General features: G+C 67.3%; 50 protein-coding genes (1 of these 50 running past the window's edge). 28 read left to right on the top strand and 22 right to left on the bottom strand.

The window, feature by feature from the left end; translation table 11 throughout:
• Positions 1–2,222: the 3' portion of a bifunctional acetate--CoA ligase family protein/GNAT family N-acetyltransferase gene (locus NV1_RS29100; protein ID WP_067898695.1), read on the top strand. Its footprint begins 499 nt before the window's first position; the window shows 2,222 of its 2,721 coding nt (coding positions 500–2,721); its start codon lies beyond the left edge, outside the window; its stop codon occupies positions 2,220–2,222.
• Between the two features lie 104 nt (positions 2,223–2,326).
• On the opposite strand, the gene NV1_RS29095 is transcribed toward NV1_RS29100, so the two are convergent.
• Positions 2,327–2,836 carry a DUF3291 domain-containing protein gene (locus NV1_RS29095; protein ID WP_067898364.1) on the bottom strand — a complete coding sequence of 170 codons (510 nt, stop codon included), beginning with the start codon at positions 2,834–2,836 and terminating at the stop codon, positions 2,327–2,329.
• Positions 2,837–2,946: 110 nt separating this feature from the next.
• Here NV1_RS29095 and ppc point away from each other — a divergent pair, with 110 nt between their 5' ends.
• The 3 genes from ppc to NV1_RS29080 all read left to right on the top strand — a co-directional run bounded on the left by ppc (position 2,947) and on the right by NV1_RS29080 (position 6,771).
• Positions 2,947–5,724: a phosphoenolpyruvate carboxylase gene (ppc, locus tag NV1_RS29090; RefSeq protein WP_067898692.1), complete on the top strand. Its 2,778-nt coding sequence runs from the start codon at positions 2,947–2,949 to the stop codon at positions 5,722–5,724.
• 247 nt (positions 5,725–5,971) lie between these two features.
• On the top strand, positions 5,972–6,328 hold the full coding sequence (locus NV1_RS29085; RefSeq protein WP_067898689.1) for an ArsR/SmtB family transcription factor: 357 nt from the start codon (positions 5,972–5,974) through the stop codon (positions 6,326–6,328).
• A 2-nt stretch (positions 6,329–6,330) separates the two neighbouring features.
• Positions 6,331–6,771: an SRPBCC family protein gene (locus NV1_RS29080; protein ID WP_245713975.1), complete on the top strand. Its 441-nt coding sequence runs from the start codon at positions 6,331–6,333 to the stop codon at positions 6,769–6,771.
• A gap of 18 nt (positions 6,772–6,789) precedes the next feature.
• Here NV1_RS29080 and NV1_RS29075 read toward each other — a convergent pair whose 3' ends face one another.
• The 4 genes from NV1_RS29075 to NV1_RS29060 form a co-directional block, all read right to left on the bottom strand.
• Entirely contained in the window at positions 6,790–7,224 is a 435-nt protein-coding gene (locus tag NV1_RS29075; protein ID WP_067898685.1) for a DUF8021 domain-containing protein, read from the bottom strand.
• 43 nt (positions 7,225–7,267) lie between these two features.
• Positions 7,268–7,555 carry a DUF427 domain-containing protein gene (locus tag NV1_RS29070; protein ID WP_067898682.1) on the bottom strand — a complete coding sequence of 96 codons (288 nt, stop codon included), beginning with the start codon at positions 7,553–7,555 and terminating at the stop codon, positions 7,268–7,270.
• Between the two features lie 188 nt (positions 7,556–7,743).
• Positions 7,744–8,712, bottom strand: coding sequence for a sigma-70 family RNA polymerase sigma factor (locus NV1_RS29065; protein WP_067898358.1), 969 nt, complete (start codon positions 8,710–8,712; stop codon positions 7,744–7,746).
• A 162-nt stretch (positions 8,713–8,874) separates the two neighbouring features.
• Positions 8,875–10,392: a DUF7782 domain-containing protein gene (locus tag NV1_RS29060; RefSeq protein ID WP_067898355.1), complete on the bottom strand. Its 1,518-nt coding sequence runs from the start codon at positions 10,390–10,392 to the stop codon at positions 8,875–8,877.
• A 251-nt stretch (positions 10,393–10,643) separates the two neighbouring features.
• Between NV1_RS29060 and NV1_RS45220 the strand changes: the two genes are divergently transcribed.
• From NV1_RS45220 to NV1_RS29010, 10 genes are all read left to right on the top strand, one after another.
• Complete coding sequence (locus NV1_RS45220) at positions 10,644–11,720, top strand: NAD(P)/FAD-dependent oxidoreductase (protein ID WP_067898352.1); 1,077 nt, start codon at positions 10,644–10,646, stop codon at positions 11,718–11,720.
• The gene (locus tag NV1_RS45215; protein WP_067898679.1) at positions 11,717–12,616 is read left to right on the top strand and encodes an RNA polymerase sigma-70 factor; all 900 of its coding nucleotides are present in this window, start codon (positions 11,717–11,719) and stop codon (positions 12,614–12,616) included. Before NV1_RS45220 ends, NV1_RS45215 begins: the two co-directional genes overlap by 4 nt.
• A 321-nt stretch (positions 12,617–12,937) precedes the next feature.
• The gene (locus NV1_RS29045) at positions 12,938–14,254 is read left to right on the top strand and encodes an NAD(P)/FAD-dependent oxidoreductase (RefSeq protein WP_067898677.1); all 1,317 of its coding nucleotides are present in this window, start codon (positions 12,938–12,940) and stop codon (positions 14,252–14,254) included.
• Complete coding sequence (locus NV1_RS29040) at positions 14,251–14,988, top strand: DUF1365 domain-containing protein (protein WP_067898349.1); 738 nt, start codon at positions 14,251–14,253, stop codon at positions 14,986–14,988. The genes NV1_RS29045 and NV1_RS29040 overlap by 4 nt, the downstream gene beginning before the upstream one ends.
• Positions 14,985–16,241, top strand: coding sequence for a class I SAM-dependent methyltransferase (locus tag NV1_RS29035; protein WP_218027234.1), 1,257 nt, complete (start codon positions 14,985–14,987; stop codon positions 16,239–16,241). Before NV1_RS29040 ends, NV1_RS29035 begins: the two co-directional genes overlap by 4 nt.
• Positions 16,238–17,521, top strand: a complete 1,284-nt coding sequence (locus NV1_RS29030) for an SAM-dependent methyltransferase (protein WP_067898344.1) — start codon at positions 16,238–16,240, stop codon at positions 17,519–17,521. The genes NV1_RS29035 and NV1_RS29030 overlap by 4 nt, the downstream gene beginning before the upstream one ends.
• The gene (locus NV1_RS29025; protein WP_067898341.1) at positions 17,518–18,345 is read left to right on the top strand and encodes a DUF1295 domain-containing protein; all 828 of its coding nucleotides are present in this window, start codon (positions 17,518–17,520) and stop codon (positions 18,343–18,345) included. The genes NV1_RS29030 and NV1_RS29025 overlap by 4 nt, the downstream gene beginning before the upstream one ends.
• Before the next feature lie 128 nt (positions 18,346–18,473).
• Complete coding sequence (gene sigK, locus NV1_RS29020; protein WP_067898338.1) at positions 18,474–19,136, top strand: ECF RNA polymerase sigma factor SigK; 663 nt, start codon at positions 18,474–18,476, stop codon at positions 19,134–19,136.
• Entirely contained in the window at positions 19,129–19,875 is a 747-nt protein-coding gene (locus NV1_RS29015) for an anti-sigma factor (RefSeq protein WP_067898335.1), read from the top strand. The genes sigK and NV1_RS29015 overlap by 8 nt, the downstream gene beginning before the upstream one ends.
• Positions 19,876–20,048: 173 nt before the next feature.
• Positions 20,049–21,047 (top strand): alpha/beta hydrolase, encoded by a 999-nt coding sequence (locus NV1_RS29010; RefSeq protein ID WP_067898674.1) that lies wholly within the window; start codon positions 20,049–20,051, stop codon positions 21,045–21,047.
• Between the two features lie 67 nt (positions 21,048–21,114).
• Here NV1_RS29010 and NV1_RS29005 read toward each other — a convergent pair whose 3' ends face one another.
• Positions 21,115–22,368 carry an acyltransferase gene (locus tag NV1_RS29005; protein ID WP_067898332.1) on the bottom strand — a complete coding sequence of 418 codons (1,254 nt, stop codon included), beginning with the start codon at positions 22,366–22,368 and terminating at the stop codon, positions 21,115–21,117.
• 587 nt (positions 22,369–22,955) lie between these two features.
• The gene (locus NV1_RS28995; RefSeq protein WP_067898326.1) at positions 22,956–23,867 is read right to left on the bottom strand and encodes an SDR family oxidoreductase; all 912 of its coding nucleotides are present in this window, start codon (positions 23,865–23,867) and stop codon (positions 22,956–22,958) included.
• A gap of 92 nt (positions 23,868–23,959) precedes the next feature.
• Between NV1_RS28995 and NV1_RS28990 the strand changes: the two genes are divergently transcribed.
• Entirely contained in the window at positions 23,960–24,547 is a 588-nt protein-coding gene (locus NV1_RS28990; protein WP_067898323.1) for a TetR/AcrR family transcriptional regulator, read from the top strand.
• Here NV1_RS28990 and NV1_RS28985 read toward each other — a convergent pair.
• Positions 24,542–26,086, bottom strand: coding sequence for an acyl-CoA carboxylase subunit beta (locus tag NV1_RS28985; RefSeq protein WP_067898321.1), 1,545 nt, complete (start codon positions 26,084–26,086; stop codon positions 24,542–24,544). The genes NV1_RS28990 and NV1_RS28985 overlap by 6 nt on opposite strands.
• A gap of 105 nt (positions 26,087–26,191) precedes the next feature.
• On the opposite strand from NV1_RS28985, the gene NV1_RS28980 reads away from it, so the two are divergent.
• Positions 26,192–27,889, top strand: a complete 1,698-nt coding sequence (locus NV1_RS28980) for a hypothetical protein (protein WP_157117440.1) — start codon at positions 26,192–26,194, stop codon at positions 27,887–27,889.
• A 211-nt stretch (positions 27,890–28,100) separates the two neighbouring features.
• Here the strand turns inward: NV1_RS28980 and NV1_RS28975 are convergent, their stop codons facing one another.
• Positions 28,101–28,463 carry a DoxX family protein gene (locus tag NV1_RS28975; RefSeq protein WP_067898315.1) on the bottom strand — a complete coding sequence of 121 codons (363 nt, stop codon included), beginning with the start codon at positions 28,461–28,463 and terminating at the stop codon, positions 28,101–28,103.
• Positions 28,464–28,688: 225 nt separating this feature from the next.
• On the opposite strand from NV1_RS28975, the gene NV1_RS28970 reads away from it, so the two are divergent.
• From NV1_RS28970 to NV1_RS28960, 3 genes are read left to right on the top strand one after another with little or no spacing between them, the layout of a single operon-like run.
• Complete coding sequence (locus tag NV1_RS28970) at positions 28,689–29,624, top strand: RNA polymerase sigma-70 factor (protein WP_067898313.1); 936 nt, start codon at positions 28,689–28,691, stop codon at positions 29,622–29,624.
• A gap of 45 nt (positions 29,625–29,669) precedes the next feature.
• Positions 29,670–31,166, top strand: a complete 1,497-nt coding sequence (locus NV1_RS28965; protein WP_067898671.1) for an aldehyde dehydrogenase family protein — start codon at positions 29,670–29,672, stop codon at positions 31,164–31,166.
• Complete coding sequence (locus tag NV1_RS28960) at positions 31,163–32,116, top strand: alpha/beta hydrolase (RefSeq protein ID WP_084525884.1); 954 nt, start codon at positions 31,163–31,165, stop codon at positions 32,114–32,116. The genes NV1_RS28965 and NV1_RS28960 overlap by 4 nt, the downstream gene beginning before the upstream one ends.
• Positions 32,117–32,309: 193 nt before the next feature.
• On the opposite strand, the gene NV1_RS28955 is transcribed toward NV1_RS28960, so the two are convergent.
• From NV1_RS28955 to NV1_RS28945, 3 genes are all read right to left on the bottom strand, one after another.
• Positions 32,310–32,978: an HNH endonuclease family protein gene (locus NV1_RS28955; RefSeq protein ID WP_218027233.1), complete on the bottom strand. Its 669-nt coding sequence runs from the start codon at positions 32,976–32,978 to the stop codon at positions 32,310–32,312.
• Between the two features lie 333 nt (positions 32,979–33,311).
• Entirely contained in the window at positions 33,312–38,777 is a 5,466-nt protein-coding gene (locus tag NV1_RS28950; RefSeq protein WP_067898306.1) for an ATP-binding protein, read from the bottom strand.
• A 115-nt stretch (positions 38,778–38,892) separates the two neighbouring features.
• Positions 38,893–39,522, bottom strand: a complete 630-nt coding sequence (locus NV1_RS28945; protein WP_067898665.1) for a TetR/AcrR family transcriptional regulator — start codon at positions 39,520–39,522, stop codon at positions 38,893–38,895.
• A 205-nt stretch (positions 39,523–39,727) separates the two neighbouring features.
• Between NV1_RS28945 and NV1_RS28940 the strand changes: the two genes are divergently transcribed.
• The 4 genes from NV1_RS28940 (at position 39,728) to NV1_RS28925 (ending at position 43,305) form a co-directional block, all read left to right on the top strand.
• Positions 39,728–40,657: a metal-dependent hydrolase gene (locus NV1_RS28940; protein ID WP_067898661.1), complete on the top strand. Its 930-nt coding sequence runs from the start codon at positions 39,728–39,730 to the stop codon at positions 40,655–40,657.
• 7 nt (positions 40,658–40,664) lie between these two features.
• The gene (locus NV1_RS28935) at positions 40,665–41,813 is read left to right on the top strand and encodes a hypothetical protein (protein ID WP_067898304.1); all 1,149 of its coding nucleotides are present in this window, start codon (positions 40,665–40,667) and stop codon (positions 41,811–41,813) included.
• A gap of 172 nt (positions 41,814–41,985) precedes the next feature.
• On the top strand, positions 41,986–42,810 hold the full coding sequence (locus NV1_RS28930) for an SAM-dependent methyltransferase (protein ID WP_084525907.1): 825 nt from the start codon (positions 41,986–41,988) through the stop codon (positions 42,808–42,810).
• Between the two features lie 33 nt (positions 42,811–42,843).
• Positions 42,844–43,305: a VOC family protein gene (locus NV1_RS28925; protein WP_218027232.1), complete on the top strand. Its 462-nt coding sequence runs from the start codon at positions 42,844–42,846 to the stop codon at positions 43,303–43,305.
• A 51-nt stretch (positions 43,306–43,356) separates the two neighbouring features.
• Here NV1_RS28925 and NV1_RS28920 read toward each other — a convergent pair whose 3' ends face one another.
• The 10 genes from NV1_RS28920 to NV1_RS28875 form a co-directional block, all read right to left on the bottom strand.
• Positions 43,357–43,785 carry a VOC family protein gene (locus NV1_RS28920; protein ID WP_067898655.1) on the bottom strand — a complete coding sequence of 143 codons (429 nt, stop codon included), beginning with the start codon at positions 43,783–43,785 and terminating at the stop codon, positions 43,357–43,359.
• Between the two features lie 162 nt (positions 43,786–43,947).
• A complete protein-coding gene (locus NV1_RS28915) occupies positions 43,948–44,610 on the bottom strand; it encodes a hypothetical protein (RefSeq protein ID WP_067898298.1) in 663 nt (220 codons plus the stop codon).
• A gap of 32 nt (positions 44,611–44,642) precedes the next feature.
• On the bottom strand, positions 44,643–45,596 hold the full coding sequence (locus tag NV1_RS28910) for an MlaD family protein (RefSeq protein ID WP_067898296.1): 954 nt from the start codon (positions 45,594–45,596) through the stop codon (positions 44,643–44,645).
• The gene (locus NV1_RS28905; protein ID WP_067898292.1) at positions 45,593–46,606 is read right to left on the bottom strand and encodes an MlaD family protein; all 1,014 of its coding nucleotides are present in this window, start codon (positions 46,604–46,606) and stop codon (positions 45,593–45,595) included. Before NV1_RS28905 ends, NV1_RS28910 begins: the two co-directional genes overlap by 4 nt.
• Complete coding sequence (locus NV1_RS28900; RefSeq protein ID WP_067898289.1) at positions 46,603–47,628, bottom strand: MlaD family protein; 1,026 nt, start codon at positions 47,626–47,628, stop codon at positions 46,603–46,605. The genes NV1_RS28905 and NV1_RS28900 overlap by 4 nt, the downstream gene beginning before the upstream one ends.
• Before the next feature lies 1 nt (position 47,629).
• Positions 47,630–48,652: an MlaD family protein gene (locus NV1_RS28895; RefSeq protein WP_067898286.1), complete on the bottom strand. Its 1,023-nt coding sequence runs from the start codon at positions 48,650–48,652 to the stop codon at positions 47,630–47,632.
• Positions 48,649–49,665 (bottom strand): MlaD family protein, encoded by a 1,017-nt coding sequence (locus tag NV1_RS28890; RefSeq protein WP_067898283.1) that lies wholly within the window; start codon positions 49,663–49,665, stop codon positions 48,649–48,651. Before NV1_RS28890 ends, NV1_RS28895 begins: the two co-directional genes overlap by 4 nt.
• Positions 49,662–50,684 carry an MlaD family protein gene (locus tag NV1_RS28885; protein ID WP_067898280.1) on the bottom strand — a complete coding sequence of 341 codons (1,023 nt, stop codon included), beginning with the start codon at positions 50,682–50,684 and terminating at the stop codon, positions 49,662–49,664. The genes NV1_RS28890 and NV1_RS28885 overlap by 4 nt, the downstream gene beginning before the upstream one ends.
• A 2-nt stretch (positions 50,685–50,686) precedes the next feature.
• Positions 50,687–51,562, bottom strand: coding sequence for an ABC transporter permease (locus tag NV1_RS28880; RefSeq protein ID WP_067898277.1), 876 nt, complete (start codon positions 51,560–51,562; stop codon positions 50,687–50,689).
• Positions 51,562–52,323: an ABC transporter permease gene (locus tag NV1_RS28875; protein ID WP_067898652.1), complete on the bottom strand. Its 762-nt coding sequence runs from the start codon at positions 52,321–52,323 to the stop codon at positions 51,562–51,564. Before NV1_RS28875 ends, NV1_RS28880 begins: the two co-directional genes overlap by 1 nt.
• A 441-nt stretch (positions 52,324–52,764) precedes the next feature.
• Between NV1_RS28875 and NV1_RS28870 the strand changes: the two genes are divergently transcribed.
• From NV1_RS28870 to NV1_RS28850, 5 genes are all read left to right on the top strand, one after another.
• Positions 52,765–53,640, top strand: coding sequence for an oxygenase MpaB family protein (locus NV1_RS28870; protein ID WP_169813435.1), 876 nt, complete (start codon positions 52,765–52,767; stop codon positions 53,638–53,640).
• A 41-nt stretch (positions 53,641–53,681) separates the two neighbouring features.
• Positions 53,682–54,569, top strand: coding sequence for an oxygenase MpaB family protein (locus NV1_RS28865; protein WP_067898271.1), 888 nt, complete (start codon positions 53,682–53,684; stop codon positions 54,567–54,569).
• 28 nt (positions 54,570–54,597) lie between these two features.
• Positions 54,598–55,563, top strand: coding sequence for an oxygenase MpaB family protein (locus NV1_RS28860; protein WP_067898267.1), 966 nt, complete (start codon positions 54,598–54,600; stop codon positions 55,561–55,563).
• 73 nt (positions 55,564–55,636) lie between these two features.
• The gene (locus NV1_RS28855; protein WP_067898261.1) at positions 55,637–56,284 is read left to right on the top strand and encodes a TetR/AcrR family transcriptional regulator; all 648 of its coding nucleotides are present in this window, start codon (positions 55,637–55,639) and stop codon (positions 56,282–56,284) included.
• 543 nt (positions 56,285–56,827) lie between these two features.
• On the top strand, positions 56,828–57,670 hold the full coding sequence (locus NV1_RS28850) for an SDR family oxidoreductase (protein ID WP_067898257.1): 843 nt from the start codon (positions 56,828–56,830) through the stop codon (positions 57,668–57,670).
• The last annotated feature ends 1 nt before the right edge of the window (position 57,671 follow it).

Below are 57,671 nucleotides of genomic sequence, written 5' to 3'. Positions count from 1 at the left end.
CGATGGTGACGGTCTTCCGCGACGCCGGATATCAGATGCAGCGCAGCCGGGACGGGTCGGTGCTGCACCTGGAATTCGCCATCGATCCCACCGAAGCGCTGCTGTCGGTGCGTGATTCACGCGAACGGGCCTCGGAGGCCCGCAGTGTCGGCAATCTGTTGCATCCGAAGTCGATCGCCGTCATCGGCGCCACGCCGTCCGCGGGGCGGGTCGGCGGTGCGGTGCTGGCGAATCTGCTGTCCGGGGTGTTCCAGGGGCCGGTCTTCCCGGTGAATCCGAATCGCAGCTCGGTGCGCGGAGTGCGGGCTTACAACACTGTTCGCGACATCCCGGACGAGGTGGATCTGGCAGTGGTCGCGGTACCGTCCGTGGAGATCTCCGCGGTGCTGGACGACTGTATGGCCAAGGGCGTCAAGGGACTTGTCGTGCTGACCGCCGGTTTCTCCGAAACCGGTCCGGCAGGCTATGCGGCCGAACGCGATCTGGTGGCCGCGGCCCGCGGGCACGGCATGCGGGTGGTCGGCCCCAGTGCGCTCGGCATCGCCAATACCGATCCCGCGGTCTCGCTGAACGCCACGCTGGCCTCGGTCATGCCGGGGCGCGGACGGGTCGGATTCTTCTGCCAGTCCGGTCCGTTGGGTGCGGCGATCCTCGCCGAGGCCGCCGCGCGCCGGCTCGGATTGTCCACATTCGTCTCGGCGGGTAACCGGGCCGATGTGTCCGGTAACGATCTGTTGCAGTACTGGGACACCGACCCGGACACCGATGTGGTGCTGCTCTATCTGGAGACATTCGGCAATCCGCGCAAATTCTCCCGGATCGCGCGGCGGGTGGCGCGTGCGAAGCCCATTGTGGCCGTGAGCAGTGGTCGCAACGCCACCCGTACCACACCGCCCTCCTCGCTGGAGCGCTCGGTGGAGCGGGATCTGTTCGCACAGGCGGGAATCGTGCAGGTCGACACGATCTCCGAACTGTTCGACTGCGCGATGCTGCTGGCCTATCAACCGCTGCCCGCCGGGCCTCGGCTGGCGGTGATCGGTAACAGTGCCGCACTGGGGTGGCTGGCGGTGGACGCGGCGCGCGGCGCGGAGCTCGAGGTGCGCGATCCGGTCGATCTCGGGCCGCAGGCCGGACCGGAGGATTTCCAGGCCGCGGTGGCTGCGGCCGTGGCGTCCACGCAGGTCGACGCGGTGATCGTCATTTTCGCGCCACCTGTGCCGACGGCGGTGCCCGCCTACGCCGAGGCGATTCGATTCGGCGCCCGATCCGCCGGCGCCAAACCGGTGTTGACGACGTTCGTCGCCGATCACGGAATGCCGAATCTGCTCGCCACCCGGGGGACCGGCGGTGTGGTCGGTACCGGTTCCATCCCGTCCTATCCGGACCCCGAACGCGCGGCGCGGGCGCTTGGTCGAGTGCAGCGCTATGCCGAATGGCGCGACACACCCGTCTCGCTGACCCGGCGCCCAGATGGACTGGATATCGAACGCGCGCGAAATCTGGTCGAGCAGTGGATGATCCGTTCGCCCGAGGGTGACTGGCTCGGCGACCTCGAGGCGGTGGAGCTGCTGGACTGCTACGGCCTCGGAATCGTCGAGTTCCGCGAGGTTCGCGATGCCGCGTCGGCGGAGGCGGCGGCCGAGGAGCTCGGCTATCCGGTCGCGGCGAAGGCGACCGGTGAATTGTGGCGCAACCGTTCGGATCTCAATGGTGTGCGACTGGATCTGTGGCGGCCCTCTGCGGTGCAGCGCGCCTACGCCGACCTGGCCGAGGTGTCGGGTAACACGGTCGTGCACATTCAGCGGATGGCCACCAAGGGAGTCGGCTGTGTGCTGCGCGTCCAGGACGACCCGTCGTTCGGGTCGGTGATCAGCTTCGGATTGTCCGGCACGATCATCGATCTCCTCGGCGACCGCGTCTATCGCGCCCTGCCATTGTCGGAGGCGGAATCGATCGCCCTCATCGATGCTCCGCGTGCCGCACCGCTACTCGATGGCAGGACCGGGGTATCCGGCAGAACCATCGGCGAACCGGTGGACAAGAGCGCTCTGTCCGAACTGGCGCAACGTATTTCGGCGCTGTGCGATGATCTGCCGGAAGTGCGCGAGCTGGCGATCGAGCCGATTCTGGCCTCACCGGAGGGGGCCGCGGTCCTGTACGGCCGCGTCCGCATCGGTCCCGAGCCCAGCCACTTCGATATCGGCCCGCGGCGTTTGGGGTGAGCATCAGGTGGGTGGGGCCTGCGAGCTGATCGACCGCGAATCCCGGACCGGAGGTCCGGGAGTGGGGATGCGTTCGGCTGGTGATGGGACGCGGCCGGCCACGATCAGGCGGGGCAGGTCAAGTTCTCGCTGGTTCGGTGGATCTCGGACGTCGCAGGTTCCGGCGATGAAGGGGAAGCGAACGAGTTGCGGAAGGTGAAGGCATAGTCGGTCGGGCCGTGTTCACGCAGGTGAGTAATGCGCTGTTCGGCCTCGGCCACGGTCGGCACGTGGCCGGTCGGCACCCACCACAGTGCCTGGTATGCCTCGGACATCGTTTCGAACCAGGTGCGGCGCTGACGCATGATCCGCACGTGGTCGCTGCGGTAGACGAATTCGGTGAGTGAGGTCATCGAGGACCACACGCTCATATTGACGATCAGCCGATCGTCGTCGAGTAGCCGGATGGCGGTCGCGTCGCCGTCCTCGGTCTGCAGGCGCCAGACGAAACCGGGTGCGGCGTCGGCGAGCGCGTTGATCTCGTCCAGCGCGGCGACGAAACCGGACAGCCGGGCGGAGGTGAGTGGTTCGAGAGGGAGAGCGATGTTCACTTGGGCGAGGTGATGGCCGGGCATGCGATGAGGGTAACCCAGAAGTGAGGAGATCTTCTCAATATGGCGATCATGTGGTCTCCGGGGCCCGGCAACGCGGCGCCGGGGTGGAGCGGTGGTCGATACTGGATTTCATGCGCGAAGATCAGATCGAAACTGCCACCGCGCCGCTGCGGGACGATATTCGCTTCCTGGGAGCGATCCTGGGCGAGACGATCAGAGATCACGAAGGGCCCGAGGTCTTCGATCTCATCGAACGGGTACGGGTCGAGGCGTTCCGGGTTCGTCGATCGGAGGTGGAGCGAAGTGCGGTCACGGACATGGTGCGCGACACCGATATTCGCATCGCGCTCCCGCTGATCCGGGCGTTCAGCCACTTTCTGTTGCTGGCCAATCTGGCCGAGGATCTGCAACGCGATCGGCGCCGCGCGGTGCACCTCGCGGCCGGGGAGCCACCCCAGGACTCCAGCCTCGCGGCCACCTACCGCAAACTCGACGCCGCGCGCCCCGACGGCGCGCTGATCGCCGATCTGCTCGACGATGCGGTGATGTCACCGGTCATCACCGCGCATCCGACCGAGACGCGCCGCCGGACCGTCTTCGACGTGCAGTCCCGGATCACCGACCTGATGCGGCAGCGCCAGCGCTACGCGGAGAGCGAACCGCAGTACACGCAAGTGGAGACCCGCTTGCGCCGCCAGGTCCTCACTTTGTGGCGGACCGCGCTGATTCGGCTGGCGCGCTTGCGAATTCAGGACGAGATCGAGGTCGGACTGCGCTATTACGATCTCACGCTGCTCGAGGTGATACCGCGGATCAACGCCGATGTGCGCGCCGCGCTGCGGGCCCGCTGGCCGGAGTACGCACTGCTGCAACGCCCGATGCTGCGGCCGGGTTCCTGGATCGGCGGCGATCGGGACGGCAATCCGAACGTCACCGGCGACGTTGTGCAGCGAGCCACCCACCGTGCCGGCGCGGTGGCCTTCGGGCACTATCTGACCGAATTGGTCGGTCTGGAGAAGACGCTGTCACTGTCGGTCCGTCTGGCCGCGGTGACCGATGATCTGGCCCGCTTGGCCGACGCGTCGTTCGACGATTCGCCGCAGCGCGCTGACGAGCCGTACCGCCGCGCCGTGCGCGGTATCCGCGTCCGCCTCACCGCCACCGCGCATCGCGCTCTGGGCGAGATCCCGGCCGCCGGGGTCGACCTCGCCGTCGACGGAGCCGAGGTCGAGCCCTACGCCACGGCCCAGGATCTACTGGACGATCTGGCCGTGGTGGACGCCTCGCTGCGTGCCTCCGGTGACGGCCTGCTCGCCGACGATCGGCTGGCCGCGCTGCGCAGTGCGGTCGAGACGTTCGGATTCCACCTGCAGGGCCTGGATATGCGGCAGAACTCCGAGGTGCACGAGCGGGTTGTCGCCGAACTGCTGGCTTGGGCCGGAGTCCACCCCGATTATGCGAGCCTGCCCGAGGATCGGCGCGTGGAACTGCTGGCGGCCGAACTCGCCACGCGCCGCCCGCTGCTGGGGCCCGGCGCGCGGCTGAGCGATCTGGCCGCCAAGGAACTGGGCGTGCTGCATGCGGCCAAGGCCGCACTGGACGATCTGGGCCCGGATACTGTGCCGAACTACATCATCAGCATGTGCACCTCGGTCAGTGATCTGCTCGAGGCGGCGCTGCTCCTGAAGGAGGCCGGAATCCTCGATCCCGGCGATGCGGAGATCCCGCCGAGCAGTCCGGCGGGAGTGGTGCCGCTGTTCGAGACCATCGAGGACCTGCGCCAAGGCGCCCAGACCCTCGTCGCGGCGCTCGAGGTTCCGGCTTATCACCGGCTGGTGGCCGCCCGTGGCATGCGGCAGGAGGTCATGCTCGGCTACTCGGATTCCAACAAGGACGGCGGATATCTGGCCGCGAACTGGGCGTTGTACCGGGCCGAGCTGGATCTGGTGGAGGCCGCGCGCAAGACCGGAATTCGGCTGCGGCTGTTCCACGGTCGCGGTGGCACGGTCGGTCGTGGTGGCGGTCGCAGCTACGACGCCATCCTTGCGCAACCGGCCGGGGCGGTGCGCGGTTCGCTGCGGCTCACCGAACAGGGTGAGGTCATCTCCACCAAGTACGCCGAGCAGGGCACCGCCTACCGAAATCTGGAAGCGCTGGTCGCGGGCACGCTGGAGTCGACGCTGCTGGACGTGGAGGGTTTGGGCGCCGACGCCGAGCCGGCCTACGAACTGTTCGATGAACTGGCCGAGCTGGCCCGGAAGGCATACGCGCGGCTGGTCCATGAGACACCCGGTTTCGTGGAGTACTTCCGCGCCTCGACACCGATCGCCGAGGTCGGGGATCTCAATCTGGGCAGTCGGCCCGCCTCGCGTAAACCGACCAGCTCGGTCGGTGATCTGCGCGCGATCCCGTGGGTGATGGCGTGGAGCCAGTCGCGGGTGATGCTGCCCGGCTGGTACGGCACCGGTACCGCGATCGAGCAGTGGGTGGGCGAGGATCCCGGGCGAATGGCGGTTCTGGCCGATCTGTACCGGCGCTGGCCGTTCTTCCGGACCGTCATGTCGAACCTCGCCCAGGTGATGGCCAAGGCCGATCTGCACATCGCAGCGCGTTATGCGGAACTGGTCGAGGACGACACGTTGCGGGACACCATCTTCGGCATGATCCGCGACGAATTCGACCGCACCGTTCGCATACACGCGGCCGTCACCGGCAGTGACCACCTCCTGGCCGACAATCCGGCCCTGGCCGAATCGATCCGCAACCGCTTCCCGTACCTCGAACCGCTCAATCAGATGCAGGTTGAACTGCTGCGCCGCCGCCGCGCCGGTGACGATTCCGAACTGGTCGAACGAGGCATCCTGCTGACCATGAACGGACTCGCGACGGCACTGCGGAATTCGGGGTAGCGGATCATCGCGGTCATCTTCGAATCGCGCTCGACTCACACAAGGCGCTTGTCGAGATTGTCCGCGCGAGCCATGCCCGGACGGTGTGGCTGCGCTGTGTGCTGATCCTCGGAATCGATTGCCGCACTGTGCAATGCGGTCCACCATGCGTTTCGTGAACGACTCGCCATCGGCGGTTCGGCAGAGCGATAGGTAGGATTTCTCCTACGGTTGACAGGTAGGAAATATCCTACCTATAGTGACGGGCGTGGCTCAGCAGGTCGATCGTGCGGAAACGGATCGAGTCTTCGCCGCGCTGGCGAATCCGACACGGCGGAAGATTCTGGAGATGTTGCTCGACGGGGAGCGGACCGTGCAGGTCATCGCCGAGCGGTTCGAGATGACTCGTCCGAGCGTGTCCGAACATCTGCGGGTGCTGCGGGACTGCGGACTCGTCGGAGAGGACAAGCGCGGTCGCTATCGGTATTACCGCGTCGAACCCGAACCGCTGCACGAGTTGCGGACCTGGCTGAGCCCCTTCGAGCGCTACTGGCGTGCCCGACTGCGTGCCCTCGGCGATGTGCTCGACACCATGCCCGACAATCCGGATGACACCGAGGAGTGACCGTGAGCGATACCGCGATAGAACTGGACCACTACTATCCGCACCCGCCCGAGAAGGTGTGGCGCGCGCTCACCACGCCGAAGCCGATGGCGCAGTGGATGATGGAACCGATCGGCTTCGAACCGGTGGCGGGTAACACCTTCGAGATGAAGACCCACCCCATGCCCGGCCAGAATTTCTCCGGCCACATTCGCGGTGAGGTGCTCGAGTCCGCAGCCCCCGAACTGCTCCGCATGACCTGGAACGACGCCCAGGCCGACGCCCCGACCGGCTGGATCATCACCTGGCGACTGCGCCCGGAAGGTCACGGCACCCGGATACTGTTCAGCCACACCGGCTTCGACCCGGACAACCCGCTCGTGCAACGCGCCCGGTCGATCATGAGCCCCGGCTGGTCCGGTATGCACGACAACCTGGAAACCGTTCTGGCCCAAGGGGATTGAACCACGTTTGCCGCAGGCTCAGGACCCCGAGACCGGTACGATATCGGCGACGATGCGATGGATGGTGCCATCCGGGATGTCGAAGGTCTCGGTGATATCGACCGTGACCAGGCGCTGCCCGGCCCAATCCGAGTCCAGGTGATAGCGCGCGGTCACCACATCGCCCGCGGTGCTCAGCCGGACGTCGTAGATGCGCTGAACGAGTTGGTATTGCGGGCCGGTGTCCAGGTCGTGGGTGAGTTGTGTGCCCGAGTACCCGGTCTGGATGCCGGCCTCCACGCGTGTGCAATCAGGTGCGAACGGGACGTCGGCGGCATCGTGCGAGGTCAGGGCATCGATATAAGCCATCGCGATCATCTCGCGCTGATTGGTGGGCGCGGCGGTAGCGCTAGGTTCGGCAGCCAGCGCGACCAGCAGCGGTAGCGCCAGAACTGAAACCTGTTTCCATTGCATGGAGTGATCGTAGGAGATCACGCGCCGGGGCGGCCGAGATCGCTCAGCTCTCGCGTACCTCGACACCACGCCAGAATGCGACGTAGTCCTTGATGTTCTCGGCCGCGGGCAGCGGTTCGGGGTAGTACCAGGCCGCGTCGGTGTTCTTCGTGCCCTCGACCGCGACCGTGTAGTAGCTGGCCGCACCCTTCCATCCGCAGATGGTGTGTGTCCCGGAGGTCTCGAAGAACCGCCGATCGATCGACTCGGGCGGGAAATAGTGATTGCCCTCGACGACGATCGTGGCGTCGCTCTCGGCGAGTTGCTGTCCGTTCCAGATGGCTATCGTCATGGAACCCATTGTGCCGCAATCGATCACTTGAGCAACCGATGAGCGGCTACAGCGCCGGCCGGTTCGCGCAGGCCCAGGGAGGGGGAGAGGGCGCGCGTCGCCGACCGGCGCTTCGGGTGACCGGATCGGGCCCCGGTCACCACAGGGGAGCTGGGCCGGATTCCGGACGGCCCAGCGTCTGGGGGGATCTAGCTGGCGTAGGCGCGCAGGCGGTCGGCCCGCTCGCCCTTGCGGAGCTTGGCCATGACCTCACGCTCTATCTGCCGAACGCGCTCGCGGGACAGGCCGAACAGCTTGCCGATCTGATCCAGGGTGCGGGGCTGACCATCGTCGAGACCGAAGCGCAGGCGGATGACCTGCTGTTCACGTTCGTCCAGGGTGGCGAGCACGCTGCGGACGTCGTTGTGCATGATTCCGGCGATGACGGCGCTCTCGGCGGAGGTGGCCTCGGAATCCTCGATGAAATCACCGAGGGGAGCCTCTTCGTCGCTGCCGACCGGCATGTCCAGGCTTACCGGATCGCGGCTGTGGTCCAGCAGATCGGCGATCTTCTCGACCGGAATGCCGGATTCGGTGGCCAATTCCTCGTCGGTGGCCTCGCGCCCGAGCTGCTGATGCAGTTCGCGCTTGATCCGAGCGAGCTTGTTGACCTGCTCGACCAGGTGGACAGGGAGCCGGATGGTGCGGCTCTGGTCGGCCATACCGCGGGTGATGGCCTGCCGGATCCACCAGGTGGCGTAGGTGGAGAACTTGAAGCCCTTGGCGTAGTCGAACTTCTCCATCGCCCGGATCAGACCCAGATTGCCCTCCTGGATCAGGTCCAGCAGCGGCATACCGCGACCGGTGTAGCGCTTGGCCAGCGACACCACCAGACGCAGGTTGGCCTCGAGCAGATGCTGACGGGCGGCCTGGCCGTCCCGGACCAGAACCGCGAGGTCGCGCTTGCGGGTGGCGGCCAACCGCTTACCGGTCTCCAACAGGTGTTGGGCGTAGAGGCCCGCCTCGATGCGCTTGGCCAGCTCGACCTCGTCGGCGGCCGTGAGCAGCGCAGTCTTGCCGATTCCATTCAGGTACACGCGTACCAGGTCGGCTGCGGGGCTCGTGGCGTCGAGGTCCTGATCGCTGGCGCGCAGCCCAGTGGTGGCGGGGCTTGTCATGACTTGCCTCCTGTCGGTGGTGTCTCACTCCGATCAACGGACCCGACATTGGGAAAGTTCCCGGACACCTCGGCGATAAACCGTGCTGAGCTGCGGCTTTCACCACACCCATCTGAGAAGTTCCTAAGAAGGGTGCAGCGGGGGAACGCCGCGGGTCGTGCTCTACACGGGGTGGATCAGACCATGCCGAACCAACCCGGTGACGATCGTCAGTGCGGTGGCACGGAATTCGGCTGTCGCCTCCGTGCCGGTGTGACCGACCGCGAGCAGGCCGATCAATTCCTGTAACGGCAGGCCGTCCGCACGCATTCCCGCGAGCAGGGCGGCGGTGGAGTCGTCCACTTCGTGCTGCCAGCGCGGGCCGTTTCCGCGATGCAACCGCGCGACACGCTGCTCCCAGCCGTTCGGCCCGGTCAGGTAGACCCGCTCCAGCGCGGTCGCCGCATCCACCCCGAACCGTGCGGACCAGGCCAGATTCGGATCCGCCGCCACCCCACGCAGCCAGGCCGACCGTTCGAAGTAGGCGGTCGCCTCGGGTCCGAGCGGATCGTCGAAACCGTGGGTGAGGTCCTCGGCGAGCAGTTCGGTGGGCCCATCGATCGCCCGCAGATAGACGAATCCGAAGCCGATGCCCTCCACCTCGGCCTCCTCGAAGGCATCCAGCCATGCCCCCGCGCGTTCCTGGGCGTCGCGATCACGCGGATCGAGTCCGGCGTCGCGCAGCCAGGTGCCCACGTAGAGAGCGGGATCGGCGACGTCGCGCTGCACGATCCAGGCGTCCACGCCGTGATCGGGCAGCCACGAGGACACCCGGGCTCGCCAGTCCTCGCCGGTGCGATGCACCCAGGAGGCCAGCATGGCCGCGGTACCGCCCGGCGCGAGCAGATCGGGCGCCCGGGAGACGACCAGTTCGCTGGCTCCGTCCAGGGCCAGACCCGAATCGCGATAGGTGTGTTCGATCCGGGCCGGGCCGACCACGAACGGGGGATTCGCGACGACCTGGTCGAATCGGCGTCCGGTGACCGGCTCGAACCAGGAACCTTGCAGCAGTTCGATATCCAGTCCGTCCAGTGCGGCCGTGGCCTGGGCCAGCCACAGCGCTCGCGCGCTGACGTCGGTGCCGGTCACCGTGCGCGCGTATCCGGCGGCGTGCACGGCCTGCACCCCGCACCCGGTACCCAGGTCCAGGACCGAGCCGACGGGATCGGTCGGGGTGGCGCGCAACAGCGACAGCGAGGCATGGCCGACGCCGAGGACGTGGTCGGCGCTGAGCGTGCGGCGCCGGACCGAATCGTCCAGATCCGACAGCACCCAGCGAGTTCCGCCGCCGAGATCCAGCGGGCGCAGATCCAGTGCGGCCCGCACGACGCCGCTGTCCCGCTCGAGCAGTCCAGCCGCCACCGCGCGGTCCAGATCCAGCGGGGCCAGCGCTGCCGCGACGTCGCGTTCGGGTTCCGGATCACCCAGCAACAGCAGTCGGACCAATGTGCCCAACTCGCCCGCATCGCGGACCGCCCGGCGCACCGGCACGGGTTCGGACCGGCCCAGGGCGGCGTGCGCATCGTCGCCGAGCACCTCGAGCAGGGTGTCCGCGTCGTATCTGGCACGAGTGAGCGCGGCGCGCAGGTCGGGTGCGAGTGCCGCCAGCGGCGAGACGACGGTCGTCGGGTTCGGGGACATGACTCGGAACTCTGCCAGGATCACCACCGATCACCTGGTGGCGGGGCCGCCGGAACCTGCGCCGGACCTCTCGCGCGGACCGGCCGGAATCGCCGCGGGGCGCGAACCGCGCAGCAGCGGACGGCCGCCCCCGCGCCGAAAACGGCGTGACCAGCTGTTTCTCATAGGTGACGCACGTCACGATCGAGGCCCATCACGGATCACGACCGTCCGGCATCTCATGTACGACCCGTCAACGACAGGAGACAGAGATGAAGGTGCTGGTGGTAGGTGCCGGATATGCGGGCACGATCGCGGCCAATCGGCTGGCGCGCAAGGTCGCCGATGCCGAGATCACGGTGATCAATCCGCGGCCCGAATTCGTCGAGCGGGTGCGGCTGCATCAGCAGATCGCGGGTTCGGGAGCGGCCGCGACGCCGCTCACCGCGATGCTGCGGCCGGGAATCGACACCCGGATCGGCGCCGTCGAGAAGATCGGCGACGGCAGCGTCCGGCTGGACGACGGCGCGAGTATCCCCTTCGATCATCTGTTCCTGGCCGTCGGCAGCACCGTCGAACCCCCGGCGGGCGCAATCGCGGTGGGAACCTGGGAGGGCGCGCGCACGGCGCACACGGAACTCGCCGCACTGACCGCCGGTCGGGCGGTGACCGTCGTGGGCGGCGGTCTCACCGGAATCGAGACCGCCGCGGAGATCGCCGAGGCCCGGCCGGATCTGCGCGTGCGCCTGGTGGGATCGACGATCGCGGCGAGCCTGTCCGAAGGCGGTCGGCGACGAGCACGCGCCGGACTGGAACGCCTGGCGGTGGAACTGGTCGAGGACACCGTCGAGGAGATCTCCCCGGGCGCCGTCCTGCTGCGCTCGGGCGTGCAGCTCCCCACGGATCTGACGCTGTGGGCGATCGTGGCCCAGGTGCCCGATTTGGCGGCGCGCAGCGGGCTGACCGTACGCCCGGACGGCCGCGCGGTCGTGGACGGCTATCTTCGAAGCGTGGACGACCCGCGAATCTTCGTGATCGGAGACTGTGCGGCGGTGCCGGGCGCGCGATTGGCCTGCGCCACCGCGGAACCGCAGGGCGCACACGCCGCGAATACGCTGGCCCGGATGCTGGCGGGGCGCGCGCCGGAGCCGTATTCCATGGGCTATGCCGGGCAGGGCCTGAGTCTGGGCCGTCGCGACGCGGTGCTCCAGTTCGGCCGCCGCGACGATTCGGTCCGCCGGATGTTCCTGGCCGGGCGCGGCGCCGTGGTCGTCAAGGAAAGTGTGTGCCGGTGGGCGAAATACGGTGCGAGGACGGCCAATTACGCGTGGTTGCGGGGGCCGAGGTGAATTCGTCGTCCGATCCGGACGAGGAGTTCACCGCGCATCGGCCGCTGCTGTTCTCGATCGCCTACGAGATCCTCGGCTCGGTCGGTGACGCTGAGGACGTGTTGCAGGACAGCTATCTGCGTTGGCGCACGGTCGATCTCGCTGAAATCGGCAATCCGCGTGCCTATCTCGCACAGATCGTGACCCGGCAGGCGATGATGACGCTGCGCTCGGCCGCTCGGCGTCGGGAGAGTTATGTGGGTCCGTGGCTGCCCGAACCGCTGCCCTCGGACGGGCAGGAGGCGCCCGAGGGCATCCGGCACGTACTCACCGGTGAGGCCGTCACCACCGCGATGCTGCTGATCCTCGAGACCCTGACCCCGTTGCAGCGGGCGGTGTTCGTGCTGCGGGAGGTGTTCGAATTCGGTTATGCGGAAATCGCTTCCGCGGTCGGTAGATCCGAACCCGCGGTGCGGCAGGTGAATCGGCGTGCTCGCGATCACGTTCGCGCCCGGCGCGAATCGGTGTACGGCGCGGTCGCGATCCCGGCCGACGCGGCCGCGGTCGCCGAACGGTTCTCGATCGCCGCGGCCACCGGAAACGTGCAATCCCTGATGGATGTCCTGGCACCGGAAGTGGTCTACCTCGCCGACGGCGGTGGAGTGGTCAACGCGGTCCGGCGTCCGGTGCGTGGTCCGGACAAGGTCGCCCGGATGCTGATCGGCATGCTGAGCAAGGCGGGGCGAATGGGCGAGGTCGGTCTGCGGTCAGCGGTGTACAACGGGATGCCCGGTGTGGCGATCACGATCGACGGTGTACTCGATCAGATCACCTGCATCGAGGTGCGCGGGGAGCTGGTCACCGCTGTCTACTGCGTCCGCAACCCGGAGAAGCTGCGGACGATCGTGAACTCGTAGGAACTGGGCCCGGGCCGTATCCGGAAGTTCTCCCGGGACCAAACCCGGGTGGGGGCCTGTGCGAACTCCGGATGTCCCCATCTTCGCGATGGGGTCCTCGCGGCGGCATCCAGCCGCGCCGCATTCCGTGTCGCCGGCCGAGATCCACAATCCTCGAACCCCTCGGCCGGGGACCGGAAAAAATTCCTGGCGGGGCCAAACTCGGTCCGGTCGCATATCGAAATCGAGGTATGCGATCCACCCGCGATACCGCGTCACCTGCAGAAACATTTACGCTCACGGGCCCCTCGGGCGTCCTGTGCCGCCGCGAGCGGGGTCGTGGTGCCTGAATATCCCGGGCGTCGCGACGTCGCGGTGATCGGCAGCGGGGTCGCCGGCCTCACCGCTGCCCATGTGCTCGCCCGGCACGACCGGGTGACCCTGTACGAGCGGGATCATCGGCTCGGCGGCCACGCGCACACCCACGAGGTGGAGGTCGCGCCGGGACGTCGGGTGTGCGTCGACTCCGGGTTCATCGTGCACAACGACCGCACCTATCCGACACTGCTGCGGCTGTTCGAGGAACTGGGTGTGCAGACCCGCGAGACGGATATGTCGATGTCGGTGCGCGCGGACGACGCCGGCCTCGAATACGCCGGGGCCAAAGGACTCGGGGGACTGTTCGCCCGACCTCGCACCTTCACCGACCCGCGCTACCTGCACATGCTGCGTGAGGTGCCCCGTTTCCATCGGGCCGCACGGGAGCTGTTGCAGCGGAACGACGTCGAGCTCACACTCGCGGAATTCCTGCGTCGGCACGGGTTCGGCCGGTACTTCAGCGAATATTTCCTGACGCCACTGGTGGCCGCGGTCTGGTCGTGCGATCCTCGCTTGTGCGCCCGGTATCCGGCGCAGTATCTGTTCCGTTTCCTCGAGCACCACGGCATGCTGACGGTGTACGGCTCGCCGGTCTGGCGCACCGTGGTGGGCGGATCCGCCCGATATGTGGCGAAAGTGGCCGCCCGAATCGATGAGATCCGTACCGGCACACCGGTACTCGCGGTGGCCGAACAGCCCGACGGGGTGGTCGTCACCGATTCCGCGGGCGAGCGTCGTTTCGACGCCGTCGTGGTCGCCACCCACCCCCGGCAGGCGCTGGCGATGCTGGATGCGCCGAGTGCGCCGGCCCGCTCGGTGCTCAGCGCCATGCCGTACTCGGTGAACCACGCGCAGTTGCACACCGACGAATCCCTGCTGCCTCGCGCGCGGCGCGCCCGCGCGTCCTGGAACTATCTGGTGCCGCGCGGGAGTACGGGAGCCGAAGGGGTGATCGTCAGCTACGACATCACCCGGTTGATGCGACTGGACGACGTCGCCGATCGCAGATTCCTGGTCACGCTCGGTGGGGCGAGGTTGGTCGCCCCCGACCGGGTGATCGCGGAGATGACCTACGAGCATCCGATCTACACCCCCGAATCCGTTGCGGCGCAACGTCGCCTCCCGGAATTGGATACCGAACGGCTGGCCTTCGCCGGGGCGTATCACGGGTGGGGATTCCACGAGGACGGCGCCCGCTCGGGCCTGCGCGCCGCCGAGCGCGTCGGCGGACGGTGGCCGCGTGCGGGCGAGTCCGAATCGCGTCGTGTGGGGGTGCGATGACGACCTGCGCGCCGCAGCTGTACTTCACGCGAATACATCACGCGCGCAAGGCGCCCGTGCGTCACGAATTCGACTATCGGGGGTACAGCTGGTTCTTCGATCTGGACGACCCGCCGCGGCTGCCGATTCCACTGCGGCCCTTCGCATATTTCCGCGCCGCGGATCATCTGCGGGGTCCGGGCACGACATTGCGCGCCCGCGTCGAGGACCTTCTGGCCGAACACGGCATCGACTGCGCGGGCGGGCCGATCACCGCCCTGATGAACGCCCGGGTGCTCGGTTACGTCTTCGATCCGCTCACCGTGTTCTGGTGTCACGGGCCGGATCGGCGGCTGCGCTGTGTGATCGCCGAGGTGCACAACACCTACGGCGAACGGCATGCGTACGTTCTGGACGTCGACGACCACTGCCGCGCCGAGATCGACAAGCGGTTCCACGTCTCGCCGTTCAACCGGGTGGAGGGGCGCTATTCGGTGCGGCTGCCCGAACCCGACGAGACGCTGGCGCTGCGGATCGTGCTGTCACGGGACGGGCAACCACCGTTCCTGGCCTCGATGACCGGCCATCGCGCGCCGGTGACGACCGGCGCGGTGCTGCGCGCGCACCTGCGCACCCCCTTTTCGCCGTGGCTGACCGCGATTCGCATCCGGCGCCAGGGCATCGCGCTGTGGCTGTGGGGAGTACCGGTCGTGCCACGGCCACACCCCCTCTCGTATCGAAGGAATCTCTCGTGACCAGTCCTTGCCTCGACACTCCTGGCGCGGATCTGCTGCCTGCCGTGCCCACCGGGCGGCATTCGCGGCTGCGGGCCCGGGTGGCGGCACAACTGTTCCGGCGCGCGGTGGCCGGACTGCCGCTGCGGGTGGAATTCCCGGACGGCGTCGTGCTGGGCGCGGGCTCCGACCCGAAGCCGGTGCCGCGCATGATCATTCGCGATCCATCCGCCTTCTTCGCGCGGTTGGGCGGCCGGGGCTTGATCGGATTCGGCGAGTCCTACACCGCGGGGGAGTGGACCACTCCGGAGCTCGCCGCGGTTCTCACAGTGCTCGCCGCCCGTTTGACCCGGCTGGTTCCCGCTGTGCTGCAACGATTCCGGCACGTGCTGCCGCGCCCGCCCGCGGCCGAGATCGGCACGGCGGCCAATGCGCGCGGCAATATCGAACGTCACTACGACCTGTCCAACGACCTGTTCCGCCTCTTTCTCGACGAGACGATGACCTACTCCGCGGCGCTTTTCGAGGACTCCGATACCGCGACCTGGGATCTGCTGGCCGACGCGCAGCGTCGCAAGATCGATCGGCTGCTCGACGCCGCCGGCGTGCGCGCGGGTAGCCGGGTGCTCGAAATCGGTACCGGCTGGGGCGAACTGTGCCTGCGCGCCGCCGCGCGCGGCGCGAGCGTGTATTCGGTGACGTTGTCGACCCGGCAACTGGAACTGGCCCGCACGCGCGTCACGGAGGCGGGATTCGCCGACTCGGTCCGCGTCGAATTGTGCGATTACCGCCAGGTGCGCGGCGAATACGACGCGATCGTCTCGGTGGAGATGATCGAGGCCGTCGGATACCGGTACTGGCCCGTGTATTTCGACACGCTGTACGAACGGCTGGCTCCGGGCGGACGAATCGGCCTGCAGGCCATCACCATGCCGCACGACCGCATGCTCGCCACCCGCACCACCTATACGTGGATTCAGAAGTACATCTTTCCCGGGGGATTCCTGCCCTCGGTCGAGGCGATCGAGCGTCTCGCCAGACGATCGGGCCTGCGCGTGCGCGCGCGGGACGGCTTCGGCGCGCACTACGCCCAGACGCTGCGATTGTGGCGCGAGCGCTTCGACGCGCACGCCGCCGAGGCGGCCGCACTCGGATTCGACAGCACGTTCCGTCGCGTGTGGCAGTTCTACCTCGCCTATTCCGAGGCCGGATTCCGTTCCGGATACCTCGACGTCCAGCAGATCGTTCTCGACCGGCCCGAGGAGCAACCGTGACCGTCGCCTCCCATCTCGAATCCGCCCTGCGCCCGCTGGTGCGCGGCCCGCTGCCGGTGCGTCTGCACGCCTGGGACGGCAGCGTCGCCGGGCCCGTCGACGCACCCCGCGTGGTGCTGGAAAGTCCGCGAGCATTGCGCCGAATCCTGTGGCATCCGGGCGAACTCGGCGCTGCCCAGGCCTACGTGACCGGCGAGCTCGACGTCGAGGGGGATTTGACCGAGGCATTGAGCGTCGCCTGGCGAACCGTTGCCGAACGCCGGGTTCCGGGTGTGCGCGTGCGTGATGTGCTGCGTCTGGCCGTGGCCGTCGCGCGGGTCGGCGCGCTCGGCGCACCGCTGCCCGCACCCGCGACCCAGGCCCGGCTGCGCGGGCGCCGCAACGTGCGGGAGCGTGATCGAGCCGCGATCAGCCACCACTACGACGGCTCCAACGAGTTCTATTCGCTGCTACTGGATCCCACGATGGCGTACTCCTGCGCCTACTTCACCCGCGGTGTCCCGGGCGCACCGGACGATCCGGACTACGGCCTGGTCGAGGCACAGCGGGACAAACTCGATCTGGTCTGTGAGAAGCTCGAATTGCGGCCCGGCGCAAGGCTTCTGGACGTGGGCTGCGGATGGGGTGCGCTGAGCCTGCACGCCGCCGAGAACTACGGGGCGCAGGTGCTGGCCGTCACGATCGCGCAGGCGCAGCGGGATTACCTCGAGGCCCGCATCGCCGCGCGCGGACTGGGCGATCTCGTCCGGGTGCGCCTGCTGGACTACCGCGACCTCACCGATACCGGTTTCGACGCGGTGGCCTCGCTGGAGATGGGCGAGCATGTGGGAGAACGCAATTACCCGCGCTACGCTCGCGCGCTCCACGATGCGGCCGCGGCCGGCGCGCCGGTCCTGATCCAGCAGATGTCGCGGCGTGGCCGTCATCGTGGCGGCGGACCGTTCATCGAATCCTTCATCGCACCCGATATGGCCATGCGACCGGTCGGGGACACCGTGGCCCGACTGGAGGACGCCGGGCTGGAAGTGCGTGCGGTCCAGGCGATGCGCGAGCACTACGTGTGGACCGCACACGCCTGGATGCGGCGGCTCGAGCAGCGCTGGGACGAGGCCGAGGCATTGCTCGGTCCCGAGGGCGCGCGGACGTGGCGGCTGTATCTGGCCGGTGGCGCCCTCGCATTCGAACAGGGCCGCATGGGTGTGGACCAGATCCTCGCACGACGCCCGGCGACGGTGCGCGCGGTGCGCGATACGCCGGATCGGGAGGTGCTCGCGCCATGAGCTCCCTGCCCGCAATTCTGTTGTGGTCGGCGATCGCGCTGGCGGTGCTGCAAGGCGCGACGTTCGCCGTGGCTCGCCGGATGCGACGGTACAACGTCGTGGACGTGGTGTGGGGCCCGGGTTTCGTGCTCGTCGCGGTGATCGCCGCACTGCTCGGCGACGGGCCGCTCGCGCGGCGGGTGCTGATGCTGGTGCTCGTGGCGGTGTGGGGACTGCGCCTGGGCTGGTACATCCAGCGCCGCACCGCCGGGCACGGCGAGGATCCCCGATATGCGCGGCTGCTCGACCAGCACGGACGCTCGGTCTGGGCGGTGGTCTCGCGAATCTTCGTGACCCAGGGCGTGGTGCAGTGGATCGTGTCGTTGCCGGTCCAGGTCGCGGCCGCGGCCGGGCCGGTTCACGGTGCGGGGTGGATCGCGCTGGTGGCGGGCGTGCCGGTATGGGCGGTCGGGCTGTTCTTCGAGGCCGTCGGCGATCGGCAGATGGCCCGCTTCCGGGCGGATCCGGACCGTCGCGGGGTCATGGACCGCGGGCTGTGGGCGTGGACGCGGCATCCGAACTACTTCGGTGACTTCTGCGTGTGGTGGGGGTTGTGGCTGATCGGGGCCGCCGCCTGGCCGGGCGTGCTCACCGTGTTCGCGCCGCTGATCATGTCGTATCTGCTGATCCACGGCACCGGCGCCCGGCTGCTCGAGCAGGCGATGCGGGATCGGCCCGGATATCGCGAATATCAGCGACGCACCGCTTATTTCTTTCCCCGCCCGCCGCGCCCTGATCCCGGCCCGGACGGGCGGGCCCACACCGCGAAAACGACATTTCGGTGACAGTCCCGCCGACTCGGTTACGCCGGGGAGTAGTGTTCGCCCCCGAGCTGGATCGGTGCACCGGTCCAGCTGCGCTGTCAGGACCTGAGCCGTCACCGGGGTACTTCTACATATGGAGACACATCGCTATGGCGGATGAACGTCGCATCTCTTCGGTCGGTGACGACCGCGGGAATGCGGACGACACCCGGTCGGCGAGTTGCCCGGTGAACCGGCCGGCCGCGGATCCGGAGATCGCGCGTCGGCTCGCCGATCTGCTGCGGGGTATCGCCGGTGGCGACCGGGACGCGTTCACCCAGCTCTATCGTTCGACACACGATCGCGTGTTCGGGCTGGCACTGCGTATCCTGCGGCGGCCAACCGCCGCGGAGGAGATCACCCAGGAGATCTACCTGTACGTGTGGAACGACGCCGCGCGGTACGACCCCGCGCTGTCCAGTCCGATCGGATGGCTGATGATGCTCACCCATCGGCGTGCGGTCGATCGGGTGCGGGTCGAATCCTCCGCTACCACAAGGGATCTCGCCTACGGGCAGCGTCAGCTGGGCCGCGATCACGATATCGTCGCCGAGACAGTCGGCCAGCGCTCGGACGAGCAGGCGGTCGTGGAATGCCTCGGTACGCTCACCGACACCCAGCGCGAGACGGTCGCACTGGCCTACTACGGCGGGCGAACGTACGCGGAGGTCGCCGACCACCTGGGTATTCCGTTGAACACCGTGAAGACGCGCATCCGGGACGGTCTGAAGCGATTGCGGACCTGTTTGACAGGATCGGTGGCCGATGCCTGACGATGACGATCTGCTCGATCTTGCCCATCCGTACGCGCTGGACGCGCTGTCCGACGAGGAACGCACCGCGGTGGAGCATCGGCTCGACCGGGCCGACGAGGCCATCGCCGCGGCCTTCCGGGCCGAGGTGCGCGAACTGCGCGAGACGCTGGCGGCGCTGACGGTCGTCGACGCGGTCCCCGCGCCGCCCGATCTCGAGGCGAAGCTACAGGCCGCCCTCGACGCCGGGTCCGAAGCGAGCCGGGACGCCGCACCCGCCCGGCCGGTCACGCGGCTTCGTCCCCGAGGTTCCCGGCGGGTCCGGTGGCTCGCCGCCGCGGCCGCGGCCGTGCTGGTCGCCGCGGGTGTCGGAGCCGGAATCGCGGTGTACCGCAGCCACTCCCGCGGCACCGGCGAGATCACCGCGGAGCAGGTCATGCAGCACGCGGACGCTCGTGCGAGCACGGTCACGGTGGCGGGCGGCGGCACCATCACCGTCAATACGTCCCGTGAGCTGAACGCGGCGGCGGTGTCCTTCGCCGCTGTTCCGCCCGCGCCCAGGGACCACACCTATCAGCTGTGGTTGATATCCCCGGTGGGCCGGATCAGTTCGGGCGGAGTCCTGGGGACGCTGCCGACGAACAACGCACCCCTGCTCATCCGCTACGGGGAGGCCGGGAAGCTGGCCGTATCGATCGAACCGGCCGGCGGCTCGCCCGCGCCGACGACCCGGCCGATCGTCGGAGTACCGCTCACCTGACCCGCCCGGCAAGGCGACCAAACCCGGCCGCGCGGCTGCACGAACTCCCCTGCGATGCCGTTCGCGGATGCCGGGTGCGCCCGAACATTCCGTGGCGCATCCGAATTGGCCGATACGGAGCGCACGAGAGGGTCCGCACAGTGAGAGCACCGCGAATGATCTCCACGACACCGATGCGATGGTTGGTCGCCGTCGTACTGGCCGCCGCGGTACCGGTAGGGACGGCCGGTACCGCGAGCGCGTCACCCGGCCGGGCCGGCATCGTCTCGGTGCAGAATGTGGGTGACCGGTTACAGAACGTCACGGTCTTCTCCCCGGCCATGGACAAACCCGTCCTGTTGCAGGTGATCCGTGCCGCGGACACCGGTCGGCCGCGTCCGACGATGTATCTGCTCAACGGATCTCAGGGCGGCCCGAACGGGAGCGGTTGGGGCACCGAGACCGACGAGGTGAACTTCCTGCGCGGCAAGGACGTCAACGTGGTGAACCCGATCGGCGGCGCCAGCTCCTACTACACCGACTGGGTGCGCGACGATCCGGTCCTGGGCCGCAACAAGTGGCAGACCTTCCTGAACGACGAATTGCCGCCGGTCATCGAGCACTTCCTCGGCGCCGACGGCAATCGCACCCTGGCCGGGGTGTCGATGAGCGGCACGTCGGTGCTCAACCTGGCCATCGCCAAACCGGGCTTCTGGAAGAGTGTGGCCTCCTACAGCGGCTGTGCGCAGACCTCCGATCCCATCGGACAGCAGTTCGTGCGGATCACGGTGGAGAACTGGGGCGGCGGACGCAGTGTGCAGAATATGTGGGGCCCGTTCGACGGGCCGCTGTGGCGAGCGAACGATCCACTGGTGAACGCCGCTCGGCTGCGCGGTACCGCGATCTACCTGAGCACGGGCAACGGCGTTCCGGCCGCGCCGCACGACACGCCGGATGATCGCCGGGTGCGGGAGGGCCGGATTCCGCTGCCGGTGCAGATCGCCTTCGGCGGACCGATCGAGGCGGCGATCCATTACTGCACGGTGAATCTGACCAACCGGCTGCATCAGCTGAATATCCCTGTGACAGTGGACGATCGACCCAACGGCACCCATTCCTGGGGCTACTGGGAGGACGAACTGCATCGCTCCTGGCCGTTCCTGGCGCAGACCATCGGCAGCCGGATCAACTGACATCTCACCGAAGCCGGCTGCTCCGGCCGATTCGCATCGGTCGGAGCAGCCGGTCGGTTCGGTCGATTCAGCCGCGCTCGGGCGCGGGAATTTTCTCGGGCGCGGGACGCCGGCCGAAGAGGGCGCGGAAATCCGTGCGCACCATCGGACGCCCGTTGAGCCAGATGCTCCCGGGTACCCGGCGGGTGACCTCGGCCCCGAACAGCGACATCGCCATGACGGTCACGTACACCACCACCGTGCACCACAGCGTGCCGATCGCGTGGCCCATGGGGATGATCCAGGGAGCGATCAACTGCAATGCGAACGGATGCAACAGGAAAATCCCGAACGAGCGATCCGCGCCGTAGGACAGCAGCCTGGCCCGGGTCGAGCCGGGCCGCTGGTTGGCGGTGCCCCAGGTGCCCAGCGTGTACAGGGCGGCGATGACGAGGGTGAAGAAGACGATCAGGTGCGGCATGAAGACGTTGCTGGCCTGCCACGGCGGCAATCCGCGGTCGGTGGAGCGCAGGAAATCCCATACCGAGAAAACTCCGGCAACGACCATGCCCAGGACCAGCAGTGGTCCGAATCGCTTCACCGCCCGATCGACGGCGGCCAGATGCCATGCGGCGACCGCGCCGAGTATCACGTAGAACTGGTATGCGAACACCACGGCGTAGATGTGCGACCAGATCTGGGCGGCGAAACCGGTGAACGCCGGGGGATGCATGGCCAGCCACAGGAAGCCCAGTTGCAGGGCGCCGCTGACCGCCAGCACCCAGCGGTGGTGCCCCTCGGTCGCGCGCAGCAGTTTCAGCAGCAGCGGGAAAAGTAGATAAACCTGCATGGTGACCAGCAGGAAGTACATCTGGTACCAGGCTTCGCCGGTCGCGATATCGATGACCAAACGCCACAACGCATGTGGGATCGGCTCCTGGAAATTCCCCAGCACGATCGCATAGGCCCAGTAGAACACCGACCAGACCACGTACGGGATACCGATCAGCATGAAACGCCGACGCCAGAATGTGCGCGCGGAGAAGGGCTTGCGGGCGGTCTGGTAGACCAGCACGAAGGCGGTCAACGCGAAGAACGCCAGGCGGGTGAAGTGCAGCAGTGTCTGCGCCGCGTTGGACGTCACGTTGTCCGGGACGGTCGACCCGCTGGTCACGTGGTCCAACACGACGCAGGCGAAGGTGATGATCCGGAACAGGTCTACCTGATATAGGTACGGCCGCTTGATTTTTCGAGGTTTCGCCGATTCCGGATGAGGTTCCGGATTCGGGTCGGCGATCGTGAGCGTCGCAGTGTTCACGGTGCCGCGATCGTCCTGCGTCATCTGCCTCCTCGTCTCCTGCCGGACCCCGGATCCGGCTGCGACTCATGTTGTCAGTCGACACTGTGAATCGCCTTCACGCAATCTCCGAAACACCTGGGCCGATCACGGTGTGGCCCAGTGGACTCCGGTCGCGCCACCGTCTCGCTGTGCGCCATCGACGACTCGACCGGATACGGCATCCGGGAGATTGTCGGGATTTACCGTCGGTTCCGGCCGGAAGCGTAACAGGTCCATCGGCAATCGGACACGTGTCGCGGTGACGACGGACACCGTGATCGTTGCTCGGGCCGACTTTCGATGGCTCCGGGAAACAGGTTCGGTCGCACTTCGCAGCGCGTGTTCGCGCCGGTCGGCCGGGCCGATTCGCCCGGTGCGGATTCGCATCGGCCGAGCCGGTGTCCATTCGCCCGAGAAGCTGCGAGAGCTGGTGGACCGGCGGCTGCGGGATCCGGACGTGGCCGCGTGGCCGAATCTCGTGTAGGTGCTGAAATACGCTGTTCGGTCCGATCGGCTCGCCCGCGACAGCGAGCCGGGCAGCGTCGTGAGCGGCCGGTGAAGCGCGCCCGCGACGACGAGCCGCGATGTGCTCAGGGCCGCGTGTGGGTGAAATAGTCTCCGTGCTCGAGGTCTTCGAGCAGGCCCGGGTGGGTGGGCTCCCAATCGAGCAGCTTGCGGGTGTATTCGCTGGAGACGGGGGCGTCGGCGGCGTAGACCGAGGCCATGAAGGGGTTGGCGAAATGTGTGACCGCCTCCTGTGGCGTCAGGGATCGAGTGGGGATATCGAGAGCGTCGCCGATCTTCTCGGCGATGCTCCGGAACGCGATCGCCTCCTCGCCCGTCCCGTGTAGTGCCGCTCCGGTGGGAGCCTTCTCCACCGCGAGGCGGTAGAGCACGGCCGCGTCCAGTCGGTGGACCGCGGGCCAGCGATTGCTTCCGTCGCCGATGTACGCCGAGACGCCGGTTTTCCGCGCGGCCGCGATGAGCATGGGGATGAAGCCGTAGTCCCCCGGGCCGTGCACGGTCGGGGCGAGGCGGATCACGCTCGCCCGTACACCGCGTTCGGCGAATTCGAGACAGGCGTCCTCACCGCGGATGCGGAAGCTCGCGGACGAATCACGGTCGGGTGCATCGGTTTCCGTGGTCACCCGCCCGCGCGGCAGCACCAGGGTGCCCGATGTGGAGATCAGCGGTTTGCCGGAACCCTCCAGCGGCTCACCGAGGGCCCGGATCGCCGCGCAGTCGCGGCGCATCATGTCATCGGTATCGGAGAAGTCGCCGCCGAAGGCCATGTGCACGACGGCGTCGGCCCGCGCGGCGCCCGCCCGCAGGCTGTCGAGATCGTCCAGCGATCCCGGATGCGCCGTGGCGCCCAGACCTTCCAGCCGCTGGGCGGAGGCGTCCGATCGAGCCAGGCCGGTGACGGTGTGACCGGCGGTGATGAGTTCGGAGACGATGGCGGGGCCGGTGAGTCCGGAACCGCCGGTGACGAAGATGTGCACGAAATCCTCCCGTTGAGCCGCGCGACAGGTAGCGTCAGTAACTGACGCTACCATGTTGCGTCAGTGACTGACATCTCTTGTAGACTGCCGCTGTGCCACGCAGTGGAGAACAAGCGCGCGGCCGCCTGCAGGAGGCGGCGATCACCCTGTACGGCCGCAACGGTTACGACGCGACCACCACGGCCGAGATCGCCGCCGCCGCGGGCGTCACCGAGCGCACCTTCTTCCGCCATTTCGCGGACAAGCGCGAGGTGCTGTTCGGCGGCGAGAGCGTCATGCGCGAATCGCTGACCGCCGCGGTCGCCGCGGTGCCCGGAACGCCCGCGCCGCTGGCGGTCCTGCTCGCGGCGTTCCGGACCGTGGTGCCCTATCTGGAGAGCCACCGTGCCCTGTCCGAGCCGCGATCGCGAATCATCGCCGCGACACCGGCGCTGCGCGAACGGGAGCTCGCCAAGGCCGCGAACATGGTCGAGGTCGTGGCCGAGGCGTTGACCGCTCGCGGCATTCCGCGGCGGCGGGCGCGACTGGCCGCCGAGGTTGGCATGGCGACGATCGGGGAAGCGATTCGCTTGTGGCGCAACGACTCCGTCGCTGACCTGAACGAATGCATCACCCGATCGTTCGACGACCTGAAGGCGCTCTGCGCGGGTCCGGACGCGTTCGCCGAGTCCCGGCTATAGCGGCAACAGGTGGTGCTTGCGGGGTCCGTGCCGAAGTGTTTTGTCGCGCAGCAGATTCAGGGCCTTGCGGATTTCCAGGCGGGTGTGCTCCGGCTCGATGACCGCGTCGATGTAGCCGCGTTCGGCGGCGATCCAGGGGGTCGCGATGGTCTCGTTGTAGAAATCGACCATCTGCTGACGGAGAATCGGGCGCTCCTCGTCCGAGGCGGCCTCGAGTTGACGACGTTGGATGAGCCCGACCGCGGCTTCGGCGCCCATGACCGCGATGCGCGCGGTGGGCCAGGCGAAATTCAGGTCGCCGCCGAGCTGTTTGGAGCCCATCACCGCATAACCACCCCCGTACGCCTTGCGCACGACGACGGTCACGATCGGCACCGTGGCCTCCACGACCGCGTAGAAGAATCTGCCGCCGCGCTTGATGACGCCGATCTTCTCCTCCTCCACACCCGGCAGGACGCCGGGAGTGTCGACGACGAAGACGAGTGGCAGTCCGAACGCGTCGCACAGTCGGATGAAATGCGCCGCCTTGTCCGAACACCGCGCATCGATCGCACCGCTGGACACCAGCGGCTGATTCGCCACCACGCCGATGCTGCGGCCGTCCACCCGGGCGAAGCCGGTGATCATATTGCGGGCCGTGGTATCGCCGACCTCCAGGAAATCGCCGTCGTCGAAGATCCGCAGCAGAATGTCGTACATGTCGTAACCGCTGCGGTCCGAATCGGGGATGATCGCGTTCAATTCCCGGTCCGAATCGGTGATCTCGGGTTCCAGGCCCGGGTTCACGACCGGCGGGAGATCGAGCCAACTTGCGGGCATGAAGCTCAAATACCTGCGCGCCCAGTCGAATGCGGCCTGCTCATCGGCCGCGACGTGGTGGATGTTGCCATTGCGTGCCTGATTGAACGCGCCGCCGAGTTCCTCGAGGGTGACCTCCTCGCCGGTGGTCTCGCGGATGATGTCCGGCCCGGTGACGAACATGTAGGCGGCCTCGGTCGCGATCAGCACATCGGTGTTGATCGGTGAATAGACCGCGCCCGCAGCGCATTTGCCCAGCATCAACGAGATCTGCGGGACCACGCCGGACAGGCGCTGCTGCCGTCGGCTCATGGACGCGTACCAGGCCAGCGAGGTCACCGCGTCCTGCACCCGCGCACCGCCGGAGTCGTTGATCGCGATGAACGGGCAGCCGACATCGGCCGCGGAATCCATTGCCAGAGCGACTTTCCGGCCGAACATCTCCCCTACCGAGCCGCCGTACACGGTCTGGTCGTGTGAGATGACCACCACGGTACGTCCCTCGATGCGGGCGCGTCCGGTGACCACACCGTCGCCGTACAGCGCGTCCGAGGAGCCGGGCTGGCGCATCAGCGCACCGAATTCCAGGAAGCTGCCTGGATCCACCAGCATGTCGATTCGCTGACGTGGGCTGGGAATTCCCTTCGCCGCGCGTTTGGCGACTCCCACCGCGCCGGCCGGTTCCCGGGCGTCCGCGAGGTTCTGGTGCAGCAGGGCGAGTTTCGCGGCGGTTGTCTCCACAGTGTCCCCTCTCCTGAAACCGACCGATTGCCGGTTTGTCGCTCGTTCGACCCTAGCCGGAATAGACGAGTTCATAGCTCTGTGCACTGCAATAGACTCTTGGTCGTGTCGTCCATGGCAATGCATTCCGGTTCCTCCAGCTATCAGGCGCGCGCCGGACGGACGGTCGAGGAGCGAACTCGCGCGATGATCGTCACCGCGGCCGAGCAGGTGATGCTCGCGCGGATCGCCGCATCCGCGGCGGGCGCATCGATCCAGCGGCTGACCACCGCCGACGTGTGCGCCGCGGCGCGCGGATATCTCCGGCGCGACGGCAGCGAGGGGCCGATTCCCAAGGCCACCATGTGGAAGCATTTCAAGACCGTCGAAGCGCTTGCCTGCGCGGTCGTGGAGAGCATCACCGCCGAGAACCGCCCGGTTCCCGAGCCGATCGCCGAGTTGGCCGCCCGCGGTGGTCGTTCGCAGGAGACCGCACGCGACAGTGTCGACGCCGAACGACTGGAGGCGCGTTTCTCGGCTCGCCACTTCGATATCGATGGTCTGCGCGAGCAGTTCGCGGCGGCCGCGGCGCGAGAGGATCGGCCCGATATGGTGTTCTGGTCCGCCGAACTCGCCGAGCGGTATCTGCTGCGTCACCGTCGAGGTGATCGGCATCCGGCGACGACGGCTGGTGAATGGGCCCGCCGGGGGATCGGCCTGGTCGATCCGCATTCGCGCCTGGACTGCATGATGGGCATCCGCTGCACCCGGGCGGCCGCCGATGCCGAGGTCGTGCTGTCCCGGAGTGCGGAGTACGAGCCGACGGGGTTGAGCCGGATCCGGTCGATCAAGGAGACCGAGGCGGCCTTTGCCGATGCGCTGGGCTGGATGCTGCATCGCGAACTCGCCCGATTCCACGCCGACCACGCCCGCGCCCTGTGCGAGGAGGACCCCGAGCGGGAGATGCGATCGCTGCGTACCGTCGCCGTCACACTGGGGGAGTTGTGCGCACCCGGGGCGACCATATCCCGTGAGCCGGGGGACACGCTGCGCGCCGGGGAACTCGCCGACGTCATCGCCGGGTTGTGCCGAGCGGAGACGGCCTACGCCACGCATCCCGCTCATCGGGGGACGTATGCCACGATATTCGGAGATCGCATGGCCGCCATCAGAGATGAGCTGCTCACCTGCTTCGCGGTCACCACCAGCGAACGTCATCGGCACGAGGGCAACATCAGGGCGCTGTTGCGCCTGGACGCCTTCGCCGGTCGGCTCGACCGCATCGATCCGGCAGCCGAACCGGGCGAGATCGCCACTGCCGTCGAGGATTACGAGCAGGCATCGATCGATCTGCTCCGCACCACCGAGTACGGCACGATCCGCGACATTCTGGTGGCGCGCTATCTCACCGCGAAGGCCCGTGCGCTGAGCCATCGCGACACCCGTTCCGGCGGTGCGTCCGGCCCCGCGCCGGACCGGTCGGCCGGTTCCCTGGTGCGTCCGCATCCGGCCGCCCTCCTGCAGGGCGCGATCCAGTTCTACGATCACGCCGCGACGGCGGGTAGCTCCCGCGGATCCACCGGCGTCCTGCGCGCACTCGCCGCCGCGGGCAGCGCCGAGCTGCGACGGGTGAATCCCCTGCGGCACAAGGCCGATGGCGGGACTCCATCGGCCGACAGCGAGTTCGACACCATCGCCCAGACGATCAACGACCTGGTGCTGATCACCGTCAGCCGCCGAAACCGGTTCACCGACAACGAGATCGAACACCTGCTCGCCATGGTCGACCCGATGTACTACTACATCACCTCCGGCCGCAACTGACCACATCGGTTGCGCTGCAACATAATCGGTTACGCTGTGTCAGCACCGTTCGCCACCGGGCCACGGTCGGGCCGGTGGCGGCCGGCGAGTCGCATCGGTCGAATCGGTTCGGTGGTGTGGTCCGGTGGGCTCGCTGGGTGATCGTCCAGGTCGCGCACAAGGCAATCGAACAACCGAGTGGTCGGCGTGGCACAACGATCGGTTGTATCGCTCAGAAACGTCCGGCGGCCACGAAGACGGCGAGCGCCAGATAGATCACGTTCAGGGCGACGACCTTGGCCTCGTCGTTGCGAAGGTGGGTGATGATCGCGCCGATCATCAGCGCCACCCAGCACACCGCGGTCACCGGCACCAGAACCGGAGCGATATCGAGCACGGCGGGCAGGATCAATCCGGCCGCGGCGAGAATCTCCAGGATTCCGAGGCCTTTGACGAAGCCGGTCGTGGCGTTCCCGGTCCAGCCGCCGCCCGGCGCCTGTGCCAGCTTCTCCCTCGGCACGAAGGTCTTGGTGGTCCCGCCGAGCAGTGCTACGGCGGCAAGTACTCCGGCGGCGATCCACAGTGCGAGGTTCATGGTGTCTCCTTGGTGAATGCGATCGAGTCGCCCATTCGACGCCGCCGGGGCGGATGATGTGACGGATCGACCCAGGTGACGGCCATCACTCCCGGCGGCTGTCACAGACCGAGGAGGACCGGCGTCTCGTGGACGACGCGTATGCGATTCGATTCGATGTCACGGACTGTGCGGGATCGGAGCTCGCCTGGCCACGCGATTCGGATCGAGCTGATAGGAGCGTCGATGAGCGGCACTGATTCGTACGATGGTGAGCCCGAGGCGGGACGGGCCGATCTCGCGACCGAAGTCTTTCTCGCCCACCGCAAGTTGTTGTTCACCGTGGCCTACGAGATGCTCGGCTCGGCGGCGGACGCCGAGGACGTCCTGCAGGAGACGTGGCTGCGGTGGGTCGGCGTCGATCTGGACGAGGTGCGCGATCAGCGCGCGTATCTGGTGCGGATTACTACCCGCCAGGCGCTGACCAGGTTGCGCAGCATGGGCCGCCGCCGGGAGTCCTATGTCGGGTCGTGGCTGCCCGAACCGCTGCTGACCTCGCCCGATGTCGCCGCTGATGTGGAATTCGCGGAGAGCGTGTCGATGGCGATGCTGCTCGTCCTCGAGACGCTCGCGCCCACCGAGCGGGCGGTGTTCGTACTGCGCGAGGTATTCGACCTGGCCTACGACGAGATCGCCGAGGCCGTCGGCAAGACCCCGGCCGCGGCGCGTCAGATCGCGCACCGCGCCCGCGCGCACGTCGCGGCGCGGCGGCCGCGCGAGATGGTCTCCCCGGCCCAGGCGCGGATTGCGCTCGCGGCGTTCGAACGCGCGATCCGGACCGGAGATATGCAGGGTCTGCTGGATATTCTCGCGCCGGATGTGGTTCTGGTCGGGGACGGCGGCGGGCTCCGTCAGACCGTGTCGCGGCCCATCACGGGGGCCTGGAAGGTGGCCCGCCTGCTGGCCGCACGCCGGAGCAGGTTCGGCAGGATCATCGAGGCCGGACTGCAGCACGAGCCTGTCGAGGTCAACGGTTATCCGGCGCTGATCCTGAAGCTCGACGACGAGATCGACACGGTTCTGGCGGTGCGCGTCGACGCGGGGCGGATCACCGGGCTCTACGCCGTGCGCAACCCCGAGAAGCTGGCGCGGATGGCGCATGCGACCGATCTGAGCCGCTGACACTGCAACATTGCAATATAATTTGTGGTCTTGTACGGTCGCCTGGTGAAGAGCGCCACGGCAGAGTCGCCGTCCACGCAACTTTGGTTCGACGTCCGGAATCCGGCGACCGGTGCGGTCGTCGGGCGTTATCCGCTGCACACCGAAGCTGATGTCGACACCGCGGTGGCTCGTGCTCGTACCGCGGGAACATGGTGGGCCGCACTGGGATTCGCCGAACGCGGCCGTCGGCTGGATCGCTGGCGCGCCGAACTGACCCGGGGCCGGGACGATCTCGCACGGATCATGCACCAGGAGATGGGCAAACCGCTGTCCGATGCGAAACTCGAGATCGCGATGGCGCTGGAACATCTGAAGTGGGCCGCCCGCAATGCCGAGCGGGTGCTCGGTCCGAGGTCGGTGCACGCGAGTCTGCTGACGATCAATCAGTCCTGCCGCGTCGAATACCGGCCGTTCGGGGTCGTCGGCGTGATCGGGCCGTGGAATTATCCGGTGTTCACCCCGCTCGGCTCGATCTCCTTCGCCCTCGCGGCGGGAAATGCGGTGGTGTACAAGCCGAGTGAGTACACTCCGGGCGTCGGGGTCTGGCTGGCGGCGGCATTCGCTCGTGCAGTTCCGGAAAGCCCTGTCGTGCAGGTGATCACCGGGGAGGGAGCGACCGGGGCGGCGCTGTGCCGTAGCGGCGTCGGCAAGATCGGCTTCACCGGTTCGACCGCGACGGGTAAGCGCGTGATGGCCGCCTGCGCCGAAAATCTCACGCCGGTGCTGATGGAATGCGGCGGTAAGGATGCGCTGATCGTCGACGCGGACGCCGACCTGGATGCCGCGGCCGACGCGGCCCTGTGGGGCGGAATGTCCAATGCGGGGCAGACCTGCCTGGGTGTGGAACGGGTCTACGTGCACACCGACGTGTACGACGAGTTCCTCGGCAGGCTGGTCGACCTCGCGCGTGGCGTGCACGCCGGGGGTGCCGCGGCGAAGATCGGTCCGATCACCATGCCGAAACAGCTCGAGGTGATCCGTCGTCACGTCGAGGACGCGATCGGGCGCGGGGCGCGGGTGCTGCTCGGCGGTCCGGATGCGATCGTGGGGCAGTTCGTGCAGCCGACGATTCTGGCCGATGTCCCGGAGGATGCCGCGGCCGTGGTCGAGGAGACCTTCGGCCCGACACTCACCGTGGCGCGCGTGTCCGATATGGACGAGGCCGTCGAGCGGGTGAACGCCAGCAGTTACGGTCTCGGCGCGACCGTTTTCGGCCGCCGCCACGGCCGCGCGATCGCCGACCGTATCGAGTCCGGCGGCGTATCGATCAACGCGTTCGTCGCCCACGCGACCATCCCGACGCTCCCGCTGGGCGGCGTGCGTTCCTCCGGTTTCGGACGCGTGCACGGCCCCGACGGTCTGCGCGAATTCGCCTACGCGAAATCCACCACACGCCAACTGTTCCCGTCACCGCTGCCGCTGACCACCTTCACCCGTACCGCGCGTGTCGACGCCATCGTCGACCGGCTGGTCTCGGTCCTGCACGGGAGAATCGCGTGACAGGGGCGGAGCCCGTCCGCGGCTCGGTGCGTGCGCGGGCGGTGCGCCGGGTATCCGCGCTGACCGTGCGGCGGCTGGCCGCGCTCGCTCCGGTCGACACCCGGACGCTGCTGGTGGCGCGTCCGGTGATCGATCAGATGTTGCGTACGGCCGCACCGGTATTGCGCGGCACGCAGATCGAGCGAGTCCGGGGTAGCTCGGTGAACGGCGAACGCGTGCGCGGTGAGTGGGTGCGCGGTCCGCGGGTGACCAGGGCAGAGCACGTCATGCTGTACGTCCACGGCGGCGGGTTCGTCGCGGGCTCCGCATCCGCCTATCGCGGTGTGGTCTCGCGGCTGTCCGCCGCCACGCGGATGCCGGTGTTCAGCGTCGACTACCGGCTCGCGCCCGAATATCCATTTCCCGCTGCGGCACAGGATGTTTCGGCGGCCTATCGCCGACTTCTCGCACAGGTCGGGTCTGCCGACCGGATCATCGTCGCCGGCGATTCGGCCGGCGGCTTTCTCGCCGCCCAACTGGCCATCGACCTCGCCCGCTCGGGCCAGGCCCCGCCCGCGGCTCTTGTGCTGTTCTCCCCGATGACGGATCTGAGCCTCGGCTTGGCGATCGGCCACCCGGGCGCCCGCCGCGAGGGCCTGCTTTCGATCCCGGTGTCCCGCAAGGCGATTGCCCACTTCACCAGAACCCCGCTGGATCTGCGTCCCGAACCGGGCATGCAACTGCCCCCGGCTCTGATCCACACCAGCGACGCCGAATTCTTCGGCGCCGATGCCACCACCTTGGCCCGCCGTTGGTCCGCCACCGGCACTCCGTGCACACTGCAGAACTGGCCGGACCAGATGCACGTCTTCCAAGCTCTGCCCGCCCTGATTCCGGAGTCCCGGCTCGCCTATCGGGCCGCCGCGCAGTTCATCCGATCCGTGCTGCCGCCACCTGCTCTCGCGGTCTGATCCCGGCCCGGAACCTCACTGCGGCAAGGGGATACATCTGGCGAGCCGCAATTCGTTGTGCCGGTTGGGCTGTCGTAGGCGTTCGGGAGGGCATCGCTCATCGGGAATGATGAAGGGGCGACGCATTTTCGGGCATGCTCGCCGCGGGACGGGCGCTTTCGAGACGTGCGGACGCGGCGGACCGGATGCGAGATCAGCTGGTGCAGTGCGTCAGGACGCCGTTGATCGCGTCGTGTTCGGCCTTGTCCATGGTCAGGTGGTATTTGGTTTTCGTGGCCACCCATTTGACGGTGTAAGCGCAGCTGTCTTTTTCGGGGAGCCAGTGGGCGGGGTCCTGGTCGCCCTTCTGGCGGTTGGAGCGCGCGGAGACGACCTGGAGTTGGTCGAGGTCATTGGCGAAGGTCTTGCGTTGATCCTTGGTCCAGTCGCGGGTGCCGGAACGGGCGGCCTCGGCGAGCGGGACGACGTGGTCCAGGTCGGTTTCGCCGGCGTCGTGGATGACCACGCCGTCATACGCCGAGACCCAGGTGCCCGAGACGGCGCGGCACTGGGTATCGGTCTTGACCTCGGTGCCCTGGCGCTGCAGGGCGATCTCGCGGGTGTCGCAGCTCTTACCCTGCCCGATCCAGTGCGGCCAGTCGTCGCGGTTGTAGGTGTTCCCGGTGTCCTCGGGGGCGACGGTCAACTCGGCCAGCTGCGCCAGTGCCGTGGCTGCCTTGCCGGTGCTGGAACCCGAACCGTTGGTATTCCCGTTACTGATCCACCACGACACCGCGGCGACCACCAGGACCAGTACCGATACCGCGATTTTTGCCCAGCCCGAGGATCGGACCGACTTCGAACCCGCCACTACGCCACTCACAACTTCCGAAACCCGAACCAGCAAAACGTGATCCCCATAATGACGGATCGCGGCGGGTTATGGGTGAGCAACACCAAGGGTCTTCATCACAGCGAGATCCGCGGCCGGATCACGCGAAACGTCAGGGGCGGTAGGGAATTCGTGCTCGAACAATGGGCCGACCAGCGATTATGATGTGGCGCACGCTCATGGGAATCTTCTCCCGGGCGAGCCGATGGCGGCCGAATGCCGTTGGTACGCAAATTAATACGGCGTCGCGCCCACCGAAAACGATTCGATGAGCGCGACGCCGAGCGTATCGGACGGGATATCACCACGTCCGGGGAGTGGATCTCAGTTCGACAGCCGGGCCTCGATCGCCTGGATGATCTGCGGCCGCAGTTCCGCCGGGCGCACGATCGCATCGACCGAACCGACCTCGACCGCGCGCTGAATGCTGTGCACGCGATCGAATTCCGCGGCCACCTCACCGAGCTTCTCGGCCCGGACCGAGGTTCGGGTCTCGTCGACTTCGGCGGTCAGGGCGGCCCGGTCGGCGCCGGTGGCGTTGCTCGCGCGCGCCTCCAGGTCCCGCACCCGCGGGTCGGTCGCGGTACGGGTGTCGACCTCACCGGCGAACACCACGGCCGCTGCCGGTGCGCCACCGAGCACGGAGGCGAACGAACCCTCCAGCGCCAGCACCGTCATATTCGGGTTGAGCGCCTTGGAGAAGACCACGAACGCGCCGCCGTGATACCGCGAGATCACGCAGAACACGATGGGTCCTTCGAAGTTCACGATCGCGCGGCCGATCTCGGCGCCGTACTCGAGCTGCAGCTTGCGCATCGACTCGGGCGATCCGTCGAAGCCGGACAGGTTCGCCAGCACGACCAGCGGCCGGTTACCGCTGGCCGCGTTGATCGCCCGAGCGGCCTTCTTGGACGACTGCGGGAACAGCGTGCCCGCGGTGTAGGTGTCCGGGCCGTCGGTCGGGGTGAAGCCGCGCCGCGGCACGCCGCGCGACTCGATACCCAGCAGGCACACCGGAATTCCGCCGAGGTGCGCATCCTGTACGACGGCCGTTTCGGCGTCGGCCATCCCCGCCCACCGCTCGAGCACCGGGTGGTCCTGATCCGACAGCGCCCGCATGACGGTCCGAATATCGAAGGGCTTCTTGCGATCCGGGTTGCTCCCGGTGGAGAAGATCTCGCCGACGGTGCTGAAATCGCTGTCCGCCAACACATGCGGGTATCCGGAGATGTCGCGATCGACCGGATCGCCGGTCTCTGCCCGCCGCGGCGACTGCTCGCCGGGCGCGATATAGGTGTGGTCGTAGTGCGACATCAGGATGCCGCGCGCCGCGGCCAGATTCGGCGCCCAGTACTGCGCCTGGCCGTTCGGGCCCATCACCCGGTCGTAGCCGCCGATGCCGAAGTTGTCCTCCGCGGAGACACCGCCGGAGAAGTCCAGCGCCTGCTTACCGGTCAGCACCATCGTGGAATCCGGTGTCATGACCAGGATTCCGCGGGTGTGCATCAACATGGTGGCCTCGGCGTTCCAGTACGGCTGAGCGCCGACGTTGATACCGGTGACCACGATGTTGATCTCGCCGCCGTCCTGGGTGAATTCGACGATCCGCTTGAGCGCCGCGGCCACCCAGTCCATGTTCTCGGTACCGGACTTCATCGAGATCCGGGCGCCGGAGGACAGCGTGTACCACTCCAGCGGAACCTCGAGCTTCTCGGCCAGATCCAGGGCCGCGATCACCCGGCGGCACTCCGGTTCGGACAGTGCGCCGAGGGATTTGGTCGGGTCGCCGAGCAACACGACGCGGGTCAGCCCCTGCGGATGCCGCTCGGTCGGGGTGCTCACCACACCCGCGACGATCGCCGCGGTGTTGTGCCCGCGCGGCCGGTCGACCGGGACCAGCGCATGCTCGGGGTCCAAGTCGTATTCGGTGAAATCGCCCAGCAGACCGGTCAATTCGTACGGGTAGACGGTGTTGCGGCTGCTCGCGCGCAGCACCTTCTGCCGGTATTCGTCGAGCGGTTCGACGGCCTCGTCGGTCCGCTCGCCGACGATCGTCTCGGTGCCGCCGGTGGCGTTGAAGCAGATGCGGATGGCGACCTTGGTCAGCTCACCGGTCTCCTGATCCCGCTCGCGGGCGATGATCAGGATCTCCTCCAGCCCGGCGCCGACCGTGGTCGGCTCGACGCGCTCTACGATCGTCGCGAACTCCGCGGCGGTCAGATCGATCGGCGGCCAGATGTACATCACGATGCGGTTGGTGTTGAACCGCTTGGCCGAGCGCCGCCGGGACTGCGCGCGACGGATCGAGTCGAGGCAGGTGGCGATGGTGGCCTCGGCGGTCGGCAGCGCGAGCAACCGCCCGTCGTGTTCGCGCAGCGGAGTCAGGTCGCGGACCTGGGCGAAGGCCACCAGCCGCTCGTCGGCGGGGTTCTCCTTCGCGACGGCGCGGAACAGGTACACCTCGTCGTCGTCCGAGGACGGCAACCGGGTCAGGTCGAACTTGCGCAGCCGCTTCATCTGCATCCGCTCCGCGATGTACGGGTGCAGACCGCGGATCAGCCGCTCCTCGGCCATACCGGTCGAGGTGGGGCGGAAGGTGAAGTGGTGGTGCATGACCGCGCCGCCGCTACCGGCGACGGTGGTGGTGATCCGGTGCACCTGGTTCGGCAGCGGGTGCGCGGCCAGGACCTCCTGCAGGGCCGAGGCCATCTCGTCGAAGTCCTCGGGCTGACGCTCCCAGCCGAGGTAGATGTCGGCCTCGATGGACATCGTGCCGGTCGCCAGTTCGGCCAGGCCGCGCAGCGCGGTGTCCAGGGCGTCGAAGCTCACCGCAGCCGAGACCAGGCTGGTGCCGCGACGTTCGGCGATCACGAAGTTGCAGTCGCCGACCTCCTGGGTGCGCACATCGGACAGGCCCTTGTTGCCGTAGTACCGGCGGGTCAGCACCTCGAGCATGACCGAGTTGTCCAGGTTGCCGCGGACCAGGCGCTGGCCCAGCAGCCGCACCAGCGGTTCGGTGCTGCGTACCGTCTCGGCGATGCGCTCGGCGCGATCCGGCGAGTCGGGGTGAGCGTCCAAGTGGCGCAAGTGTTTACGGACGTTGGTGTAGACCCGGGCGCGGTTGCGCCGCAGCAGCGGCTGGCCGTACCAGGCGTATACCAGACCACGCGTGAGGTCGGAGATCACCGGGAAACGCACCTGCGTCGCGGTGACCAGACGCTCGAGCGCCAGGCCGACCGGCTCGCGCAGCACCCGATCCGGCACCGGCTCGCGCAACCACTCGCGCAGCAGCGTGGTGACGGCCGTGACGGTGTCCGACGGCCGCTGTTGCGCCAGGAAGATCCGGAACACCGCGCCCTCGAGATCGGGGGTGCGCTCGAGTTCGGTGACTCCGTAGTGCGCCAGTGCGCGGGACAGCCTGGCCCGATACGCCTCGGGCAGGCCGGCGCGCTCGACGTCCAGGGTCTGCAGGTAGGTGTGGAAGTACTCGCGGGCGCTGTGCACGTGGCCGTGCTCGCCCTCCTCGTCCCACGACCGGTTGTGGCTCAGTTCGGTGAGGTCGGCGAACATCTGCACGAGTTCGAGTTCCTCGGCCAGCGGCCGGTGGTTGTTCGCGATCGAGGCCCGGCGCGCGGCCAGGTAGTCCTCGACCACGCGGCTCTCGTCGTGCGGGTCGACATCGAAGCCCAGCAGCAGACTGCGCAGATCCTGCAGGCCGCGAGCGAGACGCTCGTCCGGCCGGACCGAATCCGGCTCGCTGGGCAGATCCAGCTCGACCGCGCCGGTCGAGGCGGCCTCGGGCGCCTCGCCGTCCTCGGCCAGCGGTTCCAGGCGCAGCAGCGGTGCGCCCGTCTCGACCTGGCTGCCGACCGAGACGCCGCACTCCTTGACCCGGGCGCGGAACGGCGCGCGCAGCACCGTCTCCATCTTCATGCTCTCCAGCACGAGCACGGGCGCGCCCGCCTCGACCTCGTCGCCGATCGACAGCGGCATCGCGACGACCAGCGCGGGTGCGGGAGAGCGGACGACGCCGCCCTCGTCCCGGCTGATCCGGTGGGTGACGCCCTCGACGTCGATCAGGCTGGTCGGCCCGTGGGTGCCGGTGACCAGGCGGTAGCGAGTGCCGTTGACCACGATGTGTCCGGTGTGGCTGTCGAAACGCTCGAGATCGACTGCGGCGGTGCGGATTTCGTCACCGACCTCGATGCCGATCCGGAACCGGTGCGCACCGATGCGGGCCACTCGCACGCGGTAGGTGACCCCGCGCAGTTTGAGATCCAGTGGACGACCGCTCTCGTGCTGCACCTGCGGACGTCCGCCCGAGGCGGTGGACAGCAGCCGGTGTTGCTCGACGCGCTCCTCCTCCTCGTAGGCGTCGATGGCGGCGGCGGCCAGCGCGATGGCGGAGTGGCGATGTGAGACCAGCCGTCCCTCGCCGCGCACGCGGTCGATCCAGCCGGTGTCGGCGCTGGCGTCGATCACCTCGGGCTGATTCAGCAGATCGAGGACGAAACTCTTGTTGGTCGCGCCACCCTCGATGACGACGCGGGTCTGACCCACCGCGCGCCGCAACCGGCCCAGGGCCTCGTCGCGGTTGCGGCCGTAGGCGATGATCTTGGCGATCATCGAGTCGAAGGCGGCCGGAATCGTGTCGCCCTCGCTGACGCCGGTATCGACCCGGATGCCCGGTCCCGCGGGCAGGTCCAGGCGCGCGATGCGGCCCGGCGCGGGTGCGAAGTCGCGGTCGGGGTCCTCGGCGTTGAGCCGGGCCTCGATGGCGTGTCCGCGCTCGGCCGGGGGCTGCCCCTCGAGCTTGCCGCCGGAGGCGACCAGCAGCTGGGCGCGAACCAGGTCGAATCCGGTGGTGGATTCGGTGATCGGGTGCTCGACCTGCAGGCGGGTGTTGACCTCGAGGAAGGCGAACAGCTTCTCGCCGGGGTGGTACAGGAATTCGACCGTCGCCGCGCCGCGATAGCCGACCGTGACCGCGAGCCGCTCGGCCGAGGCCTTGAGGTCGGCGGCCTGTTCGGGGCTGAGCACCGGCGAGGCCGATTCCTCGATGATCTTCTGGTTGCGCCGCTGCACCGAGCAGTCGCGCACGCCCAGCGCCCACGCGGTGCCCTGACCGTCCGCGATCACCTGGACCTCGACGTGCCGTGCGCCGGTGACCAGGCGTTCGAGGAAGACCACGCCGCTGCCGAAGGCCCGCGCGGCTTCCTGGCTGGTGCGCTCGTAGGCGTCGATCAGATCGGCCTCGTTGGTGATGACGCGGATACCGCGCCCGCCGCCGCCCGCGGTGGCCTTGAGCATCAGCGGGTAGCCGATCTCGCCCGCGGCGGCGACGGCCGCGTCGACGGATTCGACCGCGCCGCGACTCCACGGCGCGACCGGAACACCGACCTCCTCGGCGATCAGCTTGGCGCCGATCTTGTCGCCGAGCTTGCGCATCGCCTCCGCGTCGGGGCCGATGAAGGTGATGCCGATCTGCTCGCACAGTTCGGCGAAGGCCGGGTCTTCGGCGACGAAACCCCAACCGACCCAGGCGGAATCGGCCTTGGTCGCGATCAGGGCGCGCTCGAGCGCCTTCAGGTCCAGGTACGGGCGTGCCGAGGCCGGGCCCAGGTCGTAGGCGATGTCGGCCTCGCGCACGAATGTCGCGTTCCGGTCGACATCGGTATACAGGGCAACGGTTTCGATCGCCTGCCCCGTTTCCGCGGCCAGATCTCGAGCGGCGTGGATGAGGCGCATGGCGGCCTCACCCCGGTTCACGATGGCGATGCGGCTGAACACTCGCCGACTCCTTTCACGGCCTTACGACGGTTGGTTGTGCGTAGTGTGCACCCTGTTGGGGGATATGTGCACAGCGTATGAGTGTTACTGGCCCGTATCCTCGAACAATGCCCCGTCAAGTACTTCGGGACGGGTCGCGAAATGTGGTCTGCGCCCGGATCGCGGTGCCCATCCAGCGCCGTAGATAACGCCGGAGCTCCTCGTCACCGCGTGGCGGATTGCCCGGCGCGAGGAAGAACGACTGCATTGTGCGCAGCAGGTATTCCACGAGTTCGGCCAGGGCGGGGTCATCGTAGCCGTGCTGTTCCCAGTCGACGTCGAAGCGCCGGATCATGGTCATGCCGAATGCTCGAGCCTCCTCGGAGGTAAGACTCTCGGGCTGCAGATTCGAGTACGTGCTCGACAGCAGGATGCCCAGGTGGGGCGTCGAGCGGACCTCGGACAGCGTGAAGACCACCCCCTCGGTCAGCGCCTCGACCGGGTCATCGATACCGCTGACCTGCCGGGCGAGCCGATCGAGAAAGTCGTCCACCGAGGCGAACGCCGCGGCCCGCATCAGCGCGTCCGAGCTCGGGAAGTAGCGGTACACCGTCTGCCGGATGACGCCGAGTGATTCGGCGACCTCGGCGATATTGACCTCCGACCCGGTGCGCCCGATCAATTCGACGGCCGCGGCGACGATGCGCCGGGATGCCTCCTCATCGCTGTTCGGTGGGCTTCCGCCCCACCCGCGTCGTCGTGCCAACTGCCCTGCTTCCTCGGCTCGAACCGGTGTCGCGGGGGATCCCCCGATCGAATCGGCCATGAACGCTACCAGGGAACGCACCGGATACCGGCCGTGACGTTCCGCGCCAATCCAATCATACAAACATACGCTGCAATGTATGATCGTCTCGTCCAGCGGCCTGCGCGGGCAACGGTGCCCAGGACGAACAATGGAGGTAGAGCAGGTGACCGACCTACATGTCCGCAAGATGCGATTCGCATTCGCGGACTACGACGTTCCGTTTCTGTGGAACGAGAAGAATCCGGCCTTCTCGTCCATGGCGAACGCGGTGTCCTTCCTGGCGATCGGCTTCGAGAAGATGATCGTGAACATGATTCGCGAGGCGATGCCGCGGATCACCGATCCCGAGGTGGCCGAGGAGGCCGATGCGTTCGTGCGGCAGGAGGGGCAGCACTCGACCGCGCACCGCCAGCACGTCAACGGCCTGATCCGGCGGTATCCGCGGTTGCGCGAGACGCTGGACGAGGTGATCGGCGAATTCGACTCCCTCACCACGAACACCTCGCTGGACTACCGCTTGGCCTACACCGCGGACCTCGAGGCCACCTTCACCCCGGTGTTCAAGCTGATGCTGGACAATGACGCCACCCTGTTCGCACCCGGCGACGATCGGGTGGCCTCGCTGTTCATCTGGCATTTCGTGGAGGAGGTCGAGCACCGCAGCTCCGCGCTGATCATCTTCGACTCGATCGTGGGCAGCGACGTCTACCGGATGCGTATGGCTCCCTCGATCTTCCGGCACGTGATGAAGGTGATCCGGATCGCCTGCAAGGGTTTCAATGCCCATGTGCCACTGGAGGATCGGCAGGTGGACGCGCTGTCGATGTTCGCCGTGCACCGGCACCGCCGTCGGCTGGGACGCTGGATCGCCCCGCTGCGGGTGCCCGAGAACGGGACGATGCCGCGCGCGTTCACCGAACTGCCGTTGCGGGAGCAATTGGTCGCGCTGAGCGGTGTGATCCGCAGTCAGATGCCCAAACACGATCCGGCGCACGAGAATCTGCCCGAGCTCGCGAATCTGTGGTTCCGGCGCTACGACGAGGGCTATGACGTGTCCCAGTGGTACACAGCCGAACTGACCGCATCGAAGTAGGGGAGTCATGTCCGATCACTGTTCTCCGACATTCGCCCGGCTGGCCACCGAGATGGGGTTCTCCTGCCGGACCGAGGGCGGGCTCGTCGCATTCCGCAATCCGTTCGCGCTGGAGAACTGGACCCTGCCGGTGCTCGAGGTCGTCGTCATTCTGGGCGCGGTGCTGACGCTGGTGCACGCCATCCGGCGGCTGCGCCGCGAGGGCGACCCCACCAATCTGGTGCTGTGGCTGGGCGCTACGGCCTATCTGTTCATCATCGAACCACCGCTGTACTTTCCGGCCGCCTTCGGTATCAGCGGACATGTGGACACGATGTTCGCGCACAACGTTTTCACGGTCGACTTCCTGTGGGGGAGGCTGCCGCTGTACATCGTCGCGATCTATCCGTTCATGGCGACGCTGGCTTTCGAAATCGTGCGCATGCTCGGGGTTTTCCGGCGATACGGTGTGCTGGTCGGCGCGATCTGCGTCGGTTTCGTACATCACGCGTTCTACGAGATCTTCGATCATCTTGGGCCGCAACTGAAGTGGTGGGAGTGGTCCACCGGAAATTCGCTCAATCAGCCGATGTTCGATTCGGTGCCGCTGTCCAGCGTCGTGGTCTTCGCCGCACTGTGGCCGATGTCGCTGGCCTTCTTCGTGCAGCTGTTCGTCGGGCGGCATGTGGATGCGGGGCGCGAATTCGTTGGCCTGCAACTGGTTTGGCGGACGATTGTGATCGGGATCCTGGGATCGGCGGGCACCGGGGTGCTGCCGATTCCGGCCACGGTGCTCGGCGCGAACGACATCACCGTGCGCGGGTGGCTCTATGCCGCGGAGCTGGTCGTGGTGAGCGTCATCGCGACTCCCGTGCTGGTGCGTCAGTGGGTGCGTCTGCGGCGGGGTGAGGTTCCGGCGTTCTCGGACAATGTCGTTCGGATCTACAGCTGGGTGTATCTGGGTGCCATGGCGGTGTTGTGGCTCACCGCACTGCCGGATTTCCTGCACGCGTCGAACGGTTGGGCGCGCAATGGTGGTCCGGTGGGCAACATCTGGTATACCCTCGCTTGTTTCGTCATCGCAATCCTCTGTGGCGCAGCGGTATTCGGCGCGCCGCGGGCGCGCGGTCCGGTGCGTGCGAGGGTGTCGCCGGAGGTGGCTCCGGCCGCCGGGTAGCACCGCGCGGTTCGGTCCGGCGTCCGCAGCCGAGGTGCCCTCGGGGCCGCTGCCCTCCGGCTCCGAGGGCATCCGTTCTCCTGGACAACTGTCAAGTGGCAGTGGATGATCCGGCTCGGCAATTCTTCGGCTCGGCGGTGCGGTCGGGCACGGCCGGGCTAGGATGTGCGCCATGGCGGACGGTGTCGTGCTGGATACGAGTCAGCCTTCCAAGGCTCGGATCTACGATTATTTCCTGGGCGGCAAGGACAACTACCCTGCCGATCGCGCGGCCGCCGCGCAGGTGGAAAAGGTGTTCCCGCACATTCGGCGGGCCGCGCGCGAGAACCGGAACTTCATGGTGAAGGCGACGAGTTTCATCGCCCGGGAGCGCGGAATTCGGCGTTTCCTGGATCTCGGCACCGGAATTCCCACTGCGCCGAACCTGCACCAGGTCGTGCACGAGGTCCAGCCCGCGAGCCGCATCGTCTACGTCGACAACGACCCGGTGGTATTGGCTCATTCGCGCGCCTTCGGCCGGCTGGACGGTACCGCCCAAGGTCTGGTCGACTTCGTCGATGTCGATCTCTCGGATGTCGAGCGGCTGATCGAATCGGATCCATTTCAGAATCTGCTGGACGAGCCGGTCGGCGTATCCTGCTTCGGTATTCTGCATTTCTTCCCGGACGATGTGCCCTACACCATCGTGGACAAGGTCATGGCCGCGGTCCCCGCGGGCAGCTATCTGTCGATCACGCACGCCACTCCCGATCTGAATCCGGCGCTGGCCGAGGTCGGGGAGGTGTACCGCAACAACAAGATGGATGCCTTCCCCCGCACCCACGCGCAGATCTCGCACTTCTTTCGTGACCTCGAGTTGGTCGATCCCGGAGTGGTCGTCAGCCGGCTGTGGCCCACTCCGGCCGAGGTCCGGTGCAACGAAGTGGGTTGCTCCAAGACCGCGGCCGAGATCGACGCCGAGATCGCGTTCTTCTGCGGAGTGGCGCGCAAGCCTTGATCGTCCTACGCACTGAGCCGGCCGCGGGCGATCGTGAGCGCGGCTGTCGAGGATGCCGCGGCGGGATTAGAATTCGAACGGACCGAATCCGAACAAGGGGAGGTCGTCGTGCGGGTAGTGGATTTCGATCATGTGGTACTGAACGTTTCGGATGTCGAGCGCTCACTCGAATTCTATTGTGAAACACTCGGTTTGGAGCCCGAACGAGTCGACGAGTGGCGCGCCGGGCAGGTCCCGTTCCCGTCGGCGAGGGTGACCGACCGCACCGTCATCGACCTGCAGAGCATGCCGCGCGGCGAGGCGAACGTGGATCACATCTGCCTGGTGGTCGAACCCCTGGACTGGCAGGAAGTCATCGACTCCGGCATATTCACAGTGCTCGAGGGTCCCGTTTCCCGCTGGGGCGCCCGAGGTCGGGCGACATCGGTCTACATCGCCGATCCGGACGGCAATACAGTCGAATTACGGTGGTATCCACAGGATTCCACCGGCTGAGCTGGGGCCGGTCCGGCGCGGACGGCAGCGGCGAGCCGGGTGCCCGCGCCATCAGAACGGCGGTCGAGGGGCGAGCACGACCCGCCAGCCGTCCGGATCCTCGAATGTCAGCGCCCCGACGCCCGCCCAGTACGGGTTTTCCGCCTCCACCGGCCGATGCCCCGCCGCGGCGAGCCGCTCGACGAGTTCGTACATCGCCGCCTCGCCGCGAAAGTACAGCACCAGGAGATTGTCCGCCGTCGGCGCCGGACACGGACTACCGTCCACATGGCTGGTGAATTCGAGGTGGTAGCCGGTCCCCGGCAGCCCGAGCATCACCCCGTCGTACCCCGCGTGATCCTCGAACCGGTACAGAACGGGCAACCCGATCACACCGGCATAGAACGCTTCCACCTCACCGAGCTTGTCGGTAGGCCGCGCCACCCGGACCTGGCCCACGGCCAGCCCCTTCGGCCACCCGGCCGCCTCGGTTCCGCTCATATCGAAACGGTACATCGCATACCGATCTCGCCATCGCCATCGCCATCGGTCCGGCCGGATCCCGCGAATTCCGCGCGGAGAGTCGCGACTTCGTCGGCGTTCCGGTGGATTCCGAAGTGATCTTTCCGGGAATCATGTTGCAGGACATCATCTTACGCCCTGTCAATGTCCCGGACCGGTTGTTTGTCCACCGGGAAGGCCGGCGCCGACGCCGCCGACATCGGTGATGGTCCAGGCATTCGGATGGTCGAGCGTGACGGTGTAACTGGCGGTTGCGGAGACGCCATCGGGGGTCTGTCTGCTGTGCGAGTTCATATCGACGAAGACCTGGACGACGTACTGATCGCCGACGTGCTGGGAAACCTTGGCCGCCAACGGCTTCGCGGTCGAGGTGTACTGCATCTCGGTGAGAAGCGGTCCCACGACGGTCACTGCGGCGTCCATCTTGGATTTCAGTGCATCGGTGACACCGGTTTCCAGGGCGGTGCGCCAGGCATCGATACTGTTGTAGTCCACCTTGGAGACCGCGAGTGCGTACCGCGCGGCGAAATCCTCTGCCGCGGCGTCGGTTTGCTCGCGGCCGCGCAGGGCGGTGAGCTGATCGGCGGAGTCGTCGGTCGCCCACAGCACGCCGACGGTGATCGCGGCGATCGTTGCGAGAACGGCGATCGTGCAGGTCAACGTGAGAAGTGTGAACTCGCGCCGGAACCATCGCGGCCGCGTCGCCCCGGCATCGTTCCGCTCTTCCAGCGAAGTGTCCTCGTCGGCATGCCTTTCCGGCTCGCCCTCGGCCGTGGGTTCCTCCGCGATGGTCTCTTCGCGCATGATGCTGTCCTTCGTTCGGGTGCCGATTGCGATCAGTGCCCCGGCGCGACGAGTGCGATGCGCACCCGGTCACCGGGGAGGGCCGTCAATGCCTGCTGGAGCAGATCGGCGAGGTCGACGGACCCCAGCAGCGGCCCGGCCGCACGGGTCACGGGGCGCAGCGCGACGCCGATGGCGCCGAGCTGCGGGGCCAGCCGCTGCAGGTAGTCGACCAGTTCGTTCTCCTGCACATGCCAGGCGCCGAGAATCTCCTTGCCGCGCAACTGTTGTGAGCCCTGGAACAGATATTCGTAGGAGGTGCCGAGCGTCTTGCCGAACTGATCGATCTGCGGCGGCGCGGAGGTGAGTGCCGGTTCGATCCAGTCGGTGTCGTGCATGATCCGCATCAGATTGCGCAGTCCGAGCTGCATGGAATCCTGGTGCGCGAGCAGGGTGGTGAGCAGAAGGTCCGCACCGCGTCCGATCGCGGGCAGCGTGGTGTCCAGGCCGGTGACCGCTCGGGCGAAGGTGTCCACGACCCGAGCCGCCTGTTGCGGGTCGACCTGGCCGAGCAGATCGGAGGCCGAGGCCAGCAGTTGCGGCACCGAGGTCGGGATCCGCACCGTGCCGGTGAGACGGGCATGGTCCGTCAGCCAGGGACCGGCCGTCGACCGGGGCAGGAAGGCGAATACGGGTTCGCCCATGGCCGAAAGGGATTCGACCCGCATCTCCGAGGCGACCGGAATGCGGTAGTCCGCATCATAGGCCAGGGCCAGCCGGACTCCACCGGCGATCGACCGCACGTCGGTGATACGACCGATGTTCACTCCGCGATAGACCACATCGGAACCCGTGCGCAATCCGCCGGTATCGCTCATATCCACCGTGACGTGCCGCTCCCGCGCGACCGGCTCGATGGCGAGGACGTCGAAGGCGAGATACCCGCCGCCGAGCAGCAGCACACCGACCAGCGCGAGTCCGGACAGCCAGGCCGGGATTCGGGTCATCGCACCGCTCCGATCAGTTGCAGCAACACCACGGCGTCCTTGGTCGCATCGCCCCGTCCGTTCAGGGAGACGCGCCGGATGTCGATATTCGGGCCGAGCAGGAACGGAATCAATTTGTCGCGGGTCAGAATGATTGCGCTGGAAGCATTTCCGTTCAGTTCGGTCGCATGGGCCGAGGGCTGTCGCAGCAGCGGCCCGAGGGTGTCCAGAAAATCGTCGATATGCGGCAGCCGGGGAATGAGCCAGGCCAGCCCGGTGGTGAGGGTGTTGATATCGATGACGACGTTGAGCACCGCGGTCATGAACTGTGGAACCCGCTCGAGCCGGGTGCGCGCGGTATCGGAGAAGACGAATCCGAGCCGGTCACGCATATCGTGCAGACGCCTGGACAACTCCGCCGTGGCCGCGAGGGTGCGATCCAGGTCGGCGGTATCGGCCGCGGCATCACGCAGATTCGCCACGGCGCTCGCGGTGAGAGCGCGAGTCTGTGCCGGATCGTCGGGCAGCACCTGATTCAGGCGGGTGATGGCATCCTGCAGTCGGGTGATACTTCCGCCGTCGACGAAGGTGGCGATGCGCTGCAACATGTCCTCCACCTGCGGGCCGGGGAAGGTGTCGCGCAACGGAATCGTGTCGCCGTCGTGCAGAAGTGCCGCCGTGGCCGCCGAGTTCGGCGGGAGCAGGGCAAGGTAGATGTCGCCGAGTACGGTGGTTTGGCGGAGTTCGGCGCGGGTGCCGCGGGGGAGTCGTACCGAGGACCCGATATCGGCATGTGCGACAGCGGCATTCGAGGTCAGGCCGATCGAGCGCACCGACCCGACCTTGGTTCCGTCACTGCGGATCTCGGCCCCGGCGGGCAGGCTCAGCAGTGAGGTGAACTCGATGTTCAACCGGTAGGTCGGTCCGCCGACACCGGTGCCCGGCATGGCGTGTTCACTGGGGTTGAATCCGCACGATGCCGTGATGAAAACCAGTGTGATAGAGGCGAAACCGATGATGCGAAGTCTCATGGATGCGCTCCGATCGCCGAGAACAGCGCCTGCGGTAGTCCGGGGCATCCGCCCGTGCGGGCGCAGGTGACGGCAGGAGGGCGGTAGGACAGTGATATCGCACCGCTGTGGCCGTCGATCATGTTGCGCAACATGAGAATGACGCCGGGTATGCGATCGAGGAGATCCTTCGACTGGTCGGTGCGGTTGCGGATCAGCGTGACCACCGGCACGGTCGAGTTCAGCGCCTCCATCAGATACGGAAAATGCTGGGTGAAAAGCCGGTTCAGCGGGCCGATGGCATCGCCCAGCTTGCCGACCACCACCTTGGTCAGCTCCAGCAGATGTTCGATGAGTTCGAGTCCGGGACCGAAGGTGCTCAGCGTGGTCTTGATATCGCTCCATTCGCCGGTGACGAAGGCGCTGAGTTCGGCGCTGTCGTCGATCAGCCGGCCGAAGTCGTTCATGAAGGTGTCCGGCTCGGACATCAGACCGCCCAGGTCGCGCAGTTCATCGTTGATCGTCGGTCCCAGACCGCTCGTCTCGCGATCCGCGCCGGTCAACAACGCCTGCAGCGGCGGGGTTCCGGTGGAGTCGGGCGTGGTGAGCCGGTGGACCAGTGCCGCGAAGGAATTCAGCGCGTCCGAGGCGCTGATCGGCACGCGGGTGCGATCCTGGGTAATACATTGTCCCCCGGTGAATTCCGGACCGCCACGGTACGCGGTGTCGACGAGTTCGACTCGCCGATCGGTGAGGATCGAGGAATTCACCACGGCCGCACCGACGTTCGCGGGCAGGCGTCGATCGTCGATGGACATCGCCACCCGCACCCGGCCGCCGTCGGGCGTGAGCGCCCGGACCTTCCCGACCGGGATGCCGCGGATGGTCACGGCCGTATCGGCGTACAGGCCGAAGGTATTGTCGAAATACGCGCACAGCGAACGGGTTTCGGCGCCCTCGTACTGCCGGTACAGCACCACTCCGGCCGCCACCGTCGCGGCCACCACCACCGCCACCGTGGATACGATCCGCGATCGCCACATCTCAGCACGCCTTTCCCGGAACCGGCAGGCAGATATCGGGTTGCGCTACGGTCAGCCCGCTCTGATCCACCAGTGCCCTGCCGTCGGGACCGGCCAGGCGGCCGAGTTCGGTGACGGTGTCGCGCAGCTGCGTGGTGAGCTGATCGGTCCAGGCCATCAGCCGCCCGGCCGCGTCCCGGGTCTGTTCCAGCGGCGTCAGCAGCGGTTCGATCTTTGCGGCGTACGGTCCCGCGAGGAAATCGAACAGCGTGCTCACGATCGTGGCGGTCGCGTCGGCGAAACTCCTGACCTTCGCCTTCACCGCGACGATTTGCGGACCGAGCAGGGCATAGGCGCGCAGCACCTCGGTCAGCATGCCCTGGTCCTGGCGCACGGCTTCCAGGTATTCGTCGGAAACGCCGAGCATGTCCTGGATCTGCTGCTTCTGCGCGGCGAGCAGCGCGACCACCTTCTGCAGATCGGTCAGCGTATCGCGAACGGCGTCCGGTGCGTGCGTGAGCGCGGCCGCGGTCCCGGACATATCGGTCCGCAGAGTGTCGGTGTCGATCCGGTCGGTGACCGAATGTGCCTGCTCGACAAGGTCGTTCACCACGAAGGGCAGGTGCGCCCGGTCGGCCGGGATGCTTCCGGTCAGCGGCCGATTCCCGGCGGGCAGCAGTGCCAGATACAGCCCTCCCACGGGGGTGAGCATCCGCACGTCGGCGGCGGTCCGATTACCCAGGCGCACCGACGATTTCACCGAGAACTCCACCTCGACGTCGTCCTCGCGCAAATGCAGCGCCAGCACGCGGCCGACCGGAATTCCCGCGATCCGCACACCCTCACCGCCGTGCAGGCCGCCCGCCTCGGGCAGCAGGAGCGTATGCGTGAGATATCCCGGCGGCCGCAGGTACAGCACTCCGCAGGTGGCCAGCACGACCACGACCATCACCATTCCCGCCAGTGCCCAGATCGTCTGTGTGCGGGGTGTGGCCTCCTCGGCGCCGAGCCGGATCCTGGGCGGACTCGAAATGGTGGTCGTCATCGGCCACTCCCGTTGCAGATCGTCAGCTGCCGACCCGCGAGCAGTACGTTCGCGGTGAGCGGAAGCTGGAAAGTTCCCTTGCCGCATTGCCTTTCGGAGACGGTGGCGGGAACGAGCCGGTTGAGCCCGGCCAGCAGCCCCGGCAACATCGATAGTGCGTGGACTGCTCGGCGAGTGTCCGGAATCGCCTCGTCGATGCGCCGGGTGAGGTCGTCGCCGTGGTCGCGTGCGCCGAGGAAGATCAGTGACAGCGAATCCACGAGGCGGACAACCTCGGTCAGCTCGGCCGAGCCGGTGTTCATCAGGGAGAGGAATTCGCTCATCCGTCCCGCGATGGGCATGAAGATCGAATGGAACACCTGCAGAATGGCATCCAGATTCCGGGAGTGACCGCCGAGCCGGTCCGACACCGACTGCAAATTGTCGATGATGGTCTTCAGCAATGCGGTGCGGTCCTTGGCATAGCCCGCCAGTGTGGCGACATCGCGCAGTACGGGCGCCATATCGTCGCCGGACCCGTCGATCATCGCGGCGATACTGCGCGCCAGCCGGTTGTAGACCGCCGGATCGGCATCGTTCAGCAACGGCCGCAGGCCGTTGAACACGGTGGTGATGCCGAACGAGTCGACCGTGTGGGTGACGGTACCGTCCGCGGGCAGCTCGCGGCCATCCGTGCCCCGAATGAGCTCCAGATACCTTTGGCCCGTGAGGTTCTGGAACTTCACCGCCAGTTGATCGGTATCGCGCAGCCGGTACTGGGCCCGGACGGTGAAGGTGATCAGCGCCCGGTTGTCCGGGGTGAGGGTGCTGCCGGTCACCTTGCCGATCTGCACACCGCGCAATCGCACGTCGTCGTTGACCTGCAACCCGAACACATCGCCGAATCGTGCGCGGTAGGTGGTTGTCGCACCACCCACCGGCCGCTGCACCGCCTGCACGATCAGCATCGTGATCACCACGACCACGGCGGCCAGTACGGCCAGTCGCAGCGCCGCCTGACGCGGTGTCTTCATCGGCCCGCCCCCGCGCTCTGCAGCGGCATCCGGAACGCCGGAAACCCCTGCAACAGAAGTTCGGTGTCGAGCGTGAGGTGTCCGTCTCGATTGCGCAGAGCGCCGTCCAGCCCGGTGATGAGCCGGCGCACCTGCTGAGCGTTCACCGCGTGCAGGCCGTGGGTGAGGGGAATAAGCGTGTCCAGCATCATGTCCAGGGCGTCGGACAGCGGTCCCAGGGCGCCGACGAGGCGACCGGCGAAGGAGAACACCAGATTCGACACCTCGGAGATGGTGTCGTTGGCCAGTGCCACTTTCCGGTCGTCGTCGAGGGCGCGCACCGATGCCAGGGCGTCCAGGATGCCCAGTGCGGACGGCATGAACGCGGCGGTGCCGGCGGCCGTACCGGCGAGCTTCGGCAGCAGCTGGGACAGCGGAAGGTCCTGTGTACGTTGCAGAGTGCGCACCGCGAGCAACATCGATGCGACCAGCGGTGCGGTGCGTTCGGTCAACTGGGCGGCGCCGTCCACCGAGACGGCCAGTTCGCTGGTGATCACATCGAGCACCGCCCGTCCGGAATCACGCAGGATCCGCGTGACGGTATCGTTGCCGGCCCGGTCGCCCATCTGCACCACGGTTCCGGCCGTGATCGGCGCTCCACCTGCCGCGGGAGTCAATTCCACTGCGGTGGTGCCGAATACGTTCGACGAGACGAATCGCGCGCCCAGCGTGGTCGACAGTTCGCGCAAGTGCGCGGCGTCGACTCCGAGCGTGACCAGTTGCCGCCCAGGGCCTTCGGCGTGCACTGCGATGACCGAGCCGATCGGCGTACCGTGCATGCGCACCGCGGTCCCGGGACCGACGCCGTCACCGAGCGCGGTCACTGCCACGCCGAACCGAACCTGGCCGCTGTGGTCGGGTTGCGTTGCACGCCAGGTCATCACGACGATCGCACTCAGGATGAGCAGGACGGCCAGGCCGCGGACCCGCAATCCCCAGCGGCTCGGGCCGCGTTCGATCCCACTTCTCGTTGCTGCCATGACTACCCCGAGAAACCGAAGGTGGTGTCCAGGCCCCAGATGACGATCGTGAGCACCATGTCGCAGAGGGTGATCAGGACCAGTCCGGCCCGGATCGCCCGGCCCGAGGCGATCCCGACCCCCTCGGGCCCGCCGGTGGCGTAGAAGCCGTGATAGGCGTGCACGGTGGTCACCACCGCGACGAACACCACGACCTTGCCGAGTGAATAGCCGAGATCGCTGGGGGACAGGAACATTCGGAAGTAGTGGTCGTACGCGCCGGACGCCTGGGCGTGCACCGCGGTGATGGTGAACCGGGTGGTGAGAAATCCCAGGGCCAGCGCGATCAGATAGGCGGGTACGACCGTCATGATCCCGGCGATGAGCCGCGCGGAAACCACATACGGCACCGGATCGATGGCCTGCGCCTCGAGCGCATCGATCTCCTCGCAGATCCGCATCGCCCCGACCTCGGCGGTGATCCGGCACCCGGCCTGCGCGGCATATCCGACGGCGGCGATCAGCGGCGCCAGCTCGCGGGGGTTGGCGAATGCGGACATCGCCCCCGCCATCGGTCCCATGCCGAGCGTATCGAGCAGCGTGTAACCGACCAGGCCGATCATCGCGCCCGCCACGACGCCCATCACCGCCAACACGGGAGCGACCCCGCCGCCGACCAGTACCGAACGTCCGTTGCCCCAGGCGAGATCGGTGAAAATGGCGACGGTACGCCGGCGATGCCGTCGCAGTGCGTGCCCGACTCCCAGCAGTGCCATCCAGCCGAAGTGCAGTTGGCGACCCAGTTCCTCGAGCGGAATCCATACGCGCTCGGCACTTCTCGTCCACCGCAACCCGAGCGGCCGGTAGGTCGTGGGCAGATCGATTCGGGAGCGCGTCATCACAGCAACCTCATCGGGACGAACATCATGGTGAGCTGCGTGATCACGAGGTCGACCACCAGGCAGGCCAGAATCCCCAGTACGACAGCCGCATTCACCGCGTCGGCCACCCCCTTGGGCCCGCCCCGCGCCTCGAGTCCGCGATGGCAGGAGACCACCGCGACCAGATAGCCGAAGATCGTGGCCTTGCCCAGACAGATCACCAGATCGTTCACGGAGGCGAAACTGCCGAAGGACAACCAGTACGAGCCCGGCGCCACACCCTGTCCGATCGCGGCGACCGCGAAACTGGCCAGAATGCTCATCAGGATGATGAACACCGACAGCATCGGCGCGACCACCGACATGGCCAGCAGTCGCGGTGCGACGAGGCGCTGCTGTGGATCCACTCCCATGGTCCGCATCGCGTCGATCTCCTCACGGATCGTCCGGGACGCCAGATCCGAGGCGATCGCCGAACCGCCGGCGCCGCCGACCAGCAGTGCCGCGGCCAGCGGAGCGATCTGCTGCATGACGCCCATGCCGCCGACCGCGCCTGCCATCGAGTTCGCGCCCACGTTCGATGCGACGCTGCCCACTTGGACCGCGACGACCACACCCATCGGCAGCGAGATCAGAATCGCCGGCCAGATCGATACCGAGACGAAGAACCAGGCCTGAACCAGGGCCTCCCGCAACGGAAATCGGCCCGTCGCCGCGTCGGTCACGCCGATCGCCGTGGATCGCGCACCCAGCCGCACAGCCCGGCCCAGCGACCGCATCGCGCTGGCGGAATGCTGTAAAGTGTTGCGGCCCAGGGATGTCCGGGCCGAGGGTGGGACCGGGGCGCGGTAATCGTTCGCGGCCGGCGCGCGGTGGGCGGGTGCACTCATCCATGCCTCCAACCAGGTGGTTCCGCTCGCCTTCCGGCGAGAACATTCGATCACTTACTGCTCGAGCCCGGCCCATCTGGTCGGGCTTCATCTGATAGAAGTCAGTCCCGCATCTATCGCCAGATGGTCGCACACACCATGCGATGGTTGTGGCTGAATTCGCAGATATAACGCTTACTGCCTGGTCAGATGGCGCGTCGTCGAATCGCAATGAGAGATTCCGGAATTGCTTCTATCAAACTCTCGCCAGCTGTGGCACACTCGTTGATAGTTTAAGCACTATTTTTCTATCACTCGAGCCGGATGCGACATCGGGGAGAGGGGCCGAGGATGTCCGCTAGAGAGACGGAACCGACATCAACTTCCGCGTTGCGGCCGGTAGGTCCGGGCTCGGCCACCTGGCGATGGGGCGTGGACTGGCGCGCGGTACTGGCGAGCCGTGCGGTGCTGCTGCTCGAGGTGGCTCATCCGGTGGTGGGTGCGGGGGTCATGGACCATTCGGAATTCCTCAGTGACAGATGGGATCGGATCACTCGAACCCTCGCCTCGGTGCGCCGGGTGAACGGATTCCACGGGTCCGGTGCGGCCGTCGCGGAGGGGCTGCGGCAGGTGCACCGCGACATCTCCGGAACCGATGCTCAGGGCCGCCGCTATCACGCGCTGAACTCCGACGCCTACCTGTGGGTGCATGCCACCGGATATGCCGGCCCGGCCGATGTCCGCCGGATCTTCGACGGCGGGGTCGATGCCGAGCGTGAGGACGCGCTGTTCCGGGAGTGGCAGGATATGGCCGCGGTCCTGCGGATTCCCGAACGGGTGGTCCCGGCCACGCGGGCGCGGTTCTGGGACTACTATCGCAATACGGTCGACGACGTGCTCGAGCGCAACGCCGCCACCGACCTGCTGATCGACCTGGACCGCAAGCCCATGCCAGTGCCGCCGAAAATCGCTGTGCCGCAGCCGGTGTGGAATGGATTCGCCATCCCGCTGGCGGCGCTGCTGCGACTGACCACCGTCGGGGTGCTGCCATCGCGATTCCGCGAGCGGATCGGGCTGGAGTGGAATTCCGCGCGAGAGCGGAATTTCGACCGTGCCGTGGCCACCGTCCGGGCGCTGGACCGCGTCCTGCCAGACCGTGTCCGCCACCCGTTCGCCCATCGCACCGACCTGCTTCCGGACGATCGAACGATCTCCGGAACGCACTGACAACCCGCTGCCCCGTCGACGAAGCCGGGAAGGACACCGATATGACCCAGCGCCTGCCCTCGGGCCGAGAGCCGGTACGCCCACCGGCGCGCCGCACCGTCCGGCAGCAGACCGACGCCGCGGACACCCTGTTCCTCACCGACGAGATGTCGGCCTGGCTCTCACCTGCCTACGGTGCGGCGAACGTCGTCATGCAACTGGCTCGCGCCGGAATCGCCTACGGCGTGATGGAGAGTCGGGTGGACAGCGGCAATCTGCACAAACATCCGATCAAACGCGGGCGCACCACCATGACGTACATCGCGGTGGCCGTGGCGGGCACTGCCCGGGATCGCCGGATCTATCGCGAGGCGGTCGGCGCGGCGCATGTCCAGGTCCGCTCGACCCCGCGGAGTCCGGTGTCCTACAACGCTTTCGACCCGGACCTGCAGCTCTGGGTGGCCGCATGCATGTCCGCGGTTTTCCGGGACACGCGCCGATTGCGCAGTGGGCGTACCTATCACGATCCCGAGGCCGTGCACCGGGCCGCGTCGGTGTTCGCGACCACGTTGCAGGTGCCGCCGGATATGTGGCCCGCCGACCGGGAGGCGTTCGACCGGTACTGGAACGAGCAACTCGACCGGCTCGACTTCGACGACCGGATGCGCGAATTCCTCATCGGCATAGCGCGATTGGACTTCCTGCCACGTCCGGTCCAGATCCTGCTCGGGGACTGGGATCTGTTCATGACCCTGGGATATCTGCCGCCGCAGCTGCGCGAGAAGCTGGGTTTCGACTGGACCGCCGCCGAGCAGGACCGGTTCGACCGCTGGCAGCGCCGCCTGGCCGTGCTCGACCGGCTCACCCCGCGCGCGGTGGTGCGGCTGGGCATGCGCGCCGCGATCTGGGATATGCGCCTGCGCTATGTCACCGGGGCAACCGTCGTATGAAGAACGTCACCGAGCGAATCGAGGTACTGTGACTACCACCGAATCGACGTCGGACGATGCCGCCACGTCGCCGGGACAGCCTGAGGCACAACTCGATTCGCGATATCGCGCGCTCGCCGAGGATGTGCGATGGTTTCTCGGGTCGCCGCTGGGCGGCGTCTTCGGCGGGCTCGCACTCGACCAGGTCGCCTATCGCCGGATCGCCGCGGCCGTGGACCGCAGCGGGCGTTTCGCCGACAACTTCACCGATCGCGGCATCCGAAGCTTCGCCTTCACCGCCCTGATGGCTTTCGGCGATCCGGCGGACCGGGAGGCATTCCGCGGTGATCTGAAGCGGCTGCACGCGGATGTGAAGGGAACGGGCCGAGGCGAATTCGCCGACGACCGCTACAGCGCGCTCGCGCCCGAACTGTGGGTCTGGGTCGCGGTCAGTTCACTGCACGTGTTCTATCTGGCGTACCTGTATGTGTGCGGACGTCGTCTCGACGAACAGGAGAAACAGGTCGTCTACCGAACCATGCGCGCGGAAATGTCGTATCTGGAACTGCCCAGCCGTGCGGGCAAACTGCCCGAGACGGTGCGGGAGATGCGCGACTACTACGACCGGGTCGCTGCCACCGAACTGGCCGACAACGAGTTCCTGCAGTTCGCGCGCCGCAACTTCACCGCACCGCCCCCGCCGAAAATCCTCATCCCGCCGGGCCTGCATCCCGCGCTCATGCCGATCTGGCGGCCGCTGGTGAAGCTGGCCGCGCGGCCCACCATCGTCTGCTCGGACACCGTGGCCCATCCGCGCATGCGGGAACTGTTCGGAGTGCGCACGAGCCCGCGGGACCGGCTGGAATTCGCGGCTTACGTGACGATCCTGCGGCTGGCCTGGCGGTTGCTGCCGCGCCGGCTGACGCTGGAACCGTTGGCCTACAACCGGTACCGGTACGAGCGGATCCGCCGGCGGTACCGCAGCGTCCTGCTGGATTCCTTCGCCGCGCCCTGAGCTCGCGGTGCCGCGGTGGCCTCCGGTGATAGAAAGGAATTCAGTCCCGAATCGCCGAGCAGACGGAGGCCAGGTGCCCGATACCGCAAGTCTGCTCGGCACGATGGTGAACTGGCTCGGCACCCTGGACCCCACCTCGCGCAAGATCGTCAGCGCCGCGCGCACCTGCTTCACCGAGAGCGGTTTCGGCGACACCACCATGCAGCGCATCGCCGACACCGCGGGTGTCGGGGTGGCCACCGTGTACCGCCGTTTCGGGCACAAACACCAGCTCGTGCGACTGGCGATCATGGACGAGGCGTTACGGGTGGCGACCCTGCTGGCCGAGGTCGCCGAGCACACCACCGGGCCCGAGGACACCATCACCGAGGTGTTCACGGCCTTCGTGCACGAGGCGTCCGCGCCGAAACTGCTCACCCGAAGTATCCGCGAATCGCCCGCCGCCGGTGAACTCACCGATTTCCTCACCAACGACAGTGCCATCGCCATGTCCCGGATGCTGGTCATGAGCCACCTCCAGGGCTGGCAGGCTGCCGGTCAGCTACCCGCGGATCTCGATATCGCGATCGTCGGGGAGATGATCGCCCGGCTGATGATGTCGCTGATCGAAACCCCGGCATCGGTCATACCCCTGCAAGACACCGCCAAGGCGCGCGAATTCGCCCGCACCTATCTGGTCCCACTGTTGCAGACCTGGCGCATGGAGACCGAGCCGCAATAGATTTCGCGCACGACCTCCCGATCGGCCCGAGCTCCCCGGTGACGCCATCGATGACCGCCGCGGCCCCCGCGGGCGCACCCGCGGACCGGCTGGGCCTGGCTTCGAGGGCGCTGAACACCGCGCGGCGGTCGGGCGGGGCGTCCGGCGTCGCGGTCTCGGCGCGCTGCCGAACGTTGCCGCGTTCTCGCCCGACGTCGCATTCATCGCGATCTTCGTGGTGTACCCGGTGGGTGCGAGCCTGTCCGTCATCGGCTCACGCGTCGGCTTGTCCCGGATGCCGCCCGGCCCAGGCCGACTCCAAACATATGTTTGGTACGGTATCGAGTTTTCCGAGTTTCTGGCCTGCGGTGTCGTTGTCGGTCATCTGCCGCAGCGAACCCAATTATGCAGGGATAATGCTATTTACAGCGATCGTGCCGACCTCCGTGCTATTGACCAACCATGTGCCGACCGCTAGTTTGGAACAAAAGTTAGGTTTTTTTCGATGCGGTGCAGCGATCTGCTACGGGAGCTCCTCGCCCACATCCGGAACCGGAGGACACCATGAGCTATATCGACAAGTTCCGGTACGACGGCAGGAATGTGCTCGTCGTCGGCGGCGCGACCGGGATGGGCGCGGCGACAGCGCATATCGCGAAGGATTTGGGCGCCCACGTCACCGTGCTGGACAACGCTCCCGTCGGCTACGCCACGGATCGCGTCATCCCGACGGATCTGCGGGATCCCGACTCGATCGATGCCGCGGTCGATTCGCTGACCGGTCCGATCCACGCCGTCTTCGCCGCGGCGGGCATCGCGGACGGCCCGGATATGATGCGCGCGAACTTCATCGGCCATCGGCATCTGATCGAGCGGTTGCTCGCGGCCGAGCGGCTGCCGAGCGGCTCGGCGATCTGCTTCATCTCCTCGGTGGCCGGTATGGGGTGGGAGAACAACCTGTCGTTGATCCAGGAGTTCCTGGACACTCCGGATTACGCGGCCGCGCATGCCTGGGCGCAGGCCCGCGAGGACACCGGCGCGATGCACTACGGCTTCGGCAAGCAGGCGATCAACGCCTATGTGGCGACACGGGCATATCCCCTGCGGGAGAGGGGAATTCGGATCAACGCGATTTGTCCCGGCCCGACCGACACCCCCCTCGCGCGCGCCAACGCCGACAGCTGGCTCGCATTCGCGCAGGACTACCGGGACGCCACCGGCGCGCCACTGCACGTCCCCGAGCAGATGGGTAACGCCATGGTCTTCCTCAACAGCGAGGCCGCGAGCGCCGTCAGCGGAATCACCCTGATCGTCGACAGCGGACACGCTATGTCCTCACTCACCGGCGCATACGCCCCGGGAAAACCGCTGATGGACATCATCACCGGCAGGGTCCCGCTCGGTTAGT

The sequence above is a fragment of the Nocardia vaccinii NBRC 15922 genome (assembly GCF_001613305.1).
In the GTDB taxonomy this organism is placed as follows: domain Bacteria; phylum Actinomycetota; class Actinomycetes; order Mycobacteriales; family Mycobacteriaceae; genus Nocardia; species Nocardia vaccinii.
The sequence above is the reverse complement of the archived record's forward strand: the minus strand, read 5'-3'. Positions and strand labels throughout refer to the sequence as shown.

Coding starts and splice junctions, on each gene's coding strand:
- ppc (WP_067898692.1), top strand. CDS start 2,947: ATGCGCGAAGATCAGATCGAAACTGCCACCGCGCCGCTGCGGGACGAT.
- NV1_RS29065 (WP_067898358.1), bottom strand. CDS start 8,712: ATGACAAGCCCCGCCACCACTGGGCTGCGCGCCAGCGATCAGGACCTC.
- NV1_RS28885 (WP_067898280.1), bottom strand. CDS start 50,684: ATGGCAGCAACGAGAAGTGGGATCGAACGCGGCCCGAGCCGCTGGGGA.
- NV1_RS29095 (WP_067898364.1), bottom strand. CDS start 2,836: ATGCCCGGCCATCACCTCGCCCAAGTGAACATCGCTCTCCCTCTCGAA.
- NV1_RS28880 (WP_067898277.1), bottom strand. CDS start 51,562: ATGACGCGCTCCCGAATCGATCTGCCCACGACCTACCGGCCGCTCGGG.
- NV1_RS29025 (WP_067898341.1), top strand. CDS start 17,518: ATGAGCTCCCTGCCCGCAATTCTGTTGTGGTCGGCGATCGCGCTGGCG.
- NV1_RS45220 (WP_067898352.1), top strand. CDS start 10,644: ATGAAGGTGCTGGTGGTAGGTGCCGGATATGCGGGCACGATCGCGGCC.
- NV1_RS28850 (WP_067898257.1), top strand. CDS start 56,828: ATGAGCTATATCGACAAGTTCCGGTACGACGGCAGGAATGTGCTCGTC.
- NV1_RS28910 (WP_067898296.1), bottom strand. CDS start 45,596: ATGACCCGAATCCCGGCCTGGCTGTCCGGACTCGCGCTGGTCGGTGTG.
- NV1_RS29075 (WP_067898685.1), bottom strand. CDS start 7,224: ATGCAATGGAAACAGGTTTCAGTTCTGGCGCTACCGCTGCTGGTCGCG.
- NV1_RS29040 (WP_067898349.1), top strand. CDS start 14,251: ATGACGACCTGCGCGCCGCAGCTGTACTTCACGCGAATACATCACGCG.
- NV1_RS28930 (WP_084525907.1), top strand. CDS start 41,986: ATGGCGGACGGTGTCGTGCTGGATACGAGTCAGCCTTCCAAGGCTCGG.
- NV1_RS28900 (WP_067898289.1), bottom strand. CDS start 47,628: ATGTGGCGATCGCGGATCGTATCCACGGTGGCGGTGGTGGTGGCCGCG.
- NV1_RS29060 (WP_067898355.1), bottom strand. CDS start 10,392: ATGTCCCCGAACCCGACGACCGTCGTCTCGCCGCTGGCGGCACTCGCA.
- NV1_RS29005 (WP_067898332.1), bottom strand. CDS start 22,368: ATGACGCAGGACGATCGCGGCACCGTGAACACTGCGACGCTCACGATC.
- NV1_RS28865 (WP_067898271.1), top strand. CDS start 53,682: ATGACCCAGCGCCTGCCCTCGGGCCGAGAGCCGGTACGCCCACCGGCG.
- NV1_RS29015 (WP_067898335.1), top strand. CDS start 19,129: ATGCCTGACGATGACGATCTGCTCGATCTTGCCCATCCGTACGCGCTG.
- NV1_RS28895 (WP_067898286.1), bottom strand. CDS start 48,652: ATGACGACCACCATTTCGAGTCCGCCCAGGATCCGGCTCGGCGCCGAG.
- NV1_RS28890 (WP_067898283.1), bottom strand. CDS start 49,665: ATGAAGACACCGCGTCAGGCGGCGCTGCGACTGGCCGTACTGGCCGCC.
- NV1_RS28975 (WP_067898315.1), bottom strand. CDS start 28,463: ATGAACCTCGCACTGTGGATCGCCGCCGGAGTACTTGCCGCCGTAGCA.
- NV1_RS28875 (WP_067898652.1), bottom strand. CDS start 52,323: ATGCGGTCGCTGGGCCGGGCTGTGCGGCTGGGTGCGCGATCCACGGCG.
- NV1_RS29010 (WP_067898674.1), top strand. CDS start 20,049: ATGCGATGGTTGGTCGCCGTCGTACTGGCCGCCGCGGTACCGGTAGGG.
- NV1_RS28935 (WP_067898304.1), top strand. CDS start 40,665: ATGTCCGATCACTGTTCTCCGACATTCGCCCGGCTGGCCACCGAGATG.
- NV1_RS28870 (WP_169813435.1), top strand. CDS start 52,765: ATGTCCGCTAGAGAGACGGAACCGACATCAACTTCCGCGTTGCGGCCG.
- NV1_RS29070 (WP_067898682.1), bottom strand. CDS start 7,555: ATGACGATAGCCATCTGGAACGGACAGCAACTCGCCGAGAGCGACGCC.
- NV1_RS28920 (WP_067898655.1), bottom strand. CDS start 43,785: ATGAGCGGAACCGAGGCGGCCGGGTGGCCGAAGGGGCTGGCCGTGGGC.
- NV1_RS28905 (WP_067898292.1), bottom strand. CDS start 46,606: ATGAGACTTCGCATCATCGGTTTCGCCTCTATCACACTGGTTTTCATC.
- NV1_RS28970 (WP_067898313.1), top strand. CDS start 28,689: ATGAGCGGCACTGATTCGTACGATGGTGAGCCCGAGGCGGGACGGGCC.
- sigK (WP_067898338.1), top strand. CDS start 18,474: ATGGCGGATGAACGTCGCATCTCTTCGGTCGGTGACGACCGCGGGAAT.
- NV1_RS28915 (WP_067898298.1), bottom strand. CDS start 44,610: ATGCGCGAAGAGACCATCGCGGAGGAACCCACGGCCGAGGGCGAGCCG.